This is a genomic window from Marinobacter sp. V34 (assembly GCF_055524115.1).
In genome coordinates, this window is the sequence record NZ_JBUPZY010000003.1 from 344,958 (window position 1) to 402,628 (window position 57,671).

Here is a 57,671-nt window from a genome sequence, read left to right on the forward strand (position 1 = left end):
GTGGGCTTGAGACTTTCTCCGTCATCGTCCTGCCGCCACTCACCGCTTTGCACACTATAAATTTCTGGATCGATCACCCAGCTTTGAGTTTTCATATTCCAGGCTTCCGTCGCCATAAGCGGAACACTGAGGTTGTGGCGATGAATGAAGTCGGTAAGGAACGCGCGAGATTTAAGCACCTCTTTGGCAATGACGGTTTTGTTAGAACCACCGCCGCCCAGATTGATGCCAGCCAGACTTGCCAGGCCACCCAATTGGCCACTGATACCGCTGGGGTTGCCCTCACTTTGGGCTGGAGCCAGGAGTACGCTTGCCTGATAGATGTTGGGTTTGCTAAGTGCATAAAACACCCCTGCGACAGCAAAGAGGATGGTCGTTGCAACAATTATCCACTTGCCTTGCCATAGGGTGGTGAAGAGCTGACGGAGATCTATTTCGTCATTGGGGTGATATCTGGTCTCAGGCGGTTCTGGTACACGTTCGTATCGGGTCATTACAAGTTCCCTACCGCAGCTGCGCCCAGCGCCATCTGATAGACAATCTGGCTCACGTTACTCCAGAGCTCCAACTGATTCAGCCTGTCCACATCAATGGGCACAATAATAGTGTCACCCGGCGCCAGTTGCTGGCTGCGCCCGACGAACCAGCGACTTTTCTCGGGCAGTATCACGGAACCATCAGCCTTCACTACGTATACCCTTTCCTCATCCGCTTGTCGGGTTGGGCCGCCACTGCGTTCAAGGTAGTCATCCACGGTTAAACCCTCTGTATGCAGATGGCTGGTGGGGAACTGGACTTCGCCAAACACGCTGACGGCTTGTGGGATGGTTGGTACTGTTAATGTGTCACCATCCTGAAGGCGAATGGGCTGATAGTCGTCGCTGCCCACAACTGCCGCTAGGTTGATCACCATTCGCCCGACGGGGCGTGAATCCTGCACTTCTTCAAGCAGGTCCTGGACCTGCTGGGTGCGTTCCGCATTCTGGCCACCAAAGTCATCGCCTTCCAGTTGTACGCCTACCAAGTCACCCTGCAATCGCTCTTCAGCTTCACGCAGGCGCTGGGCCTCCAGTTGGCGGAGTTTCTCCCGAGTGAATATGGCGCCTTCCGGGAAGGCGTTGTCAGTGAGGCCTCCAGCGCGTTCGATCACGTCGCGGAGTGTTTCACCATTGCGAATAGTGTACTGGCCGGGGTAGCGGACTTCGCCATCCAGTTCGATGGTCCTGGCTTGGGCGAATTCCGGTATGGATTTGATCAGCAGGCGGTCCCGGCTTTTTAGCGCGGCGGAGGCCTGACCTTTCATGACCGCCTCCAGGTTCAGGCTTATGATCCTGGTTTCACCCGTGCCCTCTTCGTCCACTCCGAAACGGGCCAGTTCAGCGGTATAAAGGGAAGCTGAGTCTTTCAGGCCACCGGCTACGTAGATCGCATCTGAAACCTGCCGTGAGGCTGGTAACGGGTATTCTCCGGGGTAGCGTACCGGCCCTGTCACTTGGATGGTCTGTTGGGGAGCTCCCGGCTTGGCCTGGGCTTTAAGCCTTTGCAATACCGGTGCGAACAGCGCTTCGCGGCTGAAGCGGCTATAATCCACTTCATTGCCTTCTTCGCTGTTGGTGCCACCAAGGTTATTCGCAGGGATGCTTGTGCTGTTATTCGAAGCAGAGCGCACGGTCATCGTGTCGTTCTGGTCCTGGCTTTTTGCGATTACCTTGCCTTCATCCGCAAAAATCAGGAACTGGTCTTTTTCCTGCAGCAGAATATCGTTCTCGCCGCCGGGGTTGTTGAGGGCCTCTCGCAGGCGCAAGTTAATAACAGACACAGTGTCAGTATCCGGGTCGGTACGAACTATCGCGGCGTAGCGCTTGTCGGCTTCACGGAGAAGATCGCTATCCAGAGAGCGAATAACGGAGCTCACTCGCATGCCCGGTACCCAGGCATATCGTCCCGACCGAGTTGCAGCCCCGTTCACTTCCACGTACTGGCCGGTGATGTCGGAGATCGAAGCCACCTCTATTCGGTCGCCGGGTTTAACCTCTGCCTGCTTACCTTTTGGCGTGGTGAGGTTGGCTTCGGCGATGATGCGCAGGAAATCGTCATTGTTCCGCTCGATACGCACCAGTTGCGGATAGGCCTGCGGTGTTAAGCCACCGGCCAGATTCACCAGTTCCTGCAGGTTGGTGCCATTTTTTAGTTCGTAAAGTGCAGGGCGGTAGACTTCACCCTGCATGCCTACGCGGTCGCCCACGGGCGGGATGAAGATAACGTCGCCGGGTTGCAGGCGGTTGTCGTCAGAGGTGTCGCCCGCCAGCAACAGGTCGTACAGGTCCAGTTCGCCGACCAGCTTTCCGTCCCGCTTGTGTTGAATCTTACGTAGGGAGCCCGTGCGTTTAATACCGCCGGACACATAGAGCGCGTTGGTAATGGTAGAGAGGGAACTGACAGTGTAGGAACCGGCGTTTCGTGCTTCTCCCAGAACAAACACTCGCATGCTGCGCAGTTCTCCCAGGGAAACGCTGGCCTGCACACCGATGTATTGCTCGGAAACTCGCTTCTTAATCTGCTGCCTGGCTTGGTCAAACGTCAGGCCCGCAACGGTTTGGGGGCCTGATTGCGGAAAGCTGACGGTACCATCCCGAGAAACGGGCAGTTCCAGTTGCTGGTTTTCCTTGCCCCAGAGCTGTACCCGTAGTACATCGCCCGGGCCCAGAGTATAATCATTGGGAATGGGGATTTCGGTTACCGGTGCAAAAGTAGTAGGGCTGCCGGCGAACAGGTCATATCCGAAGGGCTTGAGGCCGCCATTTTTGCGATCCTGCTTTTCATCCCTTTTTTTCTCTTCTTGAGCCTGCATCCGCTCCTCGTCGGAAATCGCATCAACCGGCTCTACCACATTCACGCTCTGAGGCCTCCGGTCCCGCTGACTTGCAGAGCCTGCGATTGAATCCAGATCCACCCCATACTGGCTAGCCAGTGCTTCCTGTTGGGCCCTTGGCATGCTCTTGAACTGTTCAATCTGGGACTGACTTATGGATTGAGCAGCGGTGGTTACTGGCAATAAAAGCGCCAGTGATATCAGTAGTCGTTTGGTCAGGTTCACTTAGTCGAATCCGTTTTTTAGAAGCGATAACACCAGGCGGCACCGACAGACCATTGGTCTTTCTCGCCGCTGATGAATTCTATCTTTTTGTCGGTGGCCTGGGCCGTGATATCCAGCCATCCGTTGAGAAATTGCGTGCCGTAACCTACGGATACCATAGCAGCCGTTTGGTTGCCGTCAGGAACGGTGTAGAAGATGTCGTCATCTGTAACAACCGCACGGTTCTGGCCATCTTTATTGAGATCCAGGTAGGCTACAGAGGCCGAAAGGTTACGGCCATCCGGGAAAAAGTTGAATGCGCCAATAGTCAGAGATTCAGCGTCACCATCAACGGTGGAGGCCATGCTGCGGCCTTTGTGGCGATAACCGCTTTGATAGCGGGTGTGGCTATAGGTGATGTTGGGCATGGCATTGCCCAGAAAGTCATCAGCCAGCGTGTTGGCGTATTCTACAAACCATTGCTGATCACTCTCTAATAATTGAGTGGTCCAATCCGTACCCAACAGCCAGGATTTGCGGGCCGGGAAGGCACCGGCTTCGTCTTCGCCCATCATCTGGCCGTAGACACCCATGGCCTGATCGCCGATGGAAAAACCGTAGCGGGCGTCAATACTGGCCAATTGATTGCCAGGGTCGTTCTCTTCCAGTTGGCCGTTGTCACGGCCGATCAGGGCGTTCCAGATGGTGGAGGCACCTTCCGGCCTGCCTTCGCCACCGAACATGATGGCGCGGGAAAAGCCAATATCCAGGCCTTCGATGGGCCTTACCGTCAGGCGCATGCCTATCATCTTTGCATCAGCAACCGCACGCTCGCTTTCCAGTTGACCAACGAAGGTGGTGAACTGCCAGGGTCCGATCCATTTCAGCCAGGTGGTCTCCGGCTCTGCGGCGTCCTTACGGTTCAGCCACACAGCAGGCATCGGGCGGGCGTTATTGGAGAGGATCAAACTGCTTTGCCAACCCGGGCCCCACCAGCGGTCAATAGCGCCGGCACCGAACACCCAGTTGCCAGCGGTGGCTGCAAGGTAGGAGCCGTCCGGGCGTAGGGATTCATCGTCTTCCGGGTTGACCGCAAAGGCGGGCTTTACCCCGAAGGCGAAGGATTCGCCTTGCCATTGCAAGTTCAGGCTGGTTTCCGCTGCTTCACGAGGGCCGGCCTGGAAGCGTCGCACAAACGTCGGCTCGTTGGTCGCGCCCAGTTCGTATTCCGCGCGCCAGCCCTGCTTGCCCTGCTCGTCCATTTCGAATTTGAGGTAAGCCAACGGGCCGCCAATGGCCGATGTGTCGCTGCCAGTGTTCCGGCCCAGGCCACTTTGCACCGTGCCCATCATCACGGGCCAGGTGGAGGTCGTGCGGTCGAGGTGGCCACGGTCCGCCAGCTTTTGCAGTGCGAAGCGGGCGCGGTTGTCACCGGGTTCCAGCCAAGGGGCGGCATGGGCCATTGTCGAATGCGTAGAGACGATCAGGCACGCTACCGCCCCACCGACCAGGGTCCAGTGTTTTGAGGTCATATACCGACTAATTTCTGAAAATTGACAGGAAAAACGAACAACAAGGAGGGAACAACCAAATCCCAACTGTATCCCTGTCGGTTGATGAAGTTTCTGTGTCAAAAGCGCGACGATTTTACGGCATCCTATATGACACGCAAGTGACAATATCCCTGACACGCCCATTGCCAGGCCATTGGGAGGCAACAAATTGTTAAACGTCTTTCGAAATATATGTTACTGGTTAGCCTCCCGATATTTTGCTTTCACCAAACCGGCAAACTCTGCAAAGAACGCGGTCAATACCCCCGCCATTAACCCGAGCAATACCGACAGCACTGTAATCAGGCTTCGAGATGGGCCTGAGTTTCCGCCACTTTGCCTGCTAACCACCAAAGCCTCGAAAGGTGACAGAGCTTCCAGTTCCGATTCCAGTGCAAGTTGTTTCTCTACCGCCGATGCGATGGCGTCTCCGGTGTTCTCCCCCCCTTCCAGCATCTTGATAGTCGAAGCCAGGGATTCGATCTGCCTTTCAAAGCTTTTGCGAAGCATTGCCAAAACCTGGCCCTGCTCAGAACCCAATCGCTTAATTAATTGCCGATGACTCCTCTCAACAAGTTCTGTCTTGGTGGGTGAGGCACCAGAGACAATTCTAACAAGTCCGGTGTCTTCAGGGTTACTGGCTGTAATTTTGAACGGTAGATTACTACCGGCCTCTCCATGGTATTCAGCCTGGAGATCCGGCACCCAGAGACTGTCCAGCTCGGCGATGATGGTGGCGGGCTCTTCGAGATACTCGCCATTTGCCTTTTCGGCCAGTTTCACCAACGTGACATACTCGTACTTCTCTGGCATGAACAATGCGTATGCAAGGCCAGCAAGAGAGACCATCACGAAAACGACGTAGAACACCCGCCGGCGCCTGAGGAATGTCGTCGCCAGATCGACCAGGTTGATTTCGTCGTCGTACTGGGGGCGTGACGGCCCCTGAGGTGGTTCTATCATTCCGTAACCATTATTTATTGGGAGTTAATGACATTATGACCGTTTGAAGACCGAAGAGAAGTGAAGAAACATTCCTTTTGGGCTAAAGGTACGCGTTACCGGATTACGCTTTGCTAATCCGATCTGCGGGGATGAAGGGTTGACAGAGGAACTTTGACCGCTTGCTGCTTCTGCATAAAGCTGATCAGCACAACGGCCCGCTCATCGCCATCATAGGCCTGGAAGATGGCGCTAACCCCCTTAAACGGCCCGTCGTCCAGCTCCACAGCCTGGCCAGGTCTTATACCGCCTTGCTCCGCCACGGCGTGCAGGCTGCCTTTAATGTGCTGGATGACGCCATCCGGGATGGGGGCGGGTTTGTTGGCGAAGCTGACAATGCGCAGGATTCCACGTGTGGAGCGCAGCTTTCCCCACATTGGATCGGTTTGCTCCAGGTTCACGAACAGATAACCGGGGAACAATGGCTCCAGCTTTTTAGCTCGCTTACCAGCTTTTATTTTTTCAACCGTGATTTTCGGGTAGAAACAGGCGATGTCCTGGTTTTGCAGATGTGCCAGGGCGCGCTCGCCCTGACCGGGCTTGTGCTGTAGGGCGTACCAAGTCATTTGTACCAATTGCCGGCGGCAATGAAATGAGGGTTGAGCACATTTTCTTTGCCATACTGCAGGGGCGTACCGTCCGTTGTTTCCACTTTACCCCCGGCTGCACACAAAACCGCATGGGCCGCACCGGTATCCCACTCACAAGTTGGCCCCAGCCTTGGGTAGATGTCCGCATGGCCTTCAGCAATTTTGCAGAACTTGAGAGAACTGCCCGCCTGCACCAGCTCGTGGGCGCCAAGTTTGTTGATGAAGGCTTTGGTTTCGTCGTTCAAGTGGTTTTTGCTGGCAACAACGCGCTTGGCCTCACCAGGCTCGACCACACTGATCCGCCGGGTGCGACCGGTGCGATCGCGCTTATAGGCGCCCTCGCCTTTCAGGCCCCAGTAGGCTTCTTTCAACGCAGGCGCGGTTACGACCCCGAGAATGGGTTCGCCGTTTTCGATCAATGCGATGTTAACGGTGAATTCACCGGTACGTTGGGTGAAGTCCTTGGTGCCATCGATCGGGTCAATCAGCCAGAAGCGTCGCCACTGTTTACGCTCGCTCCACGGGATCTCTGCACCCTCTTCTGAAAGCACGGGAATGTCGTGACTGAGGTGCCGCAGGCCTGCCACAATCACCCGATGGCTGGCGACGTCTGCCGCGGTAATCGGCGACTCGTCCGCCTTAAAATCTACCTTGAAGTCCGTCATGTAGATGCTGAGCACCTTTTCGCTGGCGGCGCCTGCGATTTTCAGGACATCTGGGAGGATGGAGCTGTAGTGCATGAGGGTCGGCTTCCTGCGTCAGATTAATTGCGTTTGCGTATTATGGGCGATAGTGATGTAACACATCAAAACTATTACAGGGATGACATCATGAAGCTGACGTTCCTTGGCAGTGCGGGTACGGTGACCGGTTCACGCTACACCCCTCATTCGCCGTAGGCTGGGGAGTACTGGCCTGTTAAAGCAAAGGTTCACAATCTGGAGTCGCTGTCTGCACATGGGGACTACAACGAGATTCTACAGTGGCTCGGTGCCGGCAGTCTGAACCCTCAAAAGGTGTACATTACCCATGGTGAGGCCTTGGCGAGTGATGTTATGCAAAAACGGGTATGGGATAGGTTTGGGTGGGATATTGAGGTGGCTGAATTATTCGACGAGGTAGAGGTATAACTTTTGAATTCGAGGGAGGGCATGCGAGCATTCCCTCCCCTATCCAAAACTTCACCTAAGCAATCAGATCACCGTACATCCGCTGGGATTATACCTACCCTTCCAATTAGCGGCACCACTCGGGTCGATAATGCATTGCCAACTTCCGATAACCGAACGCTCCATACGGATAACAACACCCGCCAAGTCACTATGCGCATTGCCGCCCATGGTCACCTGGATGTGACCAGAACCGTCAGGATTTAACACCGCAATGTCCACCGCTGGAATGCCCGTTGTTAATGATGATGGCGAATAGCCGATGTCCGAATTGTCGACAGTTGCCCCATTCGCCAATCGCTCTTCGACTGCAGACTTATAGGCAGCCAGCTCGCCAAGCGCCCGATTTACCTGGGATTGCATAACATGGCCGTGATAACTGGGTATTGCGATGGCAGCAATAATCCCGATGATTGCGACGACAATCATCAATTCAATCAGCGTAAAGCCTTGGTGCTTCTTAGACATGGTTACCTTCCAGAAAATCAAGCATGACCATGCCATTGCAAGCACTGGGCCAGAATAACTTAACCTTCGGGGCGCGGGAAATTTCCGTGGAACCAGAATCTGGGCCAGTACGCAGCGTTGGGTCTTTCTTCATACTGAATCAAATCGGCGACCATCGCCTGATGGTATTCCCAAACCTGCGTGAACCAAATGACTCCGCCGAGCGTTATGGTCATTGCAAGCACCAAGTGAGTAGCGGTCGACCCTCCCTGATTCGATATTTTATTTACTTGGGAAGGCCGGCGTAGAATTAAGGACCAAAAGACCGACAACACAAGAAAGCCCACAAGCATGGATGCAGGAACAATAAAGACAGCGGAAAACCCGGCATGCACCAGACCAGCGACTGCGGAAGCGGTAAATGCAGCTAGCACCGCCGGATATTGATTCGTACCAGCTCGAACCTGATGAGCTTTGGCGACCACATTTCTTAGGGTTTCGGCCACAAGAACCAGCAGAGCCACTATCAGCAGCCCCCCATATTCCGCAGCCCACATTAGGTACATGTTATGGGGATGCCCCAGCCTTGAAGCTCTCGGAAAACCTTCGCTGATTGCCTGATGGGTGAGCCAGGACTGGGGCCCCATCCCAAAGGGGAAGTGTTGCAATGTCATATACCAGGCTTCAAGCCAGAGCGGCATACGCCCAGAGCCACCGGCGTGAAGCGAACGGACTATTACTCCCTCCGAGCCAATACTGGGAATAACTATGGAAAACAGAGTCCACGCCAAACCACCGAAGACAATAAATCGAAAGGAAATCGCCAGCCAAGGAAGGACTGCTCTGCCGTATAGCAGCCCCACCACCAACCCTGCTAAAGCGACGCTCAACATCGAGCCTCTTGCAGTGGTCATAAAAACCATCCACCACCAAATGGCGGCCGTAAAACCGACACCTATTTGCCATAACCTATTCTTGTTCAGCGGGCCACACATCATTGCCAAAGGGAGTATTGGTAATAACCAAGTCGCCATATGGCTCCAATACCGCATATTCACAAAACCCCAGGGGATGATGTCGGTGAGATCGGAGAACCCATCAACAATGGCAAAGAGGTAAACCGTCATCGTCATAGCTGCATAGAAAAAGCAGCCTATCGTCACGATATACACCAGCGCTAAAACTGCAGGCAGTGATAGCCGTTGCTCGTAAATACGCCAACCCACCACAGAAAAAGCAGCGAAATACAGCGAATACATGCCCGGCTCTACCCAGGAGAACTCTCCGGATACATTAAGAGTCGTCAGTATTAGAAAGGCCGCCGACACAAGAAACGCTGACCGGTTGGCCGGGAGCAGCTTCTGCCCCCCACCTCCTATAGGCTTCCAAACCAGCGCCACAACACTGGCCACCCACAACAAACCAAGCTGGAAAAACCTCTGATCTGCGTAGGCACCGAAAACGGCTGGCAGGAAGTCAGAAAACAGTGAAACAAGAACAACGGATGTAAATGTGGGCAGAAGAAAGTAGATCAGGAAACGACGAGATGCGGGCTGAATCAAATCAGAGAGTCTCCCTTTAAACCTAACAGAAGCCACTTTCCGGCCCTCCTTCCTGATCTTATTTATGATTTTGTGAAGATACACAAAAAACCCCGCCAAGTGGCGGGGTTTTTGAGTATTCTTGACTCACAACACTTCAAGCTGCAAGGCAATTCAACTTAGCTGTGAGGGCAACCAGCAGGTGCGTATGAGTCCTTCCAGCCTTTTGCCGGGTCGCCGTTGGTAATACCGCAGGACCAAGCGCCATTGATAGAACGACTAACAGTGATCGTTGCACCAGCGACTGCGCCAGAAGCATCGGTGCCCATTACGACGTTGTAGGACATGTCCGCCTGATCGCCGTTGTTAACAACCAAGCCGTTGGTTCCTTGCGTATCATCAACCAGGTTGGAGCCAGTCCAGCCGATACTAATTTGGCGAGGCGCAACACCCAGGTTATCCGCGCCATCAACAACTTCACCACCACTATTGAAGATACTTTCAGCGCTAGATTTCAGTGCGTTAACTTCACCAACCACACGAGAAACCTGAGTACGGGCGGTATAGTCCTGATACTGAGGAATGGCAACAGCTGCCAGGATACCGATGATCGCAACAACGATCATCAATTCGATCAGTGTGAAACCCTTCTGGGCGTGATTCATTTGGATGTTCTTCATTAGTCGACCTCTGTGTTTGTCGTTAATCCACTCGATACGGCCCGGGCCCGGCGGAGTCGCACCCCGTGACCGGTATCTAGAGCCTGGGTTTCGTTAAGCATTGCTCATGCCAACTAGATACAACTAACGACAAACAGCTTATTATCAGTACTTTATAAAACATTGTGAAATTCATCGTATCGACAAAATCGGTCGAACCCGTGCCCTCATGCGTCACTGGGTGACAATTATTGTCAGATAACGCACCCGTGCGCGCCGAGCTTTCCCGGCGCTGGGATCACTTCATTAAGCGCACGCCTTTCCAAACCGTTGCCAGCCATCTAAACTCACTCCATTAGACCAACATCCGTTTCAGACACTTAGGCTGCGTTTTTTACACAATTTATGTCTACCAATAAAAGCAATGTAACGCTTACGGGCCTGGCGAGACGCTTCGTCGATGACGGGCTTCTCGATGAATCCACCGCGAAAGATGCCTTTCTTCAAGCATCCCACAATCGCATTCCACTCATTACCTATCTGGTGCAGAACAACCTTGCGAACAGCGGGGGGCTAGCCTTTTCCGCTGCGATGGAGTTTGGAGTTTCGGTCCTGGATCTCAACGCTTTTATGCCGGAGATGATGCCGGACAAAGTGGTCGACGAGAAACTGATACGCAAACACAACGCCCTCCCCCTCTACAAACGTGGAAACCGGCTTTTTATTGCGGTCTCAGACCCAACGAACATTCAAGCGCTGGACGAGATCAAGTTCAACACTGGCCTGAGCACCGACGCCATTCTGGTTGACGACGCCAAGCTCCGGGACGCCATTGATAAGTATCTTGAGTCCCATGATACGTCGATGGGTGATCTGGATGACGCCGACCTTGAAGGCGTTGAAACCGAAGGCGGCGAGCAGGAAGACGACGCCGTTGCTGCGACGAGCGATGTCGATGACGCCCCCATTGTAAAGTACGTGAACAAGATGCTTCTCGACGCCATTCGCGGGGGCGCTTCAGACGTTCACTTTGAACCCTATGAGAAAACCTATCGGGTTCGATACCGCACCGACGGCATTCTGAAGGAAATGTCGCGACCTTCCATCAAGCTGGCGCCCAAGATTTCCGCCCGGGTAAAGATTATGGCGCAGCTGGATATCTCAGAGCGCCGGGTCCCCCAGGACGGCCGGATCAAGATGAAGCTGTCCAAAACAAAGGCCATCGACTTCCGGGTCAACACCCTGCCGACACTCTGGGGTGAAAAGATAGTTTTGCGGATTCTGGATCCAAGCCAGGCTAAGCTGGGTATCGACGTTCTGGGCTATGAAGAAGAACAGAAGCAGCTGTTTATGGATGCACTAGAGCAACCGCAGGGGATGATACTGGTAACAGGCCCCACTGGCTCGGGCAAGACGGTTTCCCTTTATACCGGCCTGAACATACTGAACACGCCCGAAAGAAACATTTCCACAGCGGAAGACCCGGCGGAAATCAACCTCGAGGGTATCAACCAGGTCAACGTAAACACCAGGGTTGGCCTCGGATTTGCAGAGGCGCTGAGGGCCTTTCTGCGTCAGGACCCAGACATCATCATGGTGGGCGAGATCCGTGACCTTGAAACGGCGAACATCGCTATCAAGGCAGCGCAAACGGGGCACCTGGTGCTGTCGACCCTGCACACCAACAGCGCTGCAGAAACGCTCACTCGCATGATGAACATGGGCGTTCCTTCCTTCAACATCGCCACGTCGGTGAGCCTGATCATTGCCCAGCGACTGGGCCGTCGGCTTTGCAATTCTTGCAGACAACCGGCCGACATCCCAAAAGACGTGCTTTTAGCGGAGGGGTTCACACAGGAACAAATTGATACAGGGTTCACGTTGTACCGTCCCAAGGGCTGTGATAAATGCAATGGAGGATATAAAGGCCGCGTCGGAATTTACGAAGTGGTCAAGATTACTGACGAGCTGGCGAACATGATTATGGAAGAGGCCAGTTCGATTAAAATTGCAAAGCAGGCACTGGCTGAAGGCTTCCCGAATTTGCGGCAGTCCGCCCTCAAGAAGGTGATTGAGGGCGTGACCAGCCTTGAGGAAGCCAACCGCGTGACGAAGGATTAAGCATGGCAGAAAAAGCAGAAAAACTTCAGGCATTCGTCTGGGAAGGCAAAGACCGCAAGGGCAACAAAACCAAGGGCGAGGTGTCTGGCACCAACCTGGCTTTGGTAAAAGCCCAGTTGCGGAAGCAGGGTATTATCCCTGACAAAGTGAGGAAGAAACCAAAACCCCTGTTTGGTGGCAGTAAGAAGATCACGCCTTTCGACATTGCCATGCTTACTCGTCAGCTTGCCACCATGATGAAGGCCGGCGTGCCGTTGGTTCAGAGCTTTGACATCGTGGCTGACGGTCTTGAGAACAAGGGCCTTCAGGAACTGGTCACCAACATTCGCAACGATATTTCTTCGGGTACCAGTTTCGCAGGAGCTCTGAGAAAGTACCCCAGGCACTTCGATGATTTGTACTGCAACCTTGTGGATTCCGGGGAGAAGGCCGGCGCACTGGAAAGCATGCTGGACCGCATCGCCACGTACCTTGAGAAAACTGAAATCCTCAAGAAGAAAGTCAAGAAAGCGATGACTTACCCTGCTGCCATTGTCGTGGTGGCCATCGTCGTAACCGCTATTCTTCTGGTAAAAGTCGTGCCTCAGTTCGAAAGTCTTTTCAAGGGCTTTGGTGCGGATCTGCCGGTATTCACACAGATGGTAGTCAGGCTGTCTGAGTGGCTTCAAACTTGGTGGTTTGTGGTACTACTCGGCATTGTTGGTACGATCTTCCTGTTCAAGGAGGCTGTTCGACGATCCCAGAAGTTCTCTGATCTTGTCGACAAATACGTGCTAAAACTGCCCGTTGTTGGTGAAATTCTGGACAAATCAGCCGTCGCCAAGTTCGGACGGGTACTTTCCACGACCTTTGCGGCCGGTGTGCCGCTTGTCGATGCTCTGGATTCTGTCGCCGGCGCAACGGGCAACGCCATCTATCGCGATGCCATTCAGCGAATAAAGAACGATGTTTCGAGCGGCACCCAACTGCAGGCCACCATGCGCCAGCAGGATGTGTTCCCCGTTATGGCTGTGCAATTAACGGCCATCGGTGAAGAGTCCGGTAACCTGGATGAAATGCTGGAGAAAGTCGCTGTCCATTACGAAGCAGTAGTGGATGACATGGTCGACAACCTCACAGCCCTGCTGGAGCCGATCATTATGGCTGTACTGGGCGTACTTGTCGGCGGCTTGATTATCGCTATGTACCTGCCGATCTTCCAGATGGGTCAGGTTGTTGGCTGACAACACCCTCCGCCCCCTCTCCCACAAAGGGAGAGGGGGCTTGATGGCGCAGATAGAGAGTTTTGATGATTCCCCTTGATACGTTGCTTGCCACTCCCTGGCTTCTCTATACCGTTGTTGTCTTTATCTCCCTCTGCATCGGCAGCTTCCTGAATGTGGTCATCCTTCGCCTGCCAAAAATGATGCAACAGGATTGGCGTTGTCAGTGTGAAGAATTTCTGGAGCTTCCCGAAGGTCAGCGCAAAGGCGATGAGCAGATCACTCTCTCCAAACCCGCATCCACCTGCCCTTCCTGCGGCCATAGCATTCGCGCCTGGGAAAACATCCCGGTGATCAGCTATCTGGTTCTGGGTGGCAAGTGCGCATCCTGCAAGACGGGCATTTCACCTCGCTACCCGATTATTGAAGCCATTACGGCCCTGTTCTCAGTGGTGACCATTCTAGTCGTGGGGCCTTCTGAGGCTGCACTATGGTCTCTGCTCCTGGTGTGGGTGTTGATCGCGCTGACAGTGATTGATTTCGACACCCAGTTGTTGCCAGACAGCATGACTCTGCCCCTCATGTGGCTCGGGCTGGTCTTGAACTATTTCGGTGTACTGACGGAATTCAGCAGTGCGTTCTGGGGCGCGGTGGCAGGCTATCTCTCATTGTGGTCGGTGTACTGGCTGTTCAAACTGGTGACTGGCAAGGAAGGCATGGGGCATGGCGACTTCAAGCTGCTGGCCGCTCTAGGGGCCTGGCTGGGCTGGGAGTTGCTGCCCGCGGTGATTTTGTTGTCGTCTTTGGTCGGCGCCGTCGTGGGAATTAGTCTGATGGTGTTTCGAAAACACGGCCGCGAGGTGCCAATTCCGTTCGGGCCCTACTTAGCGGCGGCCGGGTTGTTGTGCCTTTGGTTTGGTACAGAGATTCAGGTGGCCTGGTATGCCTATTTGGGGGGTTGAATGGCAGTCGTAGGCCTCACTGGCGGGATCGGCTCCGGTAAATCCACGGTGGCGCGGTTGTTCGGGGCGCTGAGTGTGCACTGGGTGGATGCGGATGATGTTGCCCGTGAAGTGGTCGAACCCGGCACTCCCGCTCTCGAAAGGATTGCGGAGCATTTTGGCCAGGATATCCTGCTAGCGGATGGCGGCCTGGACCGTGCGGCGCTAAGGCGGATCGTATTCGATGCGCCAGAGGAGCGGGCCTGGCTGGAGGCGCTGTTGCACCCGGTGATTCGTGAAGAACTGATGCGGCAGCTGCATCCGGATAACTACGCCCTGCCCTATGTGCTTCTGGTATCGCCTTTATTGCTGGAAACCGATCAGCACGAGCTGGTGGAGAAGACCGTGGTGGTGGATGTGCCGGTAGATGTGCAAATCCAAAGAACCATGGCCAGGGACACCAACGATAGAGAGCAGGTAAAGCGAATTATAGCTGCTCAAATGCCGCGTGAGCAGCGGCTCCAGAAAGCCGATGAAGTAGTCAATAACAACCTGCCCGTGGCCGATGTAGAACGCCAGGTTGAAGAGTTGCACCAAACGTTTCTGGCGGCCTTTGGGCGCTAACGTTTATGAGCCGCCATCCTTCTCGTCCTTCTGCTGAAGCATTAACACTAACGCCCATCGCACTTACCCGTTCCTGTTTTCGTGACAAGTTTGGCGTGCCCCGCCAACCGGGGCTGACCCGTTTTGCTCACGCTGATCTGATCATCCAATCGCCGTTTGATCGCGAGGATGCGTTCCGGGGGCTGGAAACCGCCAGCCACCTATGGCTCACGTTCCAGTTCCATGAAGCGGTGCGGGCGGAGTGGCGCCCGGTGGTTCGACCACCTCGACTGGGGGGTAACAAGAAGATAGGCGTTTTCGCAAGCCGGTCACCTTTCCGTCCCAACAGCCTCGGACTGTCAGTAGTGCGAAATGAAGGACTGACGCGGGATGCGGGCGGTCGCCTGATTTTGCGGATTGGGGACCACGATCTGATAGACGGCACCCCTATCCTGGATATCAAACCCTATCTGCCATTTTCGGATTCGGTGCCAAAAGCCACCTTGGGATGGGCGGAGTCGGCACCGACGGAGCGTTTACCCGTGATATTCCTGGATGAAGCAGACCAACAGCTTGCTGCCTTGCCAGCGGACCAGTATCCGGATTTCCGAGGCTTGATAGAGGATGTGGTGAGCTACGACCCTCGCCCGTCGTTCCGACGTGGTCGGGATGAAGAACGGATTTACGGAGCGCATTTGTACGACCTGAATGTGCGCTTCCGCTTTGTCCATGATGAATCACAGGAACGTGTCGAAGTGCTAACGGTCTGTTAAACTGCAGAACGGTTGTTTTTTCGACACAGGGAATGCGTGCCTTGCCTCCGATCCGGTTATTCAGACGAATAGGTGTACGGCCACTGGCTGCCAGGCTGCTGGTATATGTTCTGTTGTTCAGCCTTATCCTGTCTCTGGCGGCCACGGGCGTACAGATGATCGGCGAGTTTGAGCGCAGAACCGAAGAGTTGCGTAGTACCCAGGAGCGGGCGGCGGAACTGGTTGCCGGCAGCATGAGCAACAACCTTTGGCTGATGAACTACAGCGAGGTGGCGAACAGCCTGGACGACATGCGAGCGATTCCGGTTATCCAGCATGCCCGGGTGATCACCGTCGCTGGCGAGGAGTTCAGTACGGGTACCTATCCGGATGGCCGGGTAATCAGCCAATCCTTTCCCCTGATGTTCAATCGCGCGTCCCTCAAGAACCCGGAAGCCATGGGCACGCTGACCGTGACGTCGTCCGTGGAAACCGTCTACAACGAACTAATGGACCGAGCGCTGCTCACTCTGTTGTTCCAGTCGATGATCGTGATGCTGGGTACACTCGGGCTTTTGGTCATTGTTCGGCTCACTCTTTCCCGCCATCTGGAGTCGATTGCAGACTACGCCGCCCGGCTCAACCTGGACGCACTGATTGAGCCGCTAGAGCTTCGCCGCAAGCGCCCAAAGCGGGGTGACGAGCTGAGCGAGCTGGAGCAGGCGCTGAATACGATGCGCCTGCAGTTGCTGGAAGACACCCGCTCCCTGCGCCAGACTTCCATCCAATCCCAGGATGAACGGGATCAAGCCGTGCGGGCAAACCGTGCAAAGAATCAGTTCCTCGCTAACGTCAGCCATGAATTGCGCATTCCGCTGCAATCTGTCCTCGGCTACGCCAACCTTCTGTCAGACACCCCCCTGGATCAGGATCAGCGGGAATATGTCCACACCCTACTCAACGCATCTGAGGGGTTGTCGGCCATTATTAACGATCTGCTGGACATTTCCAGCATGGAAGCCGGCAAGCTGGTGCTGGATGACATTCCCTTTGACCTTCGCGACACCTTGAATGACCTGGTGCACATGCTGGGCGCACGGGCCCGGGAAAAGGGCCTGGCGTTAGAATTACGGATTGATGAAAACCTGCCCTGGGCATTGAAGGGCGACCCGGTGCGGCTGAGGCAGATACTGCTGAACATGACGTCCAACGCCATCAAATTTACCGATTCCGGGCATGTGCTGATCAGCATTGAGGTACTGGGTCGGCGGGACAATAATGTGCGCCTGCGAATGGCGGTCGAGGACACCGGCGTGGGAATCAATCCTGAGGACATCCCGCTGGTCTATGAGCCCTATGTTCAGCTTGGCCAGCGTTTTCAGCGCCAGCTGCCGGGCGCTGGGCTGGGCCTGACTATCTGCCGCCAGTTGGTTCAGTTGATGGACGGCTCACTGGACCTTGAGAGCAAGCCCGGCGAGGGTTCTACCTTCTGGATGGAACTCAGCCTGCAGGTTGCGCCCGAGAGCGCTGCCCGCGGCCGGCCGGATACCAGCATGATCCGAGGGCGGCACATTCTGGTGGTGGACTCCTATGAACTGTCCCGCAAGATCACCCTGGAAATGCTTTCGCGCCATGAGTTGGATATCGAAGCGGTGAGATCCGCCGGTGAAGCACTGACCTCATTGCGGCTGGCATCGGACAACCGCAAGCCCTTTGATGCACTGGTTCTGGACGGATTTGTACCGGATATGGACAGTGATCTGTTGTGCCGACAGATCCGCAGCAACCCGGAGTGGGGGCACACACGGCTATTGATTCTGTCTTCTAACCCCCAGCGGGGGGACGCAGAGCATTTCCGACAGGCCGGCGCCGATGCCTTCCTGAGCAAGTCCCTGCGGGAGTCATGCCTGACCCCCATCCTGCACCAACTGTTTTCGGATTCCACTCGTAACGAACGCCGCTTCCTGACCCGTTTTTCCCTGCAAGCCGTCAGTGATAACACCCGCCGCCAGGAGTTACCCTGCGGCCGCATGAAAGTTCTGTTGGTGGAAGATAACCCGGTCAACCGCACCCTCACCCGCCGGCTGCTGGAAAAACTGGGTTGTGATGTGATGACGGCGAATGACGGCGAAGCTGCCTCCAGTCTCTGGCAATGGCACCCCTTTGACTTGATCTTCATGGATTGTGTGATGCCCCGCGTCGATGGTTTCGAGGCCACTCGCCGCCTGCGCCAATGGGAGAAGGACCACAACCGCGACCGGGTACCTGTGGTGGCGCTGACCGCAAGTGCCATGGAAAAGGATGAGGAGCACTGCCGCGAGGCAGGAATGGATTCGTTTGTTGCCAAGCCGGTCAATATTGAAATGCTGCGGGCGGTTCTGGAACAATACTGCCAAGCTTCCGCATCCACCTGAATACCGACACAAGGCCACCATGAACGTAGAATGCCCTAACTGTAAGAAGTCCGTGGAATGGAATGAGAACAACCCTTTTCGACCTTTCTGTTCCGAACGCTGTAAACTGATCGACTTGGGCGCCTGGGCCAATGAGGAATACCGCGTTCCCGCAGAAAATGCGTCCCCCGATGATCTGGACCAGGGCGGCGACACAACCAGCCATTGATCGCCCGCATTAACCTGCCCTTAACCCGTTTTAAGTTGAGCCGCCCGGGCCGGACCGTTAACATTCCGGCGGTTACATTCAAACATTAAGAAGGTCGAAGAATGAAAGCGTCCCGAATTCCCCTTATCGTTCTGTCACTTGCGGCAGCGCCTGTATACGCCTCCGATGTTGACCTGAGCCTGACCAACGACTCGGTCAAGGGCCAGGTCAACTTCTTCGGCACCAATTCCGACATCCAGGTGGGCACCGGCTATACCTATCACGAAGGCAGCCGTCACATTGGCAACGTGGATTTCCACGCCCAGGGCCGCACGGCCATTGGTAACCTGCCCACCACAGCGGGCATTGGTGTTCGCGCCTTCGGATGGGATGATGATCGGCTGGACGGCGGTGCCGTGGCTCTCGGCGGCTTTGCCACCGTGAACGTGCCCAACGTACCCGGGTTGTCGTTCACCGGCGGGCTTCACTACGCGCCCAGCATCCTTGCATTTGGCGATTCCGATGACCTCACCAGCCTTGAGCTTCGCGGCAGCTACCGTGTTATCCGCAACGCTGAGCTATTTGCCGGTTACCGCTACCTGAATACCGACTTTGACGGTCGCGGTGACCTGAACCTGGATGAAGGCGTCATGGCTGGTATGAAGATCTTCTTCTAATCAGGCCCTGACCCTTAAAGAACTACCCCGCCCGCCCTAATCAGGGCGGGGCTAGGGTTAGAGTTACCTCTCCCCGTTTTCGTGCCCTTCCTCACTCTTTGTGTCTTGCCAACTTGATAGACTTCTGGCTCACGCTCCGGGAACGTTTATCTGGCATGGACAACCCTATGTTTCACTTAGCTGCACGGGCCTTCACCGCCGTTTTCATCCTATCCACTGTCACATCGATCGCCGGCTGCGACGGTAGTGGCGACGCGAACGACGACGTGGCGGGCCGGGGAAACAGCTTCCCGCCGACAAAAAACGCGATCGACGATTTCACGCCGGGCTCAACCGGTGACTCCAACAATGCATCAGGCCTGGCCCGAAATGAAGTGCGGGTCACCATGGAAGTGCCGGAATCTGTTGCACCCGGTGGTGAGTTGACACGCCGCAATCTGCGTATCGTTGAACCGGACACCATCCGGGTTTACCAGACCGACCAGACCCTCCGTGAACTCGGCTCAGTAGACACACGGTCCCGCCAGGAAGACAGCGGGCGAACTGTTATTCGCTTTGAGGAAGGGCTACCAATCGGGCCGGATGTGGTGATCGAGGCCACCTATGGCAACAGCCGTATGCGGGCACTGGCAGCGGACGCGGACCGTGACGTGAAGGTGAATCCATTCTCGGAATACCTTGTGGCCAACTCGCTGGACAGCTACAGCTCTGGTGAGTTCTCCCAGATCATGGACTGCGTGAACGACGCCGACAGCACCCTTTGTTTGAATAAGTATGTCTGGTCCACCCTCGCCGATCAGGTCCATGATTTTGAGATCGATATACCCGGCAATCTTGATGTCGATGGGGCGCTCACCCTACTTGAGGGTCGAGGAGACTTTGCACGCTACGTTGATGCCATGGCCGACTACGCACTGTTGGGAGAGAACTCTTCCGGTAAGATTGAGGCGAGCTCGGCGGATTACCATTCGGTGTTCTGGGGCATAGAGCTGGGGCAGACATTCCTCGAATCCAGCATTGCCGGCTCCGGCCAATGGGGCGTGCGGATCGCCCGAGAGGAAACCACGACTGACCAGAACGGTACCGGCTATGTTTACCCGGGCATGACGCTGACCTCCTTCGACGCTTTCAATATTCGAGTCACGTCCCTGGCCAGCGATATCCCCTATGATCGCCGGGCCCTAATACACGCCGATGGCAATGAATTCTTCGACCGCCCATCATGGGATTTGAATACTCATTCCTCATCCCCTGGCGCTGCCACATTGGAAGACGAAACCCGCCTGCTGGCTGGTCGCGCCCTTTATCAGAGCATCACCGGCCGCAGTAGCTCGCGGATCATCGGCTGGACCCGCAATCCGTATTTCCTGAATGCGTATGTCGGCGGTGGCACCGAGCAACCCGACCGCGTACTCAGCGGGTATTTCAGTGCCGGGAAAGCGATTGAGCTGCGCTCCGAAAGCGGCGAACTGAAACGCGAACTTACGCTGGAAGATCACTACCTGTCCGTGTTTGAACTGAATCTGCTAAGAGAGGAAGGGTTTGAGCGTCAGACATTAGACGGCCACTACAACGTGGCTTACCTTTCCACCCGCATGGGCGATGAGAGTGAGCCCTTCGTGGTTGAGTCCGGCGTGGGGAACTGGCAGATCACTGGCCCATCCGTCACCCAGACCATGGCGACCACCATCCTTCGCAGGGACAACACGGGGACCGTCACTGTTTCCGTGCCAGCGGACAACCCCGGCCAGCGAAACGCCAACTGGGTCATCAGCGAACGCCAGTCGCGGGCCTACGACCCGAACACCGGCAACCGTATTGTCAGTAACGGCCGCCTCAATTTGGACCGGAACAACGCCGCCGGCCTGGATGAGAAACCGGAGGTCGCCGTCGGTGCGTCAACGCCAGACGGCTCCCTGATGGCCTTCAACCTGGACACCAACGCCATCGGTGATGGACTTTTGGTGGCTGCAGAACAGGCCAACGCCGCACCACCCAGCCAGGGGCACTACCGCCTTCAGGGTGTGGGCCTTGGAATGGATCAGGCCAGTAATCGGCTGACGCATTTCGATAATGCCCTGCTGGTCATTGAGTCCTCCGGCAGCGCCCGTCTGGAAGGACGGACGCTCGATATTACCCATCAGGTCAATGCCGAATCCGTTTCCACTCCGCAGGCACAGTCGCCCGGGACGATATCCCTGGCATACACCGCCAGCAACACCGGGACTGTAACGTTTAGTTCGGGCAGCCTGACGCTGGATGGCTTTTTTACCAGCGATCAGGATCAGTTTTTCCTGCAACTCAGGCAGACAGAGGGCCAGGAAGAGGTACTCGGATTGCTCATGGCGACACGCCTGCCAGAATAGCGGGGAGCAAACCACCCAGGCGACGTTGGCGTATAACCTGTTATAATTGCTGTCATATCGATTGTAACGAGAGGTTTTATGTCTTCTGGTATCCGGGCACTGTGGTTGATAGTTCCGCTGATGGTTTTTGGTATGTGGGGCATACTGCACACCCCTGACCCAGACCACGACCGCGACAATGAAGACTCGGATGTCGCCTTGGCCAAATTGCCTTCACTCCCCAGCTGGTCACGAGCGGACTTGCCGGATTTCTCTGCCTATCGTGATACCACCGAAAAGAAGGCTGCGTTTTTCTCGTTCCTGTACCCACGTATTGTGCTGGCAAACTCCCGCATTCTGATTGAACGTGATTACCTGGACAGCCTGGCCAGCAAGGACGAACTCAACAAATCGGAACTGACCTGGTTGAAAAAACAGGCCGAACGACTGAGGGTGGATGAGGAACCCGCCAGCGAGACCATGTTCCGGCGCCTGCGGAACCGTCTTGATGTCATTCCGCCTTCACTGGTGCTCGCGCAGGCCGCCAATGAATCTGCCTGGGGCACCTCTCGTTTTGCCCGCAGAGGCAACAACCTGTTCGGCCAATGGTGCTTCTCCCAAGGCTGCGGCCTGGTGCCTCGAGGGCGCGTTGAGGGCGCCAGTCATGAAGTGGCAAGCTTCTCTTCGCCTTATCTGTCTGTGCGCTCTTACATTCAGAACCTGAATCGCCATCCGACCTACCAGTTGCTCAGGGACATTCGCCTGAAAGCTCGCAACCGTGATGATATCGCTAGTGGCCTTAGTCTTGCTGCCGGTTTGCTGGGGTATTCCGAAAGAGGTGAGGACTATGTGGAAGAGATTCGCAGCATGATCCGTCACAACAACCTGAATTATTTCGACGAGGCCTTCCAGACCATTGTTCAGGATACCGATTCTCAAATGCTGTCGGAGCTGGCCACGGCGAAGCAGGAGGAGGTACTCTTGCCCGGCACCTCCACCACTGACGACACCAGTAACGAGGGCTGACACCGCTATCACACAACCAAGCTGATTCGTATTCCGGAGACTCGGTCAATGTTCAGGTTCTTGCCCGCACCCGTCAAAGGCGTGCTCGCAGTGCTTTGTATTGTTCTCAACACCCTTTGGCTATTCCCGATCCTGATGGTGTTTGCCGTGATCAAGCTATTGATCCCGACCCCTTCGGTTCGCAAAGGCTGCACCATTGTGCTCAACCGCATCGCGTGGTTCTGGATTGGCTTCAATAATGTGCTGGCTGACGTGCTTCACAACATCGAATGGGATGTCCGCGGCGCTGAAGGTCTGAGCCGGGAGCACTGGTATTTCGTCACCTGCAACCATCAGAGCTGGGCTGACATTCCTGCCATCCAACACGTATTGAACAGCCGCATCCCGCTACTCAAATTTTTCCTCAAACAACAATTGATCTGGGTACCCTTACTGGGTGTGGCCTGGTGGGCGCTGGATTTTCCATTCATGCGGCGCCACACCAAGGAGCAGGTTGCCCGGCGTCCGGAATTGAAGGGCAAGGACGTGGAAGCCACTCGGGCCGCCTGCGAGAAGTTTCGGTATACACCGGTGACCATTTTCAACTTCATGGAAGGTACGCGGCTCACACCGGCCAAGCATCAGAGCCAGGGCTCGCCCCACAAACACCTGTTGAAGCCCCGCGCCGGTGGTACAGCCTTTGTGCTGGAAGCCATGGGTGAGTCCCTACACACCATGCTCGATGTGACCATCGTCTATCCGGAGGGCAAGTCCGGCATTTGGGATTACCTGTGTGGGCGAATCCAACGGATTGTGGTAGATATCCGAACGCGGGAAATTCCACACCGTTTCCTGGGTATGGACTACGAAAACAACCGTGAAATACGAGCGGATTTCCAGCGCTGGGTAAGCCAGGTATGGGAAGAAAAGGATGCCCTCATAGACGAGCTGAAGCACTCAGCCTGAGTAGCGATAGCGTGCCCGCTACAGCAGCCCCAGTTCGCGCGCGCGAACGATGGCTTGGGTGCGCGACTTCACCTCGAGCTTGGCATTAATGCGACGGGCATGGGTTTTGACCGTATGCAGTGAGATGTGAAGGCGGTCTGCAATGTCCTGGTTGGACAATCCCTGGGCAATCAGCTCAAGCACACCTTGCTCCCGATCACTGATGGGCTCAGCCAGAGGCGCCTGCTCTTTCATGTCCGTGAGGCCGTACAACGTGCCTATAGCCTCAACAAACGGCGTATCCGGCAACTGGGGCCAGGTCTTTTCGAGCAGTTCCTGCAGTTCCCCCCTGAGCTCTGCGAAAGGGCTGATGTAATGCTCTTCTCCGGCCATAGCCATCGATGCAGTCAGCATTTTTTGGGCAGCGGATGGGCCTTTCTGGCGCCAGCTGAGGACACTTTCGAGAAGTCTTGAATACAAATCCAGACCGAACGGTAGTGTCTCGCCGCCGTTGTCCCGAATGTTCCTGACGGTTTCAGTGGCCTTAATGTCATCACCCCGCGCCAGCTCGATCCTCGCCTGCAGGCATTGCAGCATGCCGGGCATCATCGGGAACATTTCCGGCACGCAATTCACTTCCCTCCATGGTTTGAGCCGCTCCATAGCCTGTGCCGCCGTATCCGCCTGGCCCAGCGTCAGCCAGCCGCTGATTTTCAGGGCTTCGAGTACAGGCACGTAGACAGACTCGTCTACCTGCCACGACTGCATAGTGCGCTCGGCACGACCTATCCAGGCAAAGGCATCGTCCATCCGATTCTGGGTGCGACAAATTAACACCCTTAACGCCATGGCCAGCAGCAACCCAAGATCGCGAGTTTGCTCCGCATGGCGGATACAGGTCACCAACAGGCGATCTGCTTCCGCCTGTCGTCCCTGATGCCAAAGTACCATCACCAGGTTCAGCTGTAGGCGCGTTTCACCAACACGTGCAGGCCGCGATGATTCGTTCATGGCGGTATCCAGACCGGTGCGCAGCAGTTGCTCTGCGTGTTTCAACGACCCCTTACCAAGTTCAATCCGCGCGTGCGCATAGACAGCAAGCACTTCCGAACCAGCGTCTCCAGCCTCTCGAGCCAATCTTGCGGCAATACGATTGGCTTCCCGGGCGTCGCCAAATTTGCCCGCCGCGCATAACGCACTGGAACGAACCAACTGCGTCACCAGTTGGCCTTGGGTAGACAACTCTTCCGCCTGAAGGGCCCTGTTCGCTACCGTCAAGGCCTCATCAACACTGCCCTCACCACGGAGAATAAACGCCCTGAGCGCGTCGACCCGGCCAGCAAGTTCGGGACGCTCGCCATTATCAAGATCGTTAATCAGCGTTCTCGCTTGCTTGAACTGTCCACCTATAGCATGGACCCAACCGTAAACAATCTTCAGGCGAGCGCTTTTCTCCAGCAGCCCCGACGGCAATGAACGACGAAGTCGAAGCAATGACGCGGTATCCTGGCCAATCAACAACGCTTCGGAGCCTTCAGATGCTATGCGGACCGATTCCTCAAGACTACCGCTGACCAGTGCATAACGCAGTGCCTCGGGGAACTGATGACGGTCACTGAACCAGCGACTGGCTTTCAGCGCACGCTCCCCCGCCCCATCGAGGGCAGGTGTCTGCAACCAGTCGTGAAGCAATGGATTCAGGCGGAGCCAACGGCCCCGGCCCGGCAATGGACGCAATGGGATACCACTTTCCGAAGCAGCAGTGGGTCGAAAAGCATGGTCACACCCTGCATCAGCCAACGCCAGGAACAGCTCATCCGAGACGATCTCCATCTCCGCCATGATTCGCAGTGAACGCTGCTGGCCAGGCGTTAAATGAATCAGCACGGCATCCCTGAGAAAACGCTCAACACTGAAAGTTTCCTGGATCGGCAGCCGGGATTCCGGGGCGGAGTCCAATTCCCTCTGGTACAACCCCAAAGGTGTAATCCACCCCTCAGTCAACGAATATAGGTGCTCGACAGCAACCGTGGTCAGTTGACTACGGTTGATCGCGGCGTGAAAGAACTCGAAGGTTTCCAATCGTGTCAGCTCAAGAGAATCCGCGCCGATTCTGCTGAAGCGGCCTTCCAACTCGAACGTGTGGGTCTCAAAGGGCAGAGGCTTTCTGGACACCATCACCAACGCCAGACCGGAAGGAATGTTTTCAACTAGCTGTTGCAACAGTGCAATGGCAGCTGGGTTGGCAACTGTGCCAACGTTATCAATCACCAGTACACTATCGCCGTCCGGGGCACTCCAGTGAGCATCCGACAATAGCAGGGCAAGCGCATCCGTATTGCTGGAGGCTTTCTGTTGCCCCGACGGTCGCGAGGTGACACCGGGCGGCGTCAGCGCAATTTCAAGCAAGGCCAACAGGCGCCCAGCATCGTTTTCCTGTCCGGTCAGAGCTAGCCATCGGAGGGTGTCGGGGCTACGGGAGGTTTCACGAAACGCCGCACTCAGGGCATGGGTTTTTCCGTAACCGGACGGCGCCTCCAGCAGCAGGGCCGAACCCGGCTTTATGGTAGCGGTCAGTTTCTCGGTCAACGCCGGTCTTTTGAGATAATTCGGAACGGGCTCCGGCATCCGTACCCGTTGGCGCAACAAATCCCTGATCAACTCGCCACGATGAGTACCGCCTAATGTTGACTGGAACTCATCGTTGGCCGCACAGCCATCATCGAATGGTTTCACTCTTTGCCCCGTTGAAAGCCCGGAATTTATGAGCCTGACGGGCCCTTATCCGGCAAATGTGATCTCTGCTTTGTCGTTGCTGCGGCGCCCTGCATCGGGTACGCCTTTAGTATTAGTAGGGAGAGGTTAAACCAAATCAGGGGTAGGCTGCAAAAATTTGACGGGAAGGTAACGAAACACCGGCAAATTTCCAACATTCAGAGGAAATCAACGGTTTTAAACAAGAAACGGCGGGCCAGGGCCCGCCGTTTCTATTTCACCCGGGATTGAGATGCCCCGGATCACGACAACTTACCTGGTGCCTGCACGACGCAGAGCAGCCGGAGTGTAGTCACGTGACTTTCGGTCAACACCGAACTCGTAAGGATTGGACTCTTCGTTGGTCAAGCCCAGAACCAGATATCGGCCAGACAGCAGGTCGTAAAGGGTTTCAATGGCGTACCAGGGTACGACCTGATCGTAGAACTGCATGCTGTGCGCTTCTGCCACACGCCACAGTTCTCCGCGACCATCGTAGTGATCGATCACCGCCGCCTGCCAGGAGTCTTCATCGATGTAGAAGTCACGCTGGGCGTAGATATGACGCTCACCGTCCTTCAGTGTGGCACGCACGTGCCAGACACGGTGCAGCTCATAGCGGGTCAGGTTCTGGTTGATATGACCTGCCTTGATGATCTCGTCATAGTCCAGGCTCCGGTCGACCAGCTTGTAGGAATTGTACGGGATGTACATTTCCTTCTTGCCAACCAACTCCCAGTTGTAACGATCAGGCGCGCCGTTGAACATATCAAAGTTGTCGGAGGTGCGCATGCCGTCTGCGGCGGTACCCGGGCCGTCATAGGCAACCTGCGGGGCGCGGCGTACACGACGCTGACCGGCGTTGTATACCCAAGCACGGCGCGGTTCTTCAACTTGGTCGATGGTCTCGTGGACCAGCAGGACGTTACCGGCGAGTCGCGCTGGCGCAGTAATAGCCTGCTTGAAGTAGAACAGTACGTTCGGGTCCTGCCCCGCCTCATAATCTTCCAGATAGGTTTTCCACGTCAGTTCGTCCTGGAATTTCACAACGCTGAAGGCACCGTCTTCCGTCGGAGTCACCTGCCCTACGTTACGCTGAACGGAACCACCACGATAACGGGTGATGTGGTTCCAGATAATTTCCAGGCCATTCTGCGGAATTGGGAATGGCGTAGCCGTCTGGTAATTACCCAGGCCGTTACCATCCTTGATTAGCTCCACACTCGTGGCGTTATCAACGGTATCCTGCATGACCTGTTCCGGGTATGCAGCGGAACGGTGAGTGTCGTATACCGGCATAACGTATTCGTCATAACGCTTGATCATTGCGACCTGTCCGGGGGACAGATTTTCCGCATACTGGTCAACGTTGCTCTGGTTGATGGTGAACTTTGGCTGTTCGTTCGGGAACGGGTTCACGTAGATACCATCGTTTTTGTACCCGGCAGGAGGCGTCGTCAGACCACCGTCCCAGGCCGGAATAGCGTCCCCGTTACCCGCTTTCTCAGCACCCATTGGCGTGAGCGAGTCACCGAGCTTGGCCGCTTCCTGTGCGGAAACCGCGCCAAAGGCGTTACCCGCAATCAACGTTGCGGACAGAATGCCAGTGGCCAGTAGCTTCTTGTTCAGTTTCATTTAAATTACCTCGTTAAACGAATTCAGGCCGAATCAGAATGAGTAGGAAACGCTCGCACTCACGAAATCACGGTCGGTCAACTCGTTATACGGCTTGCCACCGAAAAAGTTTGTGTAACCGATATTACCGGTTATACGGTTCTGGTAAACCCCTTGCAGCGACAGGCCAATGGCCTTGTTGCCTTCATTGAAGTTACCACCTGGGGAAGGCGCATAGCCCTGAACGTCATGGCTCCAGGCCAACTGCGGAGACAGGTTGATACCAGCGATTGCGTTGGGATAGTCCCAGACCAGGCGCGTACGGTAGCCCCAGGAGAAGGACGTGGTAAAGCCCTCGTTATTACAGTAGTTGGTATTGATGTTGGCACCTGCCTCACAAAAATCACCCGTGAAGTTGGAGCCGTCCACCGGCAGCGTACCGATACCGAAGGTGCCTGAGCGACCGTAACGGGCTTCATCTTCGTCCGGTAAGTCGTGAACGTATGTCGCACCGAACTCTGTGATCAGAGACAGACGGCTCGCGCCCATCACTTGGTCAAAGAATTTAATCAGGGTGAACTGGGCCTGAGACACGTTAAACCGGTCATATCCATCAACTGGTTTTCCTGCCAGGTTGGCGCCGCCGGATTCCTCAAGACGCTGCTTTTCGAGTTTACTAAGAATTTCGCCATTCGGACCACGCTGCTGCAAACCACCAAAAATCAGCTCAAACGCGTTCCACTGGAGCGGAACGTTATCACGGAAGCTGTATTCCGCACCCAGAGACCAACCACCCGGGGTCGTTGTGTTGATACTGATGCCATAGAGATTGATGTTTTCGGGATACTCAATAAAGTAGCTCGGAAACTGGGAGTTCGGTTTGCTCGGATCGTTTTGCTGGCTACCACTGGGTGAAGATGGGTTGTTTACCAGACCACTGACATATGGCAGACGACTGTTGTACTTGATGTAGTAGAAACCAAGCTCTGAATCGTTCAAGGCCGGCACATACCAGCGCAGCGCGACACCAAACTGATCCTTGGAATCCGCTTCCTTATCGGCAATACGGGGAGCGATGAACCCCTGCGCTGCCGCTTGGGAATCAGGCAGCTGACCGGCTAACAAAACTGGACCGCAACCGTCAGCGGCAAAGTCGTTTGTGGAGAAGAACGTGCCACAATCATCCGGGCGAACAGGTTCCCAGTCCGCCTGCACAAACGCCTCAACGGTGATATTTTCGGTAATGCCCGCTGACGCATAGAACATTTCTACGGGCAACAGCGCATCCTTCAGCTCGGAGCCTGGCGCCCGGAAGGCAGGTACGTCAACCGGGTTAATGGTGTTGATGCCGCCCTGAATAAACGTACTTTCGCCCCAACTCAACACCTGTTTGCCGTAGCGAAGGCTGACCGGGACATTGCCAAAGTACCAATCCGAGAATACGTAGGCATCGAGAATTTCACCGCCAGAGGCATTGTCTTTGGCTTCATCGTTCAGTTCGCGGCGCTGACCGACAGGATCTACGGCCCGGTTCTCATCTTTCAATTCGAAGTCATACCAGTACCGACCACGAACAAAAGCACCAACACGAGTCAGCGTGTCACTGTCTACGTTGTAGTTCAGGAACAGCTCGCTGTTGCCTTTGACGATTTTGGAGTAGGTATCCCCTTTCTCGAAGTTGAGGTTACCGTCATCATAGTTGTTGGTAGAGGCACCAATATTGGCCAGGGGCTGACCGGGAGCATATTCAGGCCCCAGATTACCCTGGGCAATCAACCTTCTGTCCTGATCCTGTGTACGCCAGCCAATGCCCGCCGACAGCGTGGTGTTGAAAGAGGCTTCCATATCCCCCACATAAAATGAATAGGCAGCTGCCTGCCCAGATACTCCGGCTGCAACTGCTACGGCCAGCGGCAATTTAGTCCACTGCTGCCATTGGTATGTTTTTCTTGTCATTGGAAGGCTACTCCATTGTTGTTCTGAGTCGCTGCTCTGATTATTGGTGTTCACGATGTTTGGAGGCTTCATGCACAGTGCTCGTGATGTTGGCACTATAGCTAACGCCATCGAACGCTTTGATCAGTCAAAAGTATGATTTTACGATTACGCCCCTCTCTGCGGCAGACTTCCCTCGCACTGACTCACTATAGTCAACAAATTTGGATGCAACCAGCCAGCTTTTTACAAGGCTGACTGGCGGAACAATAATTTAAATCAAAGCATCTCGATTGCCATAGCCGTCGCCTCACCACCGCCGATACAAAGCGCCGCAACGCCCTTTTTCTTGCCGTAATGCTTGAGGGAGTGCATCAGCGTCACCAGCAGGCGGGAGCCGGTAGAGCCAACCGGGTGGCCCTGGGCGCAGGCGCCGCCGTGGATATTGACCTTCTCCGGGTCCAGGCCGAGCTCGCGGATCGGCATCATGGCGACCATGGCGAAGGCTTCGTTGATCTCAAACAGGTCCACGTCGTCCTTTGTCCAGCCGGTTTTGGCGAAAAGGGTTTTGATGGCACCCACCGGAGCGCAGGTGAATTCAGCCGGATGCTGGGACTGGGTGCTATGGGCAACAATCCGTGCCAACGGTTTAAGGCCGCGCTTTTCGGCTTCGGATTCACGCATCAACACCAGTGCAGAGGCACCATCCGATATTGACGAGGCATTGGCCGCGGTGACCGTGCCGTCTTTGGCGAACGCCGGGCGAAGGCTCGGGATCTTTTCGATGTTGGCGTTGTGGGGTTGCTCGTCATCCTCAACCACTACCTCGCCCTTGCGGGTTTTGACGGTGACCGGGATGATTTCATCTTTCAGCAAACCGTCTTCGATGGCTTTCTTGGCCCGGGTCAGCGAGGTGATGGCATATTCATCCATGTCTTCCCGGGTGTAGCCTTTCTTGTCGGCCATTTCCTGAGCGAATGCACCCATCAGCCGACCGGTTTCCGCATCTTCAAGGCCGTCCAGGAACATATGGTCCTGAGGCGCCTGGCCAGGCCCCATGCGATAGCCACTGCGAACGCCTTGCAGAATATACGGCGCATTCGACATGCTTTCCATGCCACCGGCAACCATAACGTCATTCGTACCGGCCTTGATCACATCATGGGCGAACATGGCGGCTTTCATACCCGAACCGCAAAGCTTATTGATCGTGGTGGCACCGGTGCTGTCCGGTAGCCCCGCCTGGCGCATGGCCTGACGAGCCGGCCCCTGCTTGAGCCCTGCCGGCAGAACGTTACCCATGATAACTTCCTGCACATCTGCAGGCTGCAACCCGGCACGGCGAATGGCTTCGGCGATACTGATCGCGCCCAGCTCCGGTGCAGAAACCGCAGCCAGGCTGCCCTGGAATCCGCCCATGGGGGTGCGTACACCGCTGACGATGACGACGTTGTCTGTGCTCATTGCTTGATCTCTCTATCGTTAGGGTCGTTCGTTATCGGATTGGACTTCGTTCAATCCGACGCCTATCAGGCTTTGTGAGGGGCCTCAAGGTATTCCCTGGACTGCATTTCCAGCAACCGGGACTCCGTGCGTTCAAATTCAAATCCAAGCCGCCCGCCGGCATACAGGTCCGTAATCGAAGCCTCCGCGGAAATGATGACTTTGACGTTTCGATCGTAAAATTCGTCAATCATATTGATGAATCGCCGGGCCTGATCATTCTTGTCTTTTCCCAGCACCGGCACATCGCTGATGATCACTGCGTGGAACTCCCGTGCCAGCTCGATGTAGTCGTTCTGGCTACGAGGGCCGTCGCACAGGGTTTTGAAATCAAACCAGACAACGTCATCCGCGTGACTGAGCGCTGTCAGCTTGCGGCCGTTGATATCCAGCTCCAGGCTGTGACTGCCCGCCTCAAGCGCAAGCCCGTCGTAACTTTTCTGAAGGCTCTTGTCGGCATCCTCATCCAGAGGGAAGTGGTACAGCTCAGCCTGTTCCAGAGTTCTCAGGCGATAATCCACACCGCCATCCACATTCACCACATCGGTGTGCTTCTTGACCAGTGCAATGGCGGGCAGGAAGCGGGCGCGCTGCAGGCCATCCTTGTAAAGCCCGTCAGGCACAATGTTGGAGGTACAGACCAGAGTCACACCACGGCTGAACAGGCCATCCATCAACGTTGCCAGTATCATGGCGTCACCGATATCAGAGACAAAGAATTCGTCAAAGCAGATCACCCGAGTTTCGTCCGCAAACATCTTCGCCACGATATCCAACGGGTTTTTCTCACCCTTCAGGCTTTTCAGCTCCTTGTGAACCCGTTGCATAAAACGGTGGAAGTGCACCCGCATCTTGCGATCAAAGGGCAGAGCTTCATAGAACGTATCCATCAGGTAGGTCTTTCCGCGACCCACACCGCCCCAGAAATATAACCCCCTAACCGGGTCTTCTTTCCCCTTCCTAAGCTTGAGGCGAAGTTTGACCATCGGTTTGTCACGTTCCCTTTCCGCCGCCACCAGTTTGTCGTAAAGTGACTGCAAACGGCGGACCGCATCTTCCTGCGCCCGGTCTTTGTGAAACTCGGGCCGTTCAAGGTCCTGCTGGTATCGTTCCCACGGGGTCATCTGGCTGGTGGTCATATGGATGCGCTTTTGGGGTGTCATTAAGGCGTTTCCCGAAGTATGGTCATTCATAACGGCGGCGTATTGTGGCCGATTTTGGCTTTTTTCGCCACGTTCGACACCCTGAGAAACCGCTACAGCAGCGGGGGCGAGCCAAACATACGACGCAATACGACGATTGGCGCACGAGGCAATCGTGCGTGAAAGGGCCTTGGGACGGTATACTTTGGGAAGGAATTCCTATTCATCAGAAGGATGACACAGCTTATGACAAACCTGATTCTGGCAGCCATCGCCGCATTGATTGTTGGCATTGTCATCGGAGTACTGGTTGGCCGGTCTGGTCAGGGCTCCACTCTGCGTCAGCGCCGGGCTGAACAGCAGATTGAGGAATTGAGAAACGAGTACACACGCTATCAGGCGCAGGTAAACGAGCATTTTATGGAGTCTGCGCATCTGCTGCGCCGCTTCAACGACACCTACCGGGACGTAAACCAGCACATGGCCCGGGGCGCCAACCGCCTATGCAACGACGAAGACTGGCTGTTGGAACTTGAGAAAGAGAACGCCAAGGCGCGCCTGGAAGGCGCAGCCGCCAGCAAGGACGATGCAGAGCCACCCCGGGATTATGCCCCCAAGAGCGACCCCCAGGAAAAAGGCACCCTGGCCGAAGACTTTGGCCTGGCCGAAAAGCAGCAGAAAGCTTGACGCTTACACCGGGTTATCACAGTCGATAAACCGGTGGCTCACCCCAAATGTTTGCTCCAGGGCCCGCCCCAGGGCCTGAACACCGTACCGCTCAGTGGCGTGATGGCCAGCGGCGTAGTAATGAATACCGCATTCGCGGGCAGTATGCGTGGTGGGCTCTGAAATCTCGCCACTGATGTAGGCATCCAGCCCCGCCTCCAATGCGTTGCCAATGAACCCCTGAGCAGCACCGGTACACCAGCCAACCCTGGAAATCTTCGCGGAGCCGCCCCCAACCCAAAGCGGAGCACGTGCCAGACGTTCCCCGATCAGATCCGCGAACGCCTGGGGAGCCATCGGAGCATCCAGCTCGCCCTGCCACACAAGCCCACCCAGAGGCCGTGGATTGAGAATACCCAACACGTCGGCCAACTGCCGGTTGTTGCCATACTCAGGGTGATCGTCCAACGGCAGGTGGTAAGCAACCAGATTGATATCGTGCTCCAGCAGGCGCTTGATCCTGTCCCGCTTCATGCCACGGATGGCCTGATCCTCACCTTTCCAGAAATACCCATGATGCACCAGAATCATGTCGGCCCCGGCTTCGATAGCCGCGTCCAAGAGTGCCCGGGAAGCCGTGACACCGCTTACTATGGTACTGACTTCTTCGGCACCCTCCACTTGCAGACCGTTGGGGCAATAGTCCTTAAAGTCTTCCGGGGCCAGCCAGTCATTCATTGTGCGGAGTATCTCATTGCGAGAAGCCATGCTCTGCCTCCGTGAGGTTGCCTTGAATGTCTTGTGTTATACCAACGGCTTAAGACACTCAACCAGTCGCTTGTTCTGGTCTGCCGTGCCGATGGTGATGCGCAGGAAGTCCGAGATACGGGGCTTATTGAAGTGGCGCACGATGACGCCCTGCTCCCGAAGCCCCTTCGCCAGCGCCTCACCGGCATGATCCGGATGGCGCGCAAGAATAAAGTTGGCCTTTGAGGGCAATACATCGAACCCCAAGGCTTCCAGTTTCGAGGTGACCCACCCCCGCTCGCCAATGACGCCTTCGCAAGTGGCACGAAACCAGTCTTCATCCTCAAATGCCGCGACGGCACCTACCTGAGCCAGGCGGTCGATAGGATAGGAGTTAAAGCTGTTCTTGACGCGGTTCAGGGCTTCGACGACCTCCGGGCTGCCGATGGCGAAACCGACGCGCAACCCAGCCAGGGAACGAGCCTTGGACAGCGTTTGGCAGACCAGGAGGTTGGGATATTTCCCCACCAGCTTGATCGCACTCTCTCCGCCGAAATCGACATAGGCTTCATCAACAACCACAACCCGATCGGGATTGGCAGCGACGATGGCCTCAACCTTGTCCAACGCCAGGTAACGCCCGGTGGGCGCATTGGGATTGGGAAAGATGATTCCACCGTTCGGCTGCCTATAGTCCTTGGGATCGATCTCAAAGCTGTCGGTCAGCGGTACGGTCTTGCCTTCGATATTGTAGAGGCCGCAATACACCGGATAAAAACTGTAGGTGATATCGGGGTACAGTACGGGCTCGCCATGCTGGAAAAGACCGTAAAAGATGTGCGCCAGCACTTCGTCGGAGCCGTTACCCAGGAAAACCTGCTCGCCCTGCACGCCATAGTAGTTGGCGATGGTACTTTTCAGGGCCTCACTTTCGGGGTCCGGGTATAGCCGAAGGTTGTCATTCAGTTCAGTATTGATCGCCTCGGTCACCTTCGGAGACGGGCCGAACGGGTTTTCATTGGTATTCAGTTTCACGAGGTTGGCCATTTTCGGCTGCTCCCCCGGCACATAGGGGACCAAGTCTTTGACCCGCGAACTCCAGAACTTACTCACCTGACTGGCCCTCCCGAACCCGATACTCCGCAGAACGGGCGTGAGCCGTTAACCCTTCTCCCCGAGCCAGAACCGAGGCAACTCGCCCCATCCTGTCGGCACCGGCTGCGGAAAAGCCGATCAGCGACGACCGCTTCTGGAAGTCATAAACCCCCAGCGGCGAGGAAAAACGCGCCGTCCCGGACGTTGGCAACACATGGTTAGGCCCGGCACAGTAATCACCCAGCGCCTCCGCCGTATACCGCCCCATAAAGATGGCACCGGCATGACGAATCTCTTCCACCAGGTTTTCCGGGTCTTCCACGGAAAGCTCCAGGTGCTCCGGCGCAATACGATTGGAAACGCAGGCCGCTTCAGACAAGTCGGTCACGTGAATCAGTGCAGCTCGGTCCGTCATCGAGGTAGCGATGATTTCGGCCCGCTCCATGGTCGGCAGTAATCTGTTGATACTGGCTTCCACCGCATCCAGGAACTCCGCATCCGGGCTGACGAGGATGGACTGAGCCTGCTCATCGTGCTCGGCCTGCGAGAACAGGTCCATGGCGATCCAGTCCGGGTCGGTTTTGCCGTCGCAGATCACCAGAATCTCGGAGGGGCCTGCAATCATATCGATGCCAACGGTGCCAAACACTTCCCGTTTGGCCGTGGCGACAAAAATATTGCCTGGCCCGACAATTTTATCAACAGCAGGAATCGTCTCAGTACCATAGGCCAGCGCACCGACCGCCTGCGCTCCACCTACGCAGAACACACGATCCACACCGGCAATCGCCGCAGCCGCCAGAACCATATCGTTTACCACCCCATCCGGCGTGGGAACCACCATGATCACCTCGCCTACCCCGGCCACTTTTGCCGGTACGGCATTCATCAGCACAGACGATGGATAAGCCGCCTTGCCACCAGGCACATACAGTCCTGCCCGATCCAGCGGCGTGACCTTCTGACCGAGTACGGTGCCGTCATCGTCTTCATACTGCCAGGACGTCTGATTCTGACGCTCGTGATAGTCACGCACCCGCTCGGCGGCCTTCTCCAGGGCAACACGCTGATCCTGGGGAATAGCGCCCAAAGCCTCCTGTAAGCGGTCCTGCCCCATTTCCAATTCGGCAACGGAGCCGACCTTCAGCCGATCAAACTTCTCCGTGAACTCAAGAACCGCTGCATCACCACGGGTTCTCACCTCATGCAGGATATGACGAACCGACTCATTCACCTGATGATCCACACTGTCTTCCCACGCCAATAGCTTGGCCAGCGCACTGTCAAAGTCACTGTCGGAAGCGTTCAATCGTCTGATGCTGATATCAGTCATTTCTTCTTTCCTGCTTTGCGAATTTACTCCGCGGTTTGAAAAGTGTCGTTGGTCTGAGGACAAGGAAATGGCCCGGGAACGGGTCAGGAAGGGCTTTCCAAAACTGTACGGAGCCATGGATGGCGGAGTCCAAGCGTCACACGGGCGAAGCAAACGCTTATGAAGCGTAGCTTCATGTGCCGCTGAGCGACAGCAATCTGTGATTGCTGGCCGGACCCGCTTGCGGGTGCCGAAGGAGCGTGTTTTGGAAAGCCCTTCCTGAGCCGTTCTTACTCCGAAGAGGCCCGCCGCTTCTCAACAGCAGCAGACATCATCTCAATTATGGGATTAATGCCCTGGTGTTTCATCTTCATTGAGGCACGGTTAACCACAAGGCGAGAACTGATGTTTTCAATCAGCTCGCGAGCCTCAAGGCCATTCGCTTTCAGGGTATTGCCGGTATCAACGATATCGACGATCTCGTCGGCGAGCCCAAGAATCGGAGCAAGTTCCATCGCACCGTAGAGCTTGATGATATCAGCCTGCCGCCCCTGAGCCGCGTAATAGCGCCGAGCCAAATTTACGAACTTGGTCGCCACACGCAAACGGCCTTCAGGCGCTTTGCTGTCTTTCTTGCCGGCCGTCATCAACCGACACCGGGAAATGTTCAGGTCCAACGGTTCGTACAGCCCTTCACCGCCGTGCTCCATCAGCACATCCTTACCGGTTACTCCCAGATCCGCCCCACCGTATTGCACATAGGTGGGCACGTCGGTGGCTCGAAGAATCAAAACCCGAACATTCGGGTCCGTGGTGGGAAACACCAGTTTCCGGGACTTTTTAACATCGTCGACCAGCTCGATACCCGCTTCTTTTAACAGCGGCAGGGTCTCGTCGAGGATTCGCCCCTTCGACAGCGCAATGGTGATGGAATCGGTCATGCGTCTTTCCGGTTCAATGTGTTCAGGCTGGCAAGCGACGGATACTGGCGCCCAGCAGCTGCAATTTTTCTTCGATACACTCGTAGCCACGGTCGATGTGGTAGATGCGATCAACGATGGTGTCGCCATCCGCCACCAGCCCGGCAATGACCAGGCTCGCGGACGCCCGCAGATCCGTTGCCATCACCGGGGCGCCGGTGAGGTGATCCACGCCCTTGATGATGGCCGCGTTGCCTTCAAGGGTAATGTCCGCACCCATGCGGATCAGTTCCTGCAGGTGCATGAACCGGTTTTCGAAAACCGTTTCCACAATGGTTCCAGTGCCTTCTGCGACAGCGTTCATCGCCGCAAACTGAGCCTGCATATCGGTTGGAAACGCCGGGTAAGGCGCTGTGCGCAGGCTAACCGCTTTCGGTTGGTTGCCCTTCATATCCAGGGAAATCCAGTCCTTGCCTGTCTCGATGTGGGCGCCGGCCTCTTCCAGCTTTAACAGAACCGCTTCCAGCAGATCCTCGCGGGTATCCTTGAGCTTGACCCGGCCGCGGGTAGCTGCGGCAGCAACCAGGTAAGTGCCGGTTTCGACGCGGTCTGGCAGCACATCGTAGTGACAGCCGTGCAGGCGTTCGACGCCGTTGATTTCCACGGTTGCAGAGCCATGGCCTTTAATGTCGGCGCCCATGGCGATCAGGCACTCAGCGAGATCCACCACTTCTGGCTCCCGGGCGGCGTTTTCCAGGATGGTTTTACCATCAGCTAACGCAGCGGCCATCATCAGGTTTTCCGTACCGGTGACAGTCACGGTATCCAGGAAGATGTGAGCACCTTTCAAGCGACCATTGGTCTTAGCCTTGATATAACCATTCTCGACCTTGATGTCGGCACCCATCTGTTCCAGGCCTTGAATGTGCAGGTTCACCGGCCGGCTACCAATGGCACAACCACCCGGGAGGGACACTTCCGCCTCACCAAAGTGCGCGACCAACGGCCCTAACACCAGGATCGAGGCCCGCATGGTTTTCACCAGCTCGTAGGGCGCATGGAACTGCTTGATCGTGTTGGCGTGCACCTCGACGCTCATTTTCTCGTCGATCATGAGTTCCACGCCCATACGGCCCAGCAACTCGATCATCGTGGTGATGTCGTTCAGGTGCGGTAGGTTGCCCACGGTCACCGGCTCATCCGCCAACAGGGTGGCAGCCAGAATCGGTAGCGCGGCGTTCTTGGCGCCGGAAATCCGGATTTCGCCATCGAGAGGCTTGCGGCCTCTGATCAGAAGTTTGTCCACAATGGTGTCCTGTAGTTTGCGGGCATGTCAGCCCTGGCGCGCGGCCCATTCAGCCGGTGTAAAGGCCTTGGGGTGCAGGGCATGAATGGTGCCATCCAGAATATGCTGGAACAGCGCTTTATTGATCAGTTGCTGCCGCTTAATGGTTGGCAGACCCTCGAATACATCGCCCACTACAACAACAAGATAGTGATTGCCATCGACCTGCACTTCGACCTCACAGCCGGGCAGCGCCTCTTTAACCAACTCGGCAACTTCGGTGGCTTCCATAGTAAATCCTCGGGCGTTTTTAAATCAGGGGCGAGATTGTAACCAATTATGGCATTCGGGTCAGCTTTGGTGCAGGTTTTCAGAAGAGGACTGAGAGGAAAAACCCGGCAAATGGCGATCAAGGCCACTCAGGGCCGCCAAAGAGTTCAGTCGCTCACCAACGCCGGTAAACCGGAGAGCCTGACTGCGATCGACGGCAAGGCGGTGCCAACACAGCAAAAGAGACAGCACCACGCTGTGCGCGGTGCCCATGGCGGACAGGTCCACCTGTAGGTCTGCCTTGCTTGCCCGTATCCACTTCTCCCCCTCCTGCCGGACGGAGACCACGGTGAGCGGGTCAATCGCACCGCTCACCGAGAGCGTGTCGCCGTCAAGAGTCACCACAGGCCGTCTCGCATTCATGACTTGTCGACTTCACCTTCCAGGTTCAGGGACTCCACCGCATCACCCCAGTCGTTGATAACAGCCTGGACCTTGCCGCCACTCTTCTCCATCTCCTGGCTGAAACGATCACGGAAAGCCAGCCCGATGTTCACACCTTCGACGATCACGTTTTCCATCATCCAGCGTCCTTCTTTCGCTTCGTACATGGAGTATGTCACGGGGTAGCGATTGCCCGAAGCACTGATCACTTCCATGCGCACAGACGCCCGGCCGTCGTCATTCGGATTGATCGTGGCTTCCTTTACATTGATGGTAAAGTCGTCAGCACTAACCAGGGCCTGAGCGTAACTGTCGAAAAGGCTGCGCTTGAACTTCTCAACGAAATCGTCGCGCTGTTCCGGTGACGCCTGCCGTGCATAGCGGCCCATGACCCGGGCGGCTATGCGACGGAAATCGACGAAGTTTTTCAGTTCCTGGTCCATACTCCGATAAAACGCCTGCGGATCCTTCTCGTACAACCCCTTTTCCTGATGGAGCTTGTCGACCAGACGCTGGGTATTCTTATCAACATACTCACGGAGATCCTCCTCCGGTCCGGCATGGGCCGGCACCGCCAGCACTACCATCAGCAACGCAATTATCGTCAGGCTATGTCTGATCAGAACCATGGTTTTCTCCCGTGAATCACTTTACTTTCATTGTGACTGCCCAGAGGCAAAATTGGATATGAGCCGCTCAAGATTCATGGCGGATTGTGTGGAGTAGAAGGTATCCCCGTCCCTCAGGGACTTCATGTCACCACCCACCGAGATATCAATGTACTGTTCGCCAAGCAGCCCGGATGTACGTATTACTGCTGAGCTGTCCGCCGGAATATTGTCCACGCTGGCGTTCACATCAATAACCACCCGGGCTTGGTAGGTCTCCCTATTCAGGTTAATCTCTCGGATCTTGCCAACGGTGACACCGGCCATGGATACTTTTGCCCGGGGCGTCAGCCCGCCAGAGTCGTTGAAATTGGCGTACAGTGTGTACGAGCTTTCCGGCGCCTTCGGTGTTAACCCGCTGACCTGCAACGCCAGAAACATTATGGCGGCAATGCCCGCGATCATGAACAACCCCACAATCACTTCTATTGTTCTCTGTGCCATTACTGGCCCCCTGTTTCCTGACGTTTTCAGTATACCGCGATCAGAAGTCACCAAACATAACGGCGGTAAGCACAAAATCCAGCCCGAGCACGGCCAGCGACGAATACACTACGGTTTTCGTGGTTGCCGCACTGATACCCGCGGAGGTGGGCACACAGTCATAACCCTGATAAACCGCAATCCAGGTGCAGACAAACCCGAACACAAGGCTCTTGATGACACCGTTCAGAACGTCGGTGGTGAAGCTAACGGAAGACTGCATATTGCCCCAGAACGACCCTTCAAACACGCCCAGCCACTCCACGCCAACAAGCATACCGCCCCAGATGCCAACCACTGAGAATACCGCAGCCAGCACAGGCACCGAGATAAAGCCCGCCCACAACCGGGGAGCAATCACCCGGCGCAGTGGATCAACGCCCATCATTTCCATGCTGGAGAGCTGCTCGGTGGTTTTCATCAACCCGATTTCCGCCGTCAATGCGGAACCCGCACGGCCGGCAAACAGCAGTGCGGTCACCACTGGACCCAACTCCCGCACCAACGTCAGGGCAATCATCTGTCCAATCGCAGCCTCAGACCCGTAGTCACTGAGGATCGTATACCCCTGCAACCCCAGAACCATCCCGATAAACAGGCCCGAGACCACAATAATGGCCAGGGACAGAACGCCAACCGAGTAGAGCTGCTTCAGCAACAACGGAAAACCCACCGAGGGTCGCGGAACGCCCCACAGGGCTCCGGCAAGAAAACGCCCGGAGCGGCCGAGCGATGCAATCACGTTCAACCCCAATCGGCCGAAAGTCGCCAGCCTGTCCATCAATTTCCTCTCCCGGCCATACTCCAGTCCTGAGCAGCATCAGCAGCCGGATAGTGAAACGGCACCGGACCATCCGGATGACCACGCAGGAACTGTTGCACCTGCTCAGATGGGTGCGCCCTTAACTCCTCGGGCGTGCCCTCGCCTATGATACGACCATCCGCGACGATACAGGCGTAGTGGCAGATACTCAGGGACTCAGGGACATCATGGGACACCAGAACGCTGGTCAGGCCCATGGAACTGTTGAGATCCCGGATAAGCTTGACAAGAACACCCATGGCAATCGGGTCCTGGCCGGTAAAGGGCTCATCGTACATGATCAGCTCCGGGTCCAGCGCAATGCTGCGAGCCAGGGCCACGCGCCGGGTCATACCGCCAGACAGTTCTGCCGGCATCAGATCCCGGGCTCCGCGAAGCCCTACAGCTTCGAGTTTCATAAGGACAATGTCCCGAATCATGTCTTCCGGCAAAGTGGTATGGACCCTGAGCGGGAAAGCCACGTTTTCAAAGACACTGAGATCTGTGAACAACGCCCCACTTTGGAATAGCATCCCCATCCTTTCCCGCAAACGGTAAAGCGCCTTGCGTTTGAGCTGAGGAACGTTTTCCCCCGCTACGGATATACGACCGGAATCCGGTTTCAACTGGCCGCCGATCAGCCGCAACAGCGTGGTCTTGCCAGTGCCACTTGGCCCCATGATGGCGGTAATCTTGCCGCGGGGAATATCCAGGTTGACGCCATCAAAGATACGGCGATTTCCGCGAGTGAAAACCACGTCTCTCAATTCAATGTAGGGGGCTGTGTCCATACCTGCTTCCAAAACCGCCTGAGTGTCGGTGAACCCGCATTCCCAGCCTTTAATGAGTGCGCTACATTATGTCAACCTGCCGTGAACCTCAATCCATCCGTCATAAAATGAACTGATGTCAATGATCAGTTTTGCTGAACGTCTTGTCATGAAGGGCAGCCAAAGCCATTGAAGTGATATACTTTTGCCACAACGAAAGCATCAACATTTCGAACCCGGAAGCCAGATGAACACCGAAACCAGCCAGACCTTCAGAGAATCCGCCCTGCGAGCCATCGAGATCGAGCGCGAGGCCATCCACGCCCTGACCGACCGGATTGATGACCGTTTCGTCCGCGCCTGCGAAGTAATCATGGCGTGCAAGGGCCGCGTTGTCGTGACCGGCATGGGCAAATCCGGCCATATCGGAAACAAGATCGCCGCCACCCTCGCCAGCACCGGAACGCCATCGTTCTTCGTACACCCGGGCGAGGCCAGCCACGGCGACCTGGGCATGATCACCAGCCAAGACGTGGTCCTGAGTATTTCCAACAGCGGCAACACCAGCGAAGTGTTGACTATTTTACCGTTAATCAAGCGCATGGGGGCCCCGCTGATCAGCATGACTGGCAATGAAAACTCCATTCTGGCCCGGGAGGCCGTTGCCAACCTGGATATCAGCGTTGCCCAGGAGGCCTGCCCCCTTGGACTGGCCCCCACCTCCAGCACCACGGCCACTCTGGTGATGGGCGATGCCCTCGCCGTGGCACTGCTTGAAGCCCGTGGTTTCAGCACCGAAGACTTTGCGCTCTCACACCCCGGTGGCAGCCTGGGCCGCAGGTTGCTACTGCGTGTCACCGATATTATGCACACCGGGGACCGGATCCCCCGCGTACAGGAAGGCACCACCCTCAGCGGCGCGCTGCTGGAGATTTCCCGCAAGGGCCTGGGTATGACGACGGTCATCAGCGCCGGGGGCGATCTGGTCGGCGTGTTTACAGACGGTGACCTTCGCCGCACCCTGGACCGTTCCGTGGACATTCACAACACGCCCATTGCCGAGGTCATGACCCGCAATGGGCGCGTGATCCACGATGACCAACTGGCCGCCGAGGCACTGAACATGATGGAAGAGCTGAAAATCAATGCCCTGCCCGTCATCAATCGCGACGGCAAACTGACTGGCGCTATCAACATGCACGACCTATTGCGGGCTGGAGTGATCTGATGGCCGACACCCTGCGCCCTCAATGGCCGGCGGACCTGATCGAGAAAGCCGCTGGCATTCGGCTCCTGGCCCTGGATGTGGACGGCATCATGACCGACGGCACCCTGCTGTTCAGCGCTTCGGGCGACGAGATGAAAGGATTCAACATTCTCGACGGCCTGGGCATCAAACAGGTTATGGCCGCTGGCATCAACGTTGCTGTTATTACCGGACGACGTTCGTCACTGACGGAAAAACGCATGAATGACCTCGGCATCTCGCATCTAATGCAAGGCCGCGAGGACAAGAAAGTAGCCTTGCGGGAACTGGCAGGACGGCTGGAGATCGCACCACACCAGATTGCCTACATGGGCGACGACCTACCGGACCTGCCCGCAATCCGTTACGCCGGACTGGGCATAACGGTACCGAACGGGTACTGGCTGGTGCGACAGCACGCGGATTTTTGCACGTCGGCAGCGGGGGGCAGCGGTGCGGTTCGTGAAGCGTGTGAACTACTGCTCTGTGCCTGCGGGCAGCTCAATGCCAGCCTGCAACCCTACCTGGAGCAGGACTGAATGGCCGCTGAAGCCCTCTATGCACGGCCCTGGGCACGAAGCCTGGGGCTGGCTGTCACGATAGTGGCACTGTTTTTCCTGCTCTGGCAAAGTGACGAGCCATCAGAGCCGGTGGATGCCGCCGCGCTGAGAGGAGAATCGGAACCAGACGGTTTCGTGGTTAATGGTCGCTACCTCTCCTTCGATGAGACCGGGCGGCTTACCGCACATTTCGAAAGCCCGCGCATTGAGCAATTCGAGGCCCGCAACCAAACCATTATGGAGTCACCGAATGCAACGCTCTACGGCGAACCTGGCAACGCACCCTGGCAAGTCCAGGCCAACAAAGGCCAATTCATGGAAGCTGACGACCTGGTCCACTTGACGGGGGATGTTCATGTGTCCCAGCAAGCCCAAGGTGGGCGCTCACTGACGTTAACTACGTCGACACTGACACTGGATAACGCTGAGCGTACAGTTTATACAGATGCCCCGGTGGAACTGACCGACTCGTTCAGCCTGACCCGCGCAACCGGCATGAAGGCCTGGATTGATGACCGAATCCTCGAACTCGACTCTCAAGTGGAAGGACGCTATGAGCCCGGCAAGTAAATTCATGCCCCATCCTCACCCCAAAGGACACCAATCGGTTGTGTCGCGCCCGGTGATCTCAGCGATTGCTCTGGTACTAACGCTGACCGTTGGCATGCCATTCGCTGCCGCCTTTGACCTGGAGTCCGACCAACCCATCACGGTCAACGCCGATAACGCACGGCTCGACGAAGGTCAGGGCATTGCAACCTATACCGGTTCCGTTGAAATGAGCCAGGGCGATGCCAACCTTATGGCGGACAAGGTTGTACTTCACCGGGATGAAAACGGCGTCAGTCGCATTGAAGCCACCGGTACCCCGGCACGCTATCGCCAGCCTGCCATGGAAGGCCAGGGTGAAACCGACGCTCGCGCCCTGACCATCACCTGGTCCGCCTCCGACAACCGGGTCACCTTTAAGCGCGAAGCCGTGATTGAACAGGGCGGCAACCTGTTCCGCGGTGACGTGATTCATTACGACAGCGCCGAGCGCGTGGTAACTGCGGAAGGCGCCGCTGACCAGGGCGATGGCAGCGGTCGCGTCGAAATGGTCATCCAGCCGCGCGGCAACTCCGGCAGCAATTCAGATAACCCTAACGGACAGGATACCGATGGCAGTTCTCAGGGCCAGTAACCTCGCAAAAAGCTACAAGCAGAAGAAGGTCGTCATCGACGTTTCCCTGGAAATTCGCAGTGGCGAGATCGTCGGTCTGCTTGGCCCCAATGGCGCGGGCAAAACAACGTGCTTCTACATGATTGTTGGCCTGGTCCCCGCCGACAATGGTCGCATCACCATCGACAATCAGGACATAACGCCACTACCCATGCATGGCCGAGCCCGAAAAGGAATCGGCTACCTGCCCCAGGAAGCCTCCGTGTTCCGCAAGCTCACCGTGCGCGACAACATACTGGCTATCCTGGAAACCCGCCGCGAACTCAAGCGAGCGGACCGAGAGGCCAAGTTAGAGGAACTGCTTGAAGAGTTTCACATCACCCACATCCGCGATAGCGTTGGCATGGCCCTTTCAGGGGGGGAGCGTCGGCGGGTGGAAATCGCCCGCGCGTTGGCGATGGAGCCGGCGTTCATCTTGCTGGACGAACCTTTCGCCGGGGTCGACCCCATCTCAGTGAGCGACATCAAGCAGATCATCCGGCACCTGCGGGACAAGGGCATCGGCGTACTGATCACCGACCACAATGTGCGGGAAACCCTCGATATCTGCGAGAATGCCTACATTGTCAGTGGCGGCCACATCATTGCCTCTGGCAACTCGGACGATATACTGGCCAACCAGCAGGTCAAAGAAGTGTATCTGGGCAACGAGTTTCGCCTGTAGTACACTCGGCAAAGAACTTGCTTGGCGCGGCAAGTAGCCAGCATACAAAGAGTTTTTGTGCAACCCCGGCTCCAGAGAGCGCCCGAGTGACGCAAAGAGAGAGCCTGAGTGACGGAAGAGAGAGACCGAGTGACGGATCCTGAACCATGGTTATGAAAGCCTCATTACAGTTAAAGCTGGGCCAAAGCCTGACCATGACGCCCCAGCTGCAACAGGCTATCAGGCTTCTGCAGCTCTCCACCCTGGATCTCCAGCAGGAAATCCAGCAAGCATTGGAATCCAACCCAATGCTGGAAACCTCGGAAGACGACGACAACCAGAATCCGGAATCAACGGACAGTGACAACGAATCCTCTGAAACTGCGTCGGCCGAGGAATCCAACACCACCTCCGACACCGCAACGGAGTGGGACGAATCCGAGAACGGGCCTGACTGGTCATCCGAAACGGACAGCCCCGACACCATTCCCGACGACCTTCCCGTCGACACCGCCTGGGATGACATTTACCAGTCAGCGCCCGCTTCAGCGGCCCGTAACGACGACGAAAACGACCACGACTTCGAGACCCGCAACTCCCCCACAGAGACACTTCAGGACCACCTGGAATGGCAACTGAATCTGACGCCCATGAGCGAGCGGGATCAGGCCATCGCCCACGCCCTGATGGATGCGGTTGATAACCACGGCTACCTGACCTCTCCGCTTGAGGAAATTCATTCAGGTATGGTGGACGAAGCCGATGAAGACCCGTTGGAACTGGACGAAGTGGAAGCCGTTCTTCACCGTCTTCAGCACTTCGACCCACCTGGCGTATTCGCCCGTAATCTGCAGGAATGCCTGCTGATCCAGCTAAACCAACTGCCCCCGGAAACGCCTTGGCTGGCCCAGGCGCGACTGGTGATCACCCACTATATAAACCTGCTGGGCAATCGCGATTACGCCCAACTGTTGCGCCGCAGTCGCCTGAAAGAAGAACAGCTACGGGACGTGCTGGCGCTTATTACCGGGCTGAACCCGCGCCCTGGCGACACGCTGGACCAGGGCGAGCCAGACTACGTCATACCTGATGTGATCGTGCGCAAACACAATGAGCGCTGGCGCGTGGAACTGAATCCTGAAATTGCACCGCGCATTCGTGTGAATGCAAGCTATGCTTCTCTTATAAAGCGTGCGGACAGCAGTGCCGACAACACTTACCTGCGAGACCAGTTGCAGGAAGCAAAGTGGTTCATCAAGAGCCTGCAAAGCCGCAACGAAACCCTACTCAAGGTGGCCACGCGCATTGTCGAGCACCAGCAGGGATTCCTGGATCATGGCGAGGAAGCCATGAAACCATTGATTCTCTCTGATATTGCCCAGGCGGTGGAAATGCACGAGTCGACCATTTCAAGGGTCACCACCCAGAAGTACATGCACACACCGCGGGGCATATTTGAACTTAAGTATTTTTTCTCAAGCCATGTTAGTACCGACGAGGGTGGAGAGTGCTCATCCACGGCAATCCGCGCGATGATCAAGAAACTGATTGCGACGGAAACTCCGAAAAAGCCATTGAGCGATAGCAAAATTGCAGCCATGCTAGGAGACCAGGGTATCAAGGTGGCTAGACGAACCGTGGCCAAGTATCGCGAGGCAATGCACATTCCTCCGTCCAACGAGCGAAAACGATTGGTGTAGGAAGCGTCTGTTCCCGGCCTCACGGGGAGAGCCCTTTCCTGAAAGTATACCGCCTGCAGCATAACGCTGTGGCACACAGCTGGCATCCTGACGGGTGCCGGCAAGCTGAAAACAGGAGAAGCCTATGCAACTCAATATTTCAGGCCATCACGTAGAACTGACTCCCGCACTGAAAGATTACGTATCAGGCAAATTTGAAAAGCTTGAGCGGCACTTCGACCATATCAGCAATTGCCAGGTTACCCTTGAGGTGGAAAAAGTGCGCCAGATGGCGGAAGCTACGCTTCACGTGATAGGTGGTGAGATTCACGCAAAGGCCGAAAACAGCGATATGTACGCTGCCATTGACGCATTGGTAGACAAGCTGGACAGGCAGATCCTGAAGCACAAAGAAAAGAACGTAGACCGGATGCATGGGAACGGCGCCCGCTAGGACGACTCCCCCTGCATGACAGTTAATCGAGCTGCGGCACTGGCTTACCAGGCAACACGTGCCGCAGCCTTTTTTTACGGAACTGCAGTCGATTCATGACCGACACATCCCTGACTATCGAGAACATTCTCGCGCCGGAGCTGACCCTTTGCCGGGTGCCTACGTCCAGCAAAAAGCGGGTTATGGAAACCATTGCCGAGCAGATCCAACAGCACGACTCTTTGCTCAGCGACACCGAGATATTCAACAACCTGGTCGCTCGCGAGCGGCTTGGAAGCACAGGTATCGGACAAGGCATTGCGATCCCCCACTGTCGCCTGGAAGGGCTGGATCACGTGGTCGGCGCTTTGCTGACCCTGGAAGAAGGCGTTGCGTTCGATGCCATCGACAATCAGCCGGTGGACCTCGTCTTTACCCTGATCGTCCCCAAGGAAGCCACCAGCGAGCATCTTGAGCTTTTGAGCCAGCTTGCTGAAAAGTTCAACGAGCGCGCATTCTGCGACCAACTGCGTCAGTGCACCGATGCAGCCTCTCTTTATCGCCGGATGACAGCCGAGACAAGCTGAATAACTCCATATCCAAGGTGAACGGGCTATGAAACTGATCATCGTCAGCGGCCGATCAGGTTCCGGGAAAAGTACCGCGTTACACGTTCTCGAAGACCTGGGCTATTACTGCATCGACAACCTGCCCATTGGCCTGCTGTTCCCTCTCACACAGGAAGCCACCAACCAGAATTCTCCCGGCCGGCTGGGAAAGATGGCTGTCAGCATCGACGCCCGCAACCTTTCCGGAGAACTGAGCAACTTCGAGAATATCTACCGCAGCCTTCAGGATACCGGCGTCACCATAGAAATCATTTATCTGGACGCCGATGAACAATCCCTGTTGCAACGCTTCCATGCCACGCGCCGGAAACACCCGCTGAGTGATGACAAAACCTCCTTGCGGGAGGCCATCGGTAACGAGAAGAAGCTTCTGGAGCCCCTTTCCAAGCTGGCGGACCTTTACATCGATACCACCGGGCTGTCCATGTACGAGCTCCGGGATATGGTGAAGCAACGGGTCGCTGGCAGGCGCCATCAGGAACTGGCGCTGCTATTCCAGTCGTTCGGGTTCAAGCATGGCGTGCCACTGGATTCGGACTATGTGTTCGATGTGCGCTGCCTGCCCAATCCATACTGGGACACCAGCCTTCGGCAGTTCGTGGGGACCGACCAGCCGGTCATCGATTTTCTCGAAAAGGAGCCGTTGAGCCGTAAGATGGTCGACGATCTGACCCAGTTCCTGGAAAACTGGCTGCCATCGTTTGCCGACAGCAACCGCAGCTACATGACCATATCCATCGGCTGCACCGGTGGCCAGCATCGCTCGGTTTATATCTGCGATCAGCTCGGCCGCTATTTCTCGGGCAAATACAGCAACGTGCAGGTTCGCCACACCGAACTGCCCCACCTGCAAAGCAGGGAAAGCTGAAGCGCCTATGATCCGCCGCCCCATTACCATTATCAACAAACTTGGGCTCCATGCCCGGGCGGCAGCCAAGCTGGTCGCCAAGGCCTCCGAATTCGAAAGTAGCATTCAAATCAGCCGGAAAGGTCGACAGGTAGACGCAAAAAGCATTATGCCCGTGATGATGCTGGCCGCCAGCCAAGGGACAGAAGTGGAGCTGATTGTAGACGGGCCGGATGAATCCGAAGCTGTCGACGCGCTGGTCACACTGATCAACGATTACTTCGGGGAAGGCGAATAATCGCCCGCACCGGGAATCCTCGCCCGTCTACGGCATTCACCTACAACTCTTCCTCACCTATGTTACCTAACTCCGCTATAATACGAGGGTTTTCTGACTGTGGGTGATCCATGACCGATATTCTGGAGAAAAGCCAAGCGCGCCAACGCCTTCGCTCCCTGAGCGAAGCGCTGGACAGTGGCGCCCTGAAACAGGTTGCCCGCATCCTGAATGGCGGCCTGAGCCCCAGTGACATCGCCCACCTGCTCGAATCATCGCCACCCCGCCAGCGTGCCCTACTCTGGAACCTGGTCGACAAGCAGCTTGAAGGCGAAGTCCTCCAGTATCTGAACGATGATATCCGAGGTTACTTCCTGAGCCAGCTGAACGCTCAGGAACTCGCCGATATCATCGAGGATTTCGAGTCGGACGATCTGGCCGACTTGCTGCAACAGTTGCCAGACACGGTGATCCAGGAAGTCCTGGACACCATGGACGAGCAGGATCGTCAACGCGTCGAAGAAGTACTCTCCTACCCGGAGGACACCGCCGGCGGCCTGATGAACACGGACACCATTACGGTGCGCCCGGACATCAGTATCGACGTGGTTCTGCGCTACCTGCGTCGTCATCGCAATCTGCCCCCGATGACGGATAGCCTTATCGTGGTAAGCCGACGCGACGAGTTCATCGGCATGTTGCCCATCACCAAGATGCTTGTATCCAACCCGGCGGCGACCGTGCGAGAGGTAATGGACACAGACATCGAGCCGATACCGGTTACGCTGTCCGACACCAAGGTGGCAACCCTGTTCGAACGTTACGACCTGATCTCAGCACCCGTGGTCAGTGAGGAAGGCCGACTTCTGGGCCGGATCACCATCGATGACGTGGTCGACGTTATTCGCGAGGACGCAGACCACTCCCTGATGAGTATGGCCGGCCTTGATGAAGACGAAGACACCTTTGCTCCCATTCTGAAGACCACCCGGCGCCGGGCGGTGTGGCTGGGCATCAACCTGCTCACTGCCTTTACAGCCTCGGCCGTGATCGGGCTGTTTGAGGCGACCATCGAGAAAGTCGTGGCTCTGGCGGTACTGATGCCCATCGTGGCGTCCATGGGCGGCATCGCCGGCAGCCAGACCCTGACCCTGGTGATCCGTGGCATGGCCGTGGGACAGATCAGCGGCGCCAACGTCGGCTGGCTTTTAAACCGTGAATTTATTGCGGGGGCCCTGAACGGGTTACTCTGGGCTGTGGTGGTTGCCTCGGCGGCAACCCTCTGGTTCAGGGATATCATGATTGGCGCCGTTATCGCCGCCGCGCTGATTATCAATCTGATCGCCGCGGCTCTCGTGGGCACCGTGCTGCCTCTGTTCCTGAAGTCCCGCAACATTGATCCGGCCCTGGCCGGTAGCGTTATACTGACAACTGTCACGGATGTGGTCGGCTTTATGGCCTTCCTTGGTCTGGCGACGATATTCTACGGATAACCTGCATCCGACAACACGGACTCAAAATGAACGACTCTCAAGACGACGCCCCGGAATACCTCGGCCCGAGCAAATCCCAACTCAAGCGCGACATGCATCAGTTGCAGGATCTTGGCAGGCGTATGCTGGATCTGAGTACCGACCAGCTCAATACCCTTCCCATCAGCGATACCCTGCGGGCGGCCATTGAGGAATCACGTCGCATTCGACAGAATGAAGCTCGTCGCCGCCACCTGCAGTACATCGGCAAGATTATCCGCCAGGAAGACGACCCGGATGGGTTGACTCGAGCCATTGATGCATTCGATGCCGGAAGCGAAGAGCACACTCGCCGACATCACCTTGCGGAACGCTGGCGCGATCGGATGATTGAGGAAGGCGACTCAGCCGTCGGCGAATTCCTGAACTACTGCACAACAGCCGATATCCAGCATCTGAGGAACCTCGCACGTAACGCTCGTCGGGACGTGCAGAAAGAAAAGAATACCGGTCAGCCACGAAAGCTGTTTCGCTACCTCAGGGAATGTATCGACGACGCGGAAGCCACCGGAAACTAAAGCCTCCGGTGTTCCCAGACGGGCATCCGCGTGCGGATGTCCTTGAGCGTTTCGCGATCAAGCTCGCCAATGACGACACCCGGCCCCTCGTCGAGTTCGGACAGTACTCTCCCCCAGGGGTCCACGATTGCACTATGCCCATAAGTGCGCCGGCGCTCACTGTTCTGACCACCCTGGGCCGCGGCCACCATCCAGACCTGATTCTCAATGGCACGGGCACGTATCAGCGCATGCCAGTGCGCATCACCGGTATGCCAGGTAAAGGCACTGGGCAGGGACACCCACTCGGCACCATGCTCCCTGAGCTTCCGGAACAGTTCAGGGAAGCGTAGGTCGTAACAGATGGCCATGCCGAGTCGTCCTGCTGGCGTATCAATCACCACCACGTCATTACCCGGCTCGAAGGTGTCTGACTCGCGATACTGCCCCTGGGCGTCTTCCACGGTGGCGTCAAAAAGATGGATCTTGTCGTAGCGGGCAACCTCACCGCCACGATCGTCGTAGACATAACAGCAGGCGCGAACCCGGTCGGCCACGGTGGAACCGTCCGGTCTGGTGGCAATGGGCAACGAGCCGCCCACCACCCAGATACCAAGTTCGGCCGCTTGCTGCGCCAGGAATTGTCGAATCACATTATCCGGTTCCGCTTCCCGTCGACCGCAGCCGATCATCTGTTTTGTGGCCAGTACCGCAAAGTTCTCGGGCAGTACCGCAATGCTGGCGCCTGCGTCAGCCGCCTCCTTCAGCAGCCTTGCTGCCTCGTTGAGGTTGGCGGCGATGTCATGGGTACTGACCATCTGTACCGCCGCGACCCGACTTGCCTGCCACTTGACGGGGTTGTCTCTTTGCGTTGACATCACGGCCCTCCTGCCAAAATCATCAATTACCGGTATCGAATACCCGCCTCAGTCGAACGTCTGGTTCGTCCCAACTTCCACTTACACTATAAGTTGCACTGGTGAGTTTGCTCAATGGATCACCCAACACTTTGTCGAGTACAAACAACGCACCGCCAATCGGAGCGCCAGCCCCCATCAACAAGGCGGCCAATGGCAGGTTTTGAGTCAGAGGCAACACCACCACCATCCTCATGTCGAGGGTTTCCTCAATCATATTGGAGGTGCCTGTCAGCTTGAAGGCACCGGAAGGCCCCACCACCTGCAACTCTGGATCCAACGTCAGTAGGCCGTTGATCATACTGGCCTTGCCGGAGATCGCATCGAAAGCGACGCCAGCTTCGTAAAGATCGGAAAAATCGAGCTTCAGGCGGCGCCAGAGCGTATCGGCGTTAAGAAGGTTGAAGACCCGGAACAGCTGAGCCGTATTGTTACCCTCGAGAATAACACCGTCGTCAAAACGCACACTGACCGAGCCACTAAGGCCAGCAACGTCGAACTGCTCAGGGCGGCCTGGCCAGTCAATATCAAGCTTAACTGCCGTCTTCTTGCTGCGGAAGGGAATTTCAGCACCAACCAAAGCACCCAGGTCCGCCAGCGACTTACCGTTGATATCGCCGGTGAAACGGGTGATTTCACGGCCGGTGACAATGCTCCAGGCCAGCTCTCCCGTCAGGGTCAGGGATTTGAGAGTACCGACAATGTCCTGTACCCGCAGCCTTGAATCATCTGGCCTTAACCGGAACGACCAACTACCTGCGTTTTCCCCATCCATGTTGAGAGCAGCAATACGGACATCCACATCCGGCCAGTTGCCGATGTCCAAATCACGAAACGCCTGTTCCTGCCGCTCCGGTTCCTGCCCATCGTCCGCCTCACTATCGCTCCTGTAGAGCGTCAGGCGTTCGAGATCAACACTGACCGGTCGATCATCCCGGGGCCAGATGACACGCCCAGAGGCCCATTCCGAATCGGTTGTGACCAACCACTCACTATCACTCTGCCGTGCGGACACCATCATATTGGTCAGTTCGCGGTCGCCCAGAAACAATTTACTCAGGGCAATGTCTACTATCCCCGCCTGCCAGGTCATATTCAGGTTGGCACGATCCTGCCAGTCGACTGACAGATCGACGCCGGACTCTTGCCGGGGCGTGACGGTTACCCGCAGGGGCGCTTCATCATCTATGTTCTTCGCCAGCGGGGCAGGCCAGTCGACCGAAAGCCCGACAAGGTCCGAGTACAACGTGACGGCGGAAGCCTTGTCCGGCGAAACATCCAGTGTTGCCTGGTAGCCAATATCGCCACTGAGCCCCAAATCCATTCCGTCAGGCAATTCGGTTTGATCCAGGAGCTGGCGAATGGCGAGGCGCCCATATTGACGGATATTGAGCGATTGACCGTTCTCACTCCGCCGCATCAGGACCGTGACCGGAGCCCCCATAAAACGGGCTTTCAGGGGGTTATCGGAAAACCCCTCATCGCTGCTGAACCCCAGTTCCCCATTGACCTGGGTCCACTGCAGATCGGCTTCAGGGTAGGTCAGGGTACCGGAATCTGCTCTGACGCTAGCGTTGACGTTAGGTGGCACGTCGGATACCAGAGGTAAACCAAGCCCGAGATCCAGGTGGAAATCGCCATCCAGGGTGATGCTCCGCCCTGCTTCTCCCGCCAATTCACCCAGGGGGCTGTTGTCCATCCAGAAGGCCAACGCCGATCCGGGAACCGGGGCTGACGCGTCGACATATAACTGAACGTCCTCACCCTCCGGGACAACCCTCACCTCGCTGGGTTCCAGCTCCAACCCACCCGTTGTTCCTGAGCTGATGTCGACCCGGGTACGACCATCCTGTATATAGACTTCGCCACTGGCATCCGTGACTTCAGGCCACCGCTCATCATAGCGGATACTGCCCTCTTCGAAACGGTAAATCATTGAGGATACGAAAGAATTTTCCGGCGCGTCACGATCAATCTGACCGTGACCATAAAACTCACCGCTGGGAACATCAGCCTTGGTGATTGCCGTCGTCAGCCATTGATAGAGGTCCGGGTCGACAACCTTTACTGGCACGAAGTCGGCAAGCATATCGGCCGTACCATCGCGCACACCAACCCTCAGCCCCAAATTGTCCTCCCCGCGTTGATCCATCCTCAGGTCAAACGCCCCCGTCAGCCGGGTATTGGCACCATAAACCATACGGATATCATCCGCGTACACGCGGGTTACCCCTCCCTCAATGCGCCAGGCCACACCGGCTCTGACGTTATGGAGGCTCCAGAACCCCCGGAACAGTTCAGGAAAACCGAGCGACAGCTCGTCGCTGCTCACGCTCACGAAACCGCCTTCCCGGTCGACCACCAGGGTACCATCAAGACCAGACACACCCGGCGCGCCATCATGGGCCGTGACGCCAACATTATTTAACGCAGCGGTCAGCTCAAAACCACGGTCATCATCCGAAGGCAGTTTGAGCATCACCCGGTCCAGGCGGCCGGTGGGGCGATAATTCTCCAACGCCCTTTCAGCCATGGCAGGCAACAGGTTCATGCCAGCAACCAATCGTCGGAGGGGTTGCAGTGGAAGCGCATCAGCGATCAATCTCCGGCCCCCATCGCGGTGGCTGAAGCGGAGACTGAACGGAGAGACCGTATTGCCGTTCCACTCCCACTCCAATTCCTTTACGTGAAATTCCCCGGTGGTGTACCAGGGTTTAGCCGTCGCTTCCGGTTCATGATCATCACCCAACGAATCGTGCCTGCGCCAGCCAAATGTCGCCCTGATATCCTCAAGCGGAGCCAGGGATTGACGACCGACACCGAGCTGCAGATACGGCGTTTCCAGGTTGCCGCTGACCTGCTCGATGCGGCCATCCCGAAACGTCATCCAGACCTGGCCACCGAGATCAAAACCTTCTGCCCGTATGCTGCGCCAGACGTATTCCTCCGCGAGTCCATCAAATAACCGGCCGGAGTTGATGTCAGCATAGACCTGACCAGTGAAGTCGCCACGGAAGAAGTGCCGGCCAACCAGCCCGAAACTGGCCAGTTGTTCTGTCGTTCCCGGCCGCATGGCACGACCTGATGCATGAAACAGTCCACGCCGGTAGATCAGGTCCAGCTGGGGCACCTCTACATGCCGCAGGGTGCCATTGGCGTCGCGAATACCAAGGTCCAGGCGTGTAATCTTGACGGAAGGGTCTGACAGCCATTCGCCGGCGATATCCAGCCAGAGCTCCAGATCGTTTGCCACTGGATCGGGAATATCAACACCTTCGACAGTTACCGCCCCCCTTGGAGTCTGGTTAATCGTCAGCTCCAGCCCATCGGCTTCGAAATCAGCGAACACAATGCGCAGACGCATGAGCGAGGCAAGAAAATCGAGGCCAATGCGGACGCTCTTCAATGAACCGGCAACATCGCTACGGTCGTTTTCGGAGATAACCACGATATCGCGGGCGACAATGGTTGGGTCCAGCCAGTTCCAGCTGGAGGAAAGAGCGCCAATACTGACCGACTGACCAAGCTCGGACGACAACCGTTGCTCAATCGAAGAGCGATACTCGTTGATATTCTGAGTAACCTGGCGCCCTATTCCAGCATAGAGGGCAAGCAGAACGACGACCGCCAGCAACAGCCACCAGATCATACTGGCAGCGCCCGAGGCCATTCGAAGCAATAGATGTTTCAGAGTTTGATCAGCCACACTGGATGCCATCAGGGGTAATTGCCACGCCTAACCAATGCCTGCCGGGCCGGCGTTAAAGCAGTACCACATCATACTGCTCCTGACTGTAGAATGGCTCAACCTGGAAACGGATGGTTTTGCTGATAAACGTCTCAAGGTCGGCCACGTTGTCGGACTCTTCATCCAACAGCCGATCCACCACGCTCTGGGCCGCCATCACCAGGTAGCTTTCCGCGTCGTAGGCACGATTGACCCTGAGGATTTCACGGAAAACTTCATAACAGACCGTTTCGCTGGTCTTGAGGAAGCCGCGACCATCACAGATCGGGCAAGGCTCACATAAAATCTGACCAAGACTTTCGGTGGTGCGCTTGCGGGTCATTTCCACCAGCCCGAGCTCGGAAACCCCGGTAATCTTGGTTTTGGCGTGATCCCGCTCCAGCATTTTCTCCAGCATCCGGTGGACCTGGCGCTGGTGCTCGGAGTCCTCCATATCAATGAAATCGATGATGATAATACCACCGAGATTCCTTAACCTGAGCTGGCGACTGATAGCACGGGCCGCCTCGAGGTTGGTCTTGAAAATGGTTTCTTCCAGGTTGCGATGCCCCACAAAAGCGCCCGTGTTGATATCGATCGTGGTCATCGCTTCAGTCTGATCAATGATCACGTAGCCACCGGATTTGAGCTGAACCTTGCGACTGAGGGCTTTCTGAATTTCATCCTCAACGGAATACAGGTCAAAAATGGGGCGTTCGCCCGGGTAATACTCAACCTTGTCGGAAAACTCGGTTACAAACTCCTCAACAAACTCCATCACTCGCTGGTGGCTTTCCCGGCTATCAATACGTACCTTCTCGGTCTGTGGGCGAATCAGGTCGCGGATGGTGCGGATAAACAGGGGAAGGTCCTGATACACGACTGAGGGCGCCTGACTTCGGGTAATGCGCTCCTCAATGGCCTGGTTCAGGCGGTGCAGGTAGGTCATATCACCGATCAGGTCATCCTCCGCGGCGGCCTCTGCAGCTGTGCGAATAATGTAGCCACCAGAAACGTCCGGTTCGGCGGCAGCCCCCTCTTCCACCAGTGACTTTAACCGCGAACGCTCAGTCTCATCTTCAATTCGCTGGGAAATACCAACATGACGGACGCCAGGCATGAATACCAGGTAGCGCGATGGGATGGATAGCTGGGTGGTCAGCCGCGCACCCTTGGTTCCGATAGGGTCCTTGGTGACCTGAACCACAAGGGACTGCCCTTCGCGAAGCAGGGTGCGGATATCAGGAACGGTTTTCGGTGTCTCCGGGGCTACGTTGGCCGGCTGCTGACTGGTGACCACATCGGAGGCATGAATAAACGCGGCACGCTCCAGACCAATGTCCACAAATGCCGCTTCCATGCCGGGCAATACACGAACCACCTTGCCCTTATAAATGTTGCCCACGATTCCCTTGCGGCTGGTGCGCTCAATGTAGGCCTCTTGGAGCATACCGTTCTCCACGAGCGCCACCCGGGTTTCCACCGGTGTCACATTGATCAGTATTTCTTCACTCATTGCGGCTCTCCTGCCTGCTGCTCCAGGTTTCCCATACCGGGTATCCGGCACCGGCCAGTAATGCTGCGGTTTCCTGCAGGGGCAGTCCCACTACAGCGCTGTAACTGCCTCGGAGTTCCTCTACAAAAATACCACCCCGCCCTTGAATGCCATAGCCGCCCGCTTTATCCATAGGCTCGCCAGTTGCCACATAGGCCTCGATTTCCGCCGCCAGAAGCTCGCGGAAACGAACATCCGCTACCACCAGACGCGACTCACAAATCCCCTTGTGAACCACAGCAACACCGGTCATGACCTGATGGGTGGT

53 protein-coding genes and 1 pseudogene (2 of these 54 cut by a window edge) are annotated in these 57,671 nt (G+C 56.3%); 25 read left to right on the plus strand and 29 right to left on the minus strand.

From position 1 onward, the window contains the following. From AC0B60_RS07070 to cysQ, 6 genes are all read right to left on the minus strand, one after another. On the minus strand, positions 1-494 hold the 5' portion of the coding sequence (locus AC0B60_RS07070) for a Wzz/FepE/Etk N-terminal domain-containing protein (RefSeq protein WP_465085051.1). Its footprint begins 478 nt before the window's first position; the window shows 494 of its 972 coding nt (coding positions 1-494); the start codon lies at positions 492-494; the stop codon falls past the left edge of the window. Further along, on the minus strand, positions 494-3,097 hold the full coding sequence (locus AC0B60_RS07075) for an SLBB domain-containing protein (protein WP_465085052.1): 2,604 nt from the start codon (positions 3,095-3,097) through the stop codon (positions 494-496). Before AC0B60_RS07075 ends, AC0B60_RS07070 begins: the two co-directional genes overlap by 1 nt. A gap of 17 nt (positions 3,098-3,114) precedes the next feature. Then, positions 3,115-4,608, minus strand: a complete 1,494-nt coding sequence (locus AC0B60_RS07080) for a capsule assembly Wzi family protein (protein WP_465085053.1) — start codon at positions 4,606-4,608, stop codon at positions 3,115-3,117. Between the two features lie 216 nt (positions 4,609-4,824). After that, a complete protein-coding gene (locus AC0B60_RS07085) occupies positions 4,825-5,592 on the minus strand; it encodes a Wzz/FepE/Etk N-terminal domain-containing protein (RefSeq protein WP_465085054.1) in 768 nt (255 codons plus the stop codon). A 113-nt stretch (positions 5,593-5,705) separates the two neighbouring features. Beyond that, positions 5,706-6,197, minus strand: a complete 492-nt coding sequence (rfaH, locus tag AC0B60_RS07090; RefSeq protein WP_465085055.1) for a transcription/translation regulatory transformer protein RfaH — start codon at positions 6,195-6,197, stop codon at positions 5,706-5,708. After that, a complete protein-coding gene (cysQ, locus tag AC0B60_RS07095) occupies positions 6,194-6,961 on the minus strand; it encodes a 3'(2'),5'-bisphosphate nucleotidase CysQ (RefSeq protein WP_465085056.1) in 768 nt (255 codons plus the stop codon). The genes rfaH and cysQ overlap by 4 nt, the downstream gene beginning before the upstream one ends. A 186-nt stretch (positions 6,962-7,147) precedes the next feature. On the opposite strand from cysQ, the pseudogene AC0B60_RS07100 reads away from it, so the two are divergent. Continuing rightward, positions 7,148-7,351, plus strand: a pseudogene (locus tag AC0B60_RS07100) (MBL fold metallo-hydrolase RNA specificity domain-containing protein); the annotation flags it as partial. A gap of 63 nt (positions 7,352-7,414) precedes the next feature. On the opposite strand, the gene AC0B60_RS07105 reads toward AC0B60_RS07100, so the two are convergent. The 3 genes from AC0B60_RS07105 to AC0B60_RS07115 form a co-directional block, all read right to left on the minus strand. After that, positions 7,415-7,858, minus strand: a complete 444-nt coding sequence (locus tag AC0B60_RS07105; RefSeq protein WP_465085057.1) for a pilin — start codon at positions 7,856-7,858, stop codon at positions 7,415-7,417. Positions 7,859-7,917: 59 nt separating this feature from the next. Beyond that, positions 7,918-9,399 carry an O-antigen ligase family protein gene (locus AC0B60_RS07110; protein ID WP_465085058.1) on the minus strand — a complete coding sequence of 494 codons (1,482 nt, stop codon included), beginning with the start codon at positions 9,397-9,399 and terminating at the stop codon, positions 7,918-7,920. A 158-nt stretch (positions 9,400-9,557) separates the two neighbouring features. Next, the gene (locus AC0B60_RS07115; RefSeq protein WP_465085059.1) at positions 9,558-10,058 is read right to left on the minus strand and encodes a pilin; all 501 of its coding nucleotides are present in this window, start codon (positions 10,056-10,058) and stop codon (positions 9,558-9,560) included. 384 nt (positions 10,059-10,442) lie between these two features. Here AC0B60_RS07115 and pilB point away from each other — a divergent pair, with 384 nt between their 5' ends. From pilB to AC0B60_RS07170, 11 genes are all read left to right on the plus strand, one after another. Continuing rightward, a complete protein-coding gene (pilB, locus tag AC0B60_RS07120) occupies positions 10,443-12,158 on the plus strand; it encodes a type IV-A pilus assembly ATPase PilB (RefSeq protein ID WP_465085060.1) in 1,716 nt (571 codons plus the stop codon). 2 nt (positions 12,159-12,160) lie between these two features. Next, positions 12,161-13,381: a type II secretion system F family protein gene (locus tag AC0B60_RS07125; RefSeq protein ID WP_465085061.1), complete on the plus strand. Its 1,221-nt coding sequence runs from the start codon at positions 12,161-12,163 to the stop codon at positions 13,379-13,381. A 65-nt stretch (positions 13,382-13,446) separates the two neighbouring features. Beyond that, positions 13,447-14,322 (plus strand): prepilin peptidase, encoded by an 876-nt coding sequence (locus tag AC0B60_RS07130; RefSeq protein ID WP_465085062.1) that lies wholly within the window; start codon positions 13,447-13,449, stop codon positions 14,320-14,322. Further along, a complete protein-coding gene (coaE, locus tag AC0B60_RS07135; RefSeq protein WP_465085063.1) occupies positions 14,323-14,925 on the plus strand; it encodes a dephospho-CoA kinase in 603 nt (200 codons plus the stop codon). Positions 14,926-14,930: 5 nt separating this feature from the next. Continuing rightward, complete coding sequence (tsaA, locus tag AC0B60_RS07140) at positions 14,931-15,677, plus strand: tRNA (N6-threonylcarbamoyladenosine(37)-N6)-methyltransferase TrmO (RefSeq protein ID WP_465085064.1); 747 nt, start codon at positions 14,931-14,933, stop codon at positions 15,675-15,677. A gap of 32 nt (positions 15,678-15,709) precedes the next feature. After that, positions 15,710-18,070, plus strand: coding sequence for a hybrid sensor histidine kinase/response regulator (locus AC0B60_RS07145; protein WP_465085065.1), 2,361 nt, complete (start codon positions 15,710-15,712; stop codon positions 18,068-18,070). Between the two features lie 19 nt (positions 18,071-18,089). After that, positions 18,090-18,278: a DNA gyrase inhibitor YacG gene (gene yacG / locus AC0B60_RS07150; protein WP_465085066.1), complete on the plus strand. Its 189-nt coding sequence runs from the start codon at positions 18,090-18,092 to the stop codon at positions 18,276-18,278. Between the two features lie 101 nt (positions 18,279-18,379). Further along, positions 18,380-18,934 (plus strand): YfaZ family outer membrane protein, encoded by a 555-nt coding sequence (locus tag AC0B60_RS07155; RefSeq protein WP_269400082.1) that lies wholly within the window; start codon positions 18,380-18,382, stop codon positions 18,932-18,934. Between the two features lie 167 nt (positions 18,935-19,101). Further along, the gene (locus AC0B60_RS07160; protein ID WP_465085067.1) at positions 19,102-21,300 is read left to right on the plus strand and encodes a hypothetical protein; all 2,199 of its coding nucleotides are present in this window, start codon (positions 19,102-19,104) and stop codon (positions 21,298-21,300) included. Between the two features lie 78 nt (positions 21,301-21,378). Beyond that, the gene (locus AC0B60_RS07165; protein WP_465085068.1) at positions 21,379-22,305 is read left to right on the plus strand and encodes a glucosaminidase domain-containing protein; all 927 of its coding nucleotides are present in this window, start codon (positions 21,379-21,381) and stop codon (positions 22,303-22,305) included. A 48-nt stretch (positions 22,306-22,353) separates the two neighbouring features. Further along, positions 22,354-23,250, plus strand: coding sequence for an acyltransferase (locus tag AC0B60_RS07170; RefSeq protein WP_465085069.1), 897 nt, complete (start codon positions 22,354-22,356; stop codon positions 23,248-23,250). 18 nt (positions 23,251-23,268) lie between these two features. Here AC0B60_RS07170 and AC0B60_RS07175 read toward each other — a convergent pair whose 3' ends face one another. The 5 genes from AC0B60_RS07175 to zapE all read right to left on the minus strand — a co-directional run bounded on the left by AC0B60_RS07175 (position 23,269) and on the right by zapE (position 32,159). Continuing rightward, the gene (locus AC0B60_RS07175) at positions 23,269-25,965 is read right to left on the minus strand and encodes a LuxR C-terminal-related transcriptional regulator (RefSeq protein ID WP_465085070.1); all 2,697 of its coding nucleotides are present in this window, start codon (positions 25,963-25,965) and stop codon (positions 23,269-23,271) included. Positions 25,966-26,256: 291 nt separating this feature from the next. After that, the gene (locus tag AC0B60_RS07180; protein ID WP_465085071.1) at positions 26,257-27,618 is read right to left on the minus strand and encodes a DUF1329 domain-containing protein; all 1,362 of its coding nucleotides are present in this window, start codon (positions 27,616-27,618) and stop codon (positions 26,257-26,259) included. A 33-nt stretch (positions 27,619-27,651) separates the two neighbouring features. After that, the gene (locus AC0B60_RS07185) at positions 27,652-29,553 is read right to left on the minus strand and encodes a DUF1302 domain-containing protein (RefSeq protein ID WP_465085072.1); all 1,902 of its coding nucleotides are present in this window, start codon (positions 29,551-29,553) and stop codon (positions 27,652-27,654) included. Positions 29,554-29,811: 258 nt separating this feature from the next. Continuing rightward, the gene (locus tag AC0B60_RS07190) at positions 29,812-30,996 is read right to left on the minus strand and encodes a thiolase family protein (protein WP_465085073.1); all 1,185 of its coding nucleotides are present in this window, start codon (positions 30,994-30,996) and stop codon (positions 29,812-29,814) included. A 65-nt stretch (positions 30,997-31,061) separates the two neighbouring features. Then, positions 31,062-32,159: a cell division protein ZapE gene (gene zapE / locus AC0B60_RS07195; RefSeq protein ID WP_465085176.1), complete on the minus strand. Its 1,098-nt coding sequence runs from the start codon at positions 32,157-32,159 to the stop codon at positions 31,062-31,064. A 264-nt stretch (positions 32,160-32,423) separates the two neighbouring features. On the opposite strand from zapE, the gene AC0B60_RS07200 reads away from it, so the two are divergent. Beyond that, entirely contained in the window at positions 32,424-32,864 is a 441-nt protein-coding gene (locus AC0B60_RS07200) for a Z-ring associated ZapG family protein (protein WP_288074071.1), read from the plus strand. Between the two features lie 3 nt (positions 32,865-32,867). Here AC0B60_RS07200 and AC0B60_RS07205 read toward each other — a convergent pair whose 3' ends face one another. The 11 genes from AC0B60_RS07205 to AC0B60_RS07255 form a co-directional block, all read right to left on the minus strand. After that, on the minus strand, positions 32,868-33,611 hold the full coding sequence (locus tag AC0B60_RS07205; RefSeq protein ID WP_465085074.1) for a Nif3-like dinuclear metal center hexameric protein: 744 nt from the start codon (positions 33,609-33,611) through the stop codon (positions 32,868-32,870). Between the two features lie 36 nt (positions 33,612-33,647). Further along, on the minus strand, positions 33,648-34,703 hold the full coding sequence (hisC, locus tag AC0B60_RS07210) for a histidinol-phosphate transaminase (protein ID WP_465085075.1): 1,056 nt from the start codon (positions 34,701-34,703) through the stop codon (positions 33,648-33,650). Next, positions 34,696-36,018 (minus strand): histidinol dehydrogenase, encoded by a 1,323-nt coding sequence (hisD, locus tag AC0B60_RS07215; protein WP_465085076.1) that lies wholly within the window; start codon positions 36,016-36,018, stop codon positions 34,696-34,698. Before hisD ends, hisC begins: the two co-directional genes overlap by 8 nt. Positions 36,019-36,287: 269 nt before the next feature. Continuing rightward, positions 36,288-36,938, minus strand: coding sequence for an ATP phosphoribosyltransferase (gene hisG, locus AC0B60_RS07220; protein WP_465085077.1), 651 nt, complete (start codon positions 36,936-36,938; stop codon positions 36,288-36,290). Between the two features lie 22 nt (positions 36,939-36,960). Continuing rightward, complete coding sequence (gene murA / locus AC0B60_RS07225) at positions 36,961-38,223, minus strand: UDP-N-acetylglucosamine 1-carboxyvinyltransferase (RefSeq protein ID WP_465085078.1); 1,263 nt, start codon at positions 38,221-38,223, stop codon at positions 36,961-36,963. 27 nt (positions 38,224-38,250) lie between these two features. Then, positions 38,251-38,493 (minus strand): BolA family protein, encoded by a 243-nt coding sequence (locus AC0B60_RS07230; protein WP_036209886.1) that lies wholly within the window; start codon positions 38,491-38,493, stop codon positions 38,251-38,253. 60 nt (positions 38,494-38,553) lie between these two features. Further along, on the minus strand, positions 38,554-38,895 hold the full coding sequence (locus AC0B60_RS07235) for an STAS domain-containing protein (RefSeq protein ID WP_465085079.1): 342 nt from the start codon (positions 38,893-38,895) through the stop codon (positions 38,554-38,556). After that, positions 38,892-39,545 carry an MlaC/ttg2D family ABC transporter substrate-binding protein gene (locus tag AC0B60_RS07240; protein ID WP_465085080.1) on the minus strand — a complete coding sequence of 218 codons (654 nt, stop codon included), beginning with the start codon at positions 39,543-39,545 and terminating at the stop codon, positions 38,892-38,894. Before AC0B60_RS07240 ends, AC0B60_RS07235 begins: the two co-directional genes overlap by 4 nt. Positions 39,546-39,572: 27 nt before the next feature. After that, a complete protein-coding gene (gene mlaD, locus AC0B60_RS07245; RefSeq protein WP_465085081.1) occupies positions 39,573-40,028 on the minus strand; it encodes an outer membrane lipid asymmetry maintenance protein MlaD in 456 nt (151 codons plus the stop codon). A gap of 40 nt (positions 40,029-40,068) precedes the next feature. After that, positions 40,069-40,848 carry a lipid asymmetry maintenance ABC transporter permease subunit MlaE gene (mlaE, locus tag AC0B60_RS07250; protein ID WP_465085082.1) on the minus strand — a complete coding sequence of 260 codons (780 nt, stop codon included), beginning with the start codon at positions 40,846-40,848 and terminating at the stop codon, positions 40,069-40,071. Then, positions 40,848-41,660 (minus strand): ATP-binding cassette domain-containing protein, encoded by an 813-nt coding sequence (locus tag AC0B60_RS07255; RefSeq protein ID WP_465085083.1) that lies wholly within the window; start codon positions 41,658-41,660, stop codon positions 40,848-40,850. The genes mlaE and AC0B60_RS07255 overlap by 1 nt, the downstream gene beginning before the upstream one ends. Positions 41,661-41,886: 226 nt before the next feature. Here AC0B60_RS07255 and AC0B60_RS07260 point away from each other — a divergent pair, with 226 nt between their 5' ends. The 12 genes from AC0B60_RS07260 to yjgA all read left to right on the plus strand — a co-directional run bounded on the left by AC0B60_RS07260 (position 41,887) and on the right by yjgA (position 51,225). Next, on the plus strand, positions 41,887-42,867 hold the full coding sequence (locus AC0B60_RS07260; RefSeq protein WP_465085084.1) for a KpsF/GutQ family sugar-phosphate isomerase: 981 nt from the start codon (positions 41,887-41,889) through the stop codon (positions 42,865-42,867). After that, positions 42,867-43,424: a KdsC family phosphatase gene (locus AC0B60_RS07265; protein WP_465085085.1), complete on the plus strand. Its 558-nt coding sequence runs from the start codon at positions 42,867-42,869 to the stop codon at positions 43,422-43,424. Before AC0B60_RS07260 ends, AC0B60_RS07265 begins: the two co-directional genes overlap by 1 nt. Next, positions 43,425-44,015 carry an LPS export ABC transporter periplasmic protein LptC gene (gene lptC, locus AC0B60_RS07270; RefSeq protein ID WP_465085086.1) on the plus strand — a complete coding sequence of 197 codons (591 nt, stop codon included), beginning with the start codon at positions 43,425-43,427 and terminating at the stop codon, positions 44,013-44,015. Positions 44,016-44,019: 4 nt separating this feature from the next. Beyond that, positions 44,020-44,628 carry a lipopolysaccharide transport periplasmic protein LptA gene (gene lptA / locus AC0B60_RS07275; protein ID WP_465085177.1) on the plus strand — a complete coding sequence of 203 codons (609 nt, stop codon included), beginning with the start codon at positions 44,020-44,022 and terminating at the stop codon, positions 44,626-44,628. Further along, positions 44,606-45,331: an LPS export ABC transporter ATP-binding protein gene (gene lptB / locus AC0B60_RS07280; RefSeq protein WP_075196507.1), complete on the plus strand. Its 726-nt coding sequence runs from the start codon at positions 44,606-44,608 to the stop codon at positions 45,329-45,331. Before lptA ends, lptB begins: the two co-directional genes overlap by 23 nt. Positions 45,332-45,483: 152 nt before the next feature. After that, positions 45,484-47,010, plus strand: coding sequence for an RNA polymerase factor sigma-54 (locus tag AC0B60_RS07285; RefSeq protein WP_465085087.1), 1,527 nt, complete (start codon positions 45,484-45,486; stop codon positions 47,008-47,010). A gap of 124 nt (positions 47,011-47,134) precedes the next feature. Then, positions 47,135-47,443 carry a ribosome hibernation promoting factor gene (gene hpf, locus AC0B60_RS07290; RefSeq protein ID WP_007155319.1) on the plus strand — a complete coding sequence of 103 codons (309 nt, stop codon included), beginning with the start codon at positions 47,135-47,137 and terminating at the stop codon, positions 47,441-47,443. A 95-nt stretch (positions 47,444-47,538) separates the two neighbouring features. Then, the gene (gene ptsN / locus AC0B60_RS07295) at positions 47,539-48,009 is read left to right on the plus strand and encodes a PTS IIA-like nitrogen regulatory protein PtsN (protein ID WP_465085088.1); all 471 of its coding nucleotides are present in this window, start codon (positions 47,539-47,541) and stop codon (positions 48,007-48,009) included. A 28-nt stretch (positions 48,010-48,037) separates the two neighbouring features. Beyond that, positions 48,038-48,919: an RNase adapter RapZ gene (gene rapZ, locus AC0B60_RS07300; protein ID WP_465085089.1), complete on the plus strand. Its 882-nt coding sequence runs from the start codon at positions 48,038-48,040 to the stop codon at positions 48,917-48,919. A gap of 7 nt (positions 48,920-48,926) precedes the next feature. Further along, positions 48,927-49,196: an HPr family phosphocarrier protein gene (locus AC0B60_RS07305; RefSeq protein WP_465085090.1), complete on the plus strand. Its 270-nt coding sequence runs from the start codon at positions 48,927-48,929 to the stop codon at positions 49,194-49,196. Positions 49,197-49,306: 110 nt separating this feature from the next. Next, positions 49,307-50,668: a magnesium transporter gene (gene mgtE / locus AC0B60_RS07310; RefSeq protein WP_465085091.1), complete on the plus strand. Its 1,362-nt coding sequence runs from the start codon at positions 49,307-49,309 to the stop codon at positions 50,666-50,668. Positions 50,669-50,694: 26 nt separating this feature from the next. Further along, positions 50,695-51,225, plus strand: coding sequence for a ribosome biogenesis factor YjgA (yjgA, locus tag AC0B60_RS07315; protein ID WP_465085092.1), 531 nt, complete (start codon positions 50,695-50,697; stop codon positions 51,223-51,225). Here the strand turns inward: yjgA and AC0B60_RS07320 are convergent. The 4 genes in view from AC0B60_RS07320 to AC0B60_RS07335 are tightly spaced (at most 55 nt apart) and all read right to left on the minus strand, a layout consistent with a single transcriptional unit that may run on beyond the window. Continuing rightward, positions 51,222-52,082: a carbon-nitrogen hydrolase family protein gene (locus AC0B60_RS07320; protein ID WP_465085093.1), complete on the minus strand. Its 861-nt coding sequence runs from the start codon at positions 52,080-52,082 to the stop codon at positions 51,222-51,224. The two genes, yjgA and AC0B60_RS07320, sit on opposite strands and share 4 nt — an antisense overlap. Before the next feature lie 22 nt (positions 52,083-52,104). After that, entirely contained in the window at positions 52,105-55,827 is a 3,723-nt protein-coding gene (locus tag AC0B60_RS07325; RefSeq protein WP_465085094.1) for a YhdP family phospholipid transporter, read from the minus strand. Positions 55,828-55,882: 55 nt separating this feature from the next. Continuing rightward, complete coding sequence (gene rng / locus AC0B60_RS07330; protein WP_465085095.1) at positions 55,883-57,364, minus strand: ribonuclease G; 1,482 nt, start codon at positions 57,362-57,364, stop codon at positions 55,883-55,885. Next, a protein-coding gene (locus AC0B60_RS07335; protein ID WP_465085096.1) for a Maf family protein crosses the window boundary here: on the minus strand, positions 57,357-57,671 show its 3' portion. 291 nt of this gene lie beyond the right edge of the window; only the last 315 of its 606 coding nucleotides appear in the window; its start codon lies beyond the right edge, outside the window; it ends in the stop codon at positions 57,357-57,359. The genes rng and AC0B60_RS07335 overlap by 8 nt, the downstream gene beginning before the upstream one ends.

Bases quoted from the DNA above. Each gene is read 5' to 3' on its own strand.
- AC0B60_RS07080 (WP_465085053.1), bottom strand. From the start codon at position 4,608: ATGACCTCAAAACACTGGACCCTGGTCGGTGGGGCGGTAGCGTGCCTG.
- AC0B60_RS07085 (WP_465085054.1), bottom strand. From the start codon at position 5,592: ATGATAGAACCACCTCAGGGGCCGTCACGCCCCCAGTACGACGACGAA.
- rfaH (WP_465085055.1), bottom strand. From the start codon at position 6,197: ATGACTTGGTACGCCCTACAGCACAAGCCCGGTCAGGGCGAGCGCGCC.
- cysQ (WP_465085056.1), bottom strand. From the start codon at position 6,961: ATGCACTACAGCTCCATCCTCCCAGATGTCCTGAAAATCGCAGGCGCC.
- AC0B60_RS07105 (WP_465085057.1), bottom strand. From the start codon at position 7,858: ATGTCTAAGAAGCACCAAGGCTTTACGCTGATTGAATTGATGATTGTC.
- AC0B60_RS07115 (WP_465085059.1), bottom strand. From the start codon at position 10,058: ATGAAGAACATCCAAATGAATCACGCCCAGAAGGGTTTCACACTGATC.
- pilB (WP_465085060.1), top strand. From the start codon at position 10,443: ATGTCTACCAATAAAAGCAATGTAACGCTTACGGGCCTGGCGAGACGC.
- AC0B60_RS07125 (WP_465085061.1), top strand. From the start codon at position 12,161: ATGGCAGAAAAAGCAGAAAAACTTCAGGCATTCGTCTGGGAAGGCAAA.
- AC0B60_RS07130 (WP_465085062.1), top strand. From the start codon at position 13,447: ATGATTCCCCTTGATACGTTGCTTGCCACTCCCTGGCTTCTCTATACC.
- coaE (WP_465085063.1), top strand. From the start codon at position 14,323: ATGGCAGTCGTAGGCCTCACTGGCGGGATCGGCTCCGGTAAATCCACG.
- tsaA (WP_465085064.1), top strand. From the start codon at position 14,931: ATGAGCCGCCATCCTTCTCGTCCTTCTGCTGAAGCATTAACACTAACG.
- AC0B60_RS07145 (WP_465085065.1), top strand. From the start codon at position 15,710: ATGCGTGCCTTGCCTCCGATCCGGTTATTCAGACGAATAGGTGTACGG.
- yacG (WP_465085066.1), top strand. From the start codon at position 18,090: ATGAACGTAGAATGCCCTAACTGTAAGAAGTCCGTGGAATGGAATGAG.
- AC0B60_RS07155 (WP_269400082.1), top strand. From the start codon at position 18,380: ATGAAAGCGTCCCGAATTCCCCTTATCGTTCTGTCACTTGCGGCAGCG.
- AC0B60_RS07160 (WP_465085067.1), top strand. From the start codon at position 19,102: ATGTTTCACTTAGCTGCACGGGCCTTCACCGCCGTTTTCATCCTATCC.
- AC0B60_RS07165 (WP_465085068.1), top strand. From the start codon at position 21,379: ATGTCTTCTGGTATCCGGGCACTGTGGTTGATAGTTCCGCTGATGGTT.
- AC0B60_RS07170 (WP_465085069.1), top strand. From the start codon at position 22,354: ATGTTCAGGTTCTTGCCCGCACCCGTCAAAGGCGTGCTCGCAGTGCTT.
- AC0B60_RS07180 (WP_465085071.1), bottom strand. From the start codon at position 27,618: ATGAAACTGAACAAGAAGCTACTGGCCACTGGCATTCTGTCCGCAACG.
- AC0B60_RS07185 (WP_465085072.1), bottom strand. From the start codon at position 29,553: ATGACAAGAAAAACATACCAATGGCAGCAGTGGACTAAATTGCCGCTG.
- AC0B60_RS07190 (WP_465085073.1), bottom strand. From the start codon at position 30,996: ATGAGCACAGACAACGTCGTCATCGTCAGCGGTGTACGCACCCCCATG.
- zapE (WP_465085176.1), bottom strand. From the start codon at position 32,159: ATGACCCCGTGGGAACGATACCAGCAGGACCTTGAACGGCCCGAGTTT.
- AC0B60_RS07200 (WP_288074071.1), top strand. From the start codon at position 32,424: ATGACAAACCTGATTCTGGCAGCCATCGCCGCATTGATTGTTGGCATT.
- AC0B60_RS07205 (WP_465085074.1), bottom strand. From the start codon at position 33,611: ATGGCTTCTCGCAATGAGATACTCCGCACAATGAATGACTGGCTGGCC.
- hisD (WP_465085076.1), bottom strand. From the start codon at position 36,018: ATGACTGATATCAGCATCAGACGATTGAACGCTTCCGACAGTGACTTT.
- hisG (WP_465085077.1), bottom strand. From the start codon at position 36,938: ATGACCGATTCCATCACCATTGCGCTGTCGAAGGGGCGAATCCTCGAC.
- AC0B60_RS07230 (WP_036209886.1), bottom strand. From the start codon at position 38,493: ATGGAAGCCACCGAAGTTGCCGAGTTGGTTAAAGAGGCGCTGCCCGGC.
- AC0B60_RS07235 (WP_465085079.1), bottom strand. From the start codon at position 38,895: ATGAATGCGAGACGGCCTGTGGTGACTCTTGACGGCGACACGCTCTCG.
- AC0B60_RS07240 (WP_465085080.1), bottom strand. From the start codon at position 39,545: ATGGTTCTGATCAGACATAGCCTGACGATAATTGCGTTGCTGATGGTA.
- mlaD (WP_465085081.1), bottom strand. From the start codon at position 40,028: ATGGCACAGAGAACAATAGAAGTGATTGTGGGGTTGTTCATGATCGCG.
- mlaE (WP_465085082.1), bottom strand. From the start codon at position 40,848: ATGGACAGGCTGGCGACTTTCGGCCGATTGGGGTTGAACGTGATTGCA.
- AC0B60_RS07255 (WP_465085083.1), bottom strand. From the start codon at position 41,660: ATGGACACAGCCCCCTACATTGAATTGAGAGACGTGGTTTTCACTCGC.
- AC0B60_RS07260 (WP_465085084.1), top strand. From the start codon at position 41,887: ATGAACACCGAAACCAGCCAGACCTTCAGAGAATCCGCCCTGCGAGCC.
- AC0B60_RS07265 (WP_465085085.1), top strand. From the start codon at position 42,867: ATGGCCGACACCCTGCGCCCTCAATGGCCGGCGGACCTGATCGAGAAA.
- lptC (WP_465085086.1), top strand. From the start codon at position 43,425: ATGGCCGCTGAAGCCCTCTATGCACGGCCCTGGGCACGAAGCCTGGGG.
- lptA (WP_465085177.1), top strand. From the start codon at position 44,020: ATGCCCCATCCTCACCCCAAAGGACACCAATCGGTTGTGTCGCGCCCG.
- lptB (WP_075196507.1), top strand. From the start codon at position 44,606: ATGGCAGTTCTCAGGGCCAGTAACCTCGCAAAAAGCTACAAGCAGAAG.
- AC0B60_RS07285 (WP_465085087.1), top strand. From the start codon at position 45,484: ATGAAAGCCTCATTACAGTTAAAGCTGGGCCAAAGCCTGACCATGACG.
- hpf (WP_007155319.1), top strand. From the start codon at position 47,135: ATGCAACTCAATATTTCAGGCCATCACGTAGAACTGACTCCCGCACTG.
- ptsN (WP_465085088.1), top strand. From the start codon at position 47,539: ATGACCGACACATCCCTGACTATCGAGAACATTCTCGCGCCGGAGCTG.
- rapZ (WP_465085089.1), top strand. From the start codon at position 48,038: ATGAAACTGATCATCGTCAGCGGCCGATCAGGTTCCGGGAAAAGTACC.
- AC0B60_RS07305 (WP_465085090.1), top strand. From the start codon at position 48,927: ATGATCCGCCGCCCCATTACCATTATCAACAAACTTGGGCTCCATGCC.
- mgtE (WP_465085091.1), top strand. From the start codon at position 49,307: ATGACCGATATTCTGGAGAAAAGCCAAGCGCGCCAACGCCTTCGCTCC.
- yjgA (WP_465085092.1), top strand. From the start codon at position 50,695: ATGAACGACTCTCAAGACGACGCCCCGGAATACCTCGGCCCGAGCAAA.
- AC0B60_RS07320 (WP_465085093.1), bottom strand. From the start codon at position 52,082: ATGTCAACGCAAAGAGACAACCCCGTCAAGTGGCAGGCAAGTCGGGTC.
- rng (WP_465085095.1), bottom strand. From the start codon at position 57,364: ATGAGTGAAGAAATACTGATCAATGTGACACCGGTGGAAACCCGGGTG.